41 protein-coding genes are annotated in these 57,671 nt (G+C 51.2%); 18 read left to right on the plus strand and 23 right to left on the minus strand.

Annotated elements, in window-relative coordinates; genetic code table 11:
* Positions 1–237 precede the first annotated feature (237 nt).
* Positions 238–2,151, minus strand: coding sequence for a PAS domain-containing sensor histidine kinase (locus tag AC2215_RS25255; protein ID WP_486812788.1), 1,914 nt, complete (start codon positions 2,149–2,151; stop codon positions 238–240).
* A gap of 19 nt (positions 2,152–2,170) precedes the next feature.
* Between AC2215_RS25255 and AC2215_RS25260 the strand changes: the two genes are divergently transcribed.
* On the plus strand, positions 2,171–2,353 hold the full coding sequence (locus AC2215_RS25260) for a hypothetical protein (RefSeq protein ID WP_486812789.1): 183 nt from the start codon (positions 2,171–2,173) through the stop codon (positions 2,351–2,353).
* A 182-nt stretch (positions 2,354–2,535) separates the two neighbouring features.
* Here the strand turns inward: AC2215_RS25260 and groL are convergent, their stop codons facing one another.
* The 4 genes from groL to AC2215_RS25280 all read right to left on the minus strand — a co-directional run bounded on the left by groL (position 2,536) and on the right by AC2215_RS25280 (position 10,581).
* Complete coding sequence (gene groL, locus AC2215_RS25265; RefSeq protein ID WP_486812790.1) at positions 2,536–4,236, minus strand: chaperonin GroEL; 1,701 nt, start codon at positions 4,234–4,236, stop codon at positions 2,536–2,538.
* A 215-nt stretch (positions 4,237–4,451) separates the two neighbouring features.
* Complete coding sequence (locus tag AC2215_RS25270; protein WP_486812791.1) at positions 4,452–7,571, minus strand: MFS transporter; 3,120 nt, start codon at positions 7,569–7,571, stop codon at positions 4,452–4,454.
* Between the two features lie 695 nt (positions 7,572–8,266).
* A complete protein-coding gene (locus tag AC2215_RS25275) occupies positions 8,267–8,914 on the minus strand; it encodes a GUN4 domain-containing protein (RefSeq protein ID WP_486812792.1) in 648 nt (215 codons plus the stop codon).
* 518 nt (positions 8,915–9,432) lie between these two features.
* On the minus strand, positions 9,433–10,581 hold the full coding sequence (locus AC2215_RS25280; RefSeq protein WP_486812793.1) for a citrate synthase: 1,149 nt from the start codon (positions 10,579–10,581) through the stop codon (positions 9,433–9,435).
* Positions 10,582–10,823: 242 nt separating this feature from the next.
* On the opposite strand from AC2215_RS25280, the gene AC2215_RS25285 reads away from it, so the two are divergent.
* Positions 10,824–10,964 (plus strand): hypothetical protein, encoded by a 141-nt coding sequence (locus tag AC2215_RS25285; RefSeq protein WP_486812794.1) that lies wholly within the window; start codon positions 10,824–10,826, stop codon positions 10,962–10,964.
* Positions 10,965–11,029: 65 nt separating this feature from the next.
* Complete coding sequence (locus AC2215_RS25290; protein WP_486812795.1) at positions 11,030–11,728, plus strand: calcium-binding protein; 699 nt, start codon at positions 11,030–11,032, stop codon at positions 11,726–11,728.
* Here the strand turns inward: AC2215_RS25290 and tmk are convergent.
* Complete coding sequence (tmk, locus tag AC2215_RS25295) at positions 11,715–12,413, minus strand: dTMP kinase (protein WP_486812796.1); 699 nt, start codon at positions 12,411–12,413, stop codon at positions 11,715–11,717. The genes AC2215_RS25290 and tmk overlap by 14 nt on opposite strands.
* Before the next feature lie 111 nt (positions 12,414–12,524).
* On the opposite strand from tmk, the gene AC2215_RS25300 reads away from it, so the two are divergent.
* The 5 genes from AC2215_RS25300 (at position 12,525) to AC2215_RS25320 (ending at position 16,517) form a co-directional block, all read left to right on the plus strand.
* On the plus strand, positions 12,525–13,079 hold the full coding sequence (locus tag AC2215_RS25300) for an Npun_F5560 family protein (protein ID WP_486812797.1): 555 nt from the start codon (positions 12,525–12,527) through the stop codon (positions 13,077–13,079).
* Positions 13,080–13,657: 578 nt separating this feature from the next.
* Entirely contained in the window at positions 13,658–14,551 is an 894-nt protein-coding gene (locus AC2215_RS25305) for a transglutaminase family protein (protein ID WP_486812798.1), read from the plus strand.
* 115 nt (positions 14,552–14,666) lie between these two features.
* Entirely contained in the window at positions 14,667–15,248 is a 582-nt protein-coding gene (locus AC2215_RS25310) for a PAP/fibrillin family protein (RefSeq protein ID WP_486812799.1), read from the plus strand.
* A 97-nt stretch (positions 15,249–15,345) separates the two neighbouring features.
* Complete coding sequence (locus tag AC2215_RS25315) at positions 15,346–15,810, plus strand: SMI1/KNR4 family protein (protein ID WP_486812800.1); 465 nt, start codon at positions 15,346–15,348, stop codon at positions 15,808–15,810.
* A gap of 176 nt (positions 15,811–15,986) precedes the next feature.
* Positions 15,987–16,517, plus strand: coding sequence for a gluconokinase (locus AC2215_RS25320; protein ID WP_486812801.1), 531 nt, complete (start codon positions 15,987–15,989; stop codon positions 16,515–16,517).
* A gap of 254 nt (positions 16,518–16,771) precedes the next feature.
* Here the strand turns inward: AC2215_RS25320 and AC2215_RS25325 are convergent, their stop codons facing one another.
* A complete protein-coding gene (locus tag AC2215_RS25325; protein ID WP_486812802.1) occupies positions 16,772–19,009 on the minus strand; it encodes a caspase family protein in 2,238 nt (745 codons plus the stop codon).
* 251 nt (positions 19,010–19,260) lie between these two features.
* Positions 19,261–20,445 carry a VWA domain-containing protein gene (locus AC2215_RS25330; protein WP_486812803.1) on the minus strand — a complete coding sequence of 395 codons (1,185 nt, stop codon included), beginning with the start codon at positions 20,443–20,445 and terminating at the stop codon, positions 19,261–19,263.
* Between the two features lie 368 nt (positions 20,446–20,813).
* Between AC2215_RS25330 and AC2215_RS25335 the strand changes: the two genes are divergently transcribed.
* Positions 20,814–24,299 (plus strand): response regulator, encoded by a 3,486-nt coding sequence (locus AC2215_RS25335; protein WP_486812804.1) that lies wholly within the window; start codon positions 20,814–20,816, stop codon positions 24,297–24,299.
* Positions 24,300–24,695: 396 nt separating this feature from the next.
* On the opposite strand, the gene AC2215_RS25340 is transcribed toward AC2215_RS25335, so the two are convergent.
* From AC2215_RS25340 to AC2215_RS25360, 5 genes are all read right to left on the minus strand, one after another.
* Positions 24,696–24,959 (minus strand): hypothetical protein, encoded by a 264-nt coding sequence (locus AC2215_RS25340; RefSeq protein ID WP_486812805.1) that lies wholly within the window; start codon positions 24,957–24,959, stop codon positions 24,696–24,698.
* Between the two features lie 148 nt (positions 24,960–25,107).
* The gene (locus tag AC2215_RS25345) at positions 25,108–25,254 is read right to left on the minus strand and encodes a hypothetical protein (protein WP_486812806.1); all 147 of its coding nucleotides are present in this window, start codon (positions 25,252–25,254) and stop codon (positions 25,108–25,110) included.
* A gap of 198 nt (positions 25,255–25,452) precedes the next feature.
* A complete protein-coding gene (locus AC2215_RS25350; RefSeq protein ID WP_486812807.1) occupies positions 25,453–27,240 on the minus strand; it encodes a ribonuclease J in 1,788 nt (595 codons plus the stop codon).
* Positions 27,241–27,413: 173 nt separating this feature from the next.
* The gene (gene dapA, locus AC2215_RS25355) at positions 27,414–28,298 is read right to left on the minus strand and encodes a 4-hydroxy-tetrahydrodipicolinate synthase (RefSeq protein WP_486812808.1); all 885 of its coding nucleotides are present in this window, start codon (positions 28,296–28,298) and stop codon (positions 27,414–27,416) included.
* 56 nt (positions 28,299–28,354) lie between these two features.
* Positions 28,355–29,398 (minus strand): aspartate-semialdehyde dehydrogenase, encoded by a 1,044-nt coding sequence (locus AC2215_RS25360; protein WP_486812809.1) that lies wholly within the window; start codon positions 29,396–29,398, stop codon positions 28,355–28,357.
* Positions 29,399–29,977: 579 nt separating this feature from the next.
* On the opposite strand from AC2215_RS25360, the gene tig reads away from it, so the two are divergent.
* The 3 genes from tig to clpX all read left to right on the plus strand — a co-directional run bounded on the left by tig (position 29,978) and on the right by clpX (position 33,924).
* Positions 29,978–31,390 carry a trigger factor gene (gene tig, locus AC2215_RS25365; protein ID WP_486812810.1) on the plus strand — a complete coding sequence of 471 codons (1,413 nt, stop codon included), beginning with the start codon at positions 29,978–29,980 and terminating at the stop codon, positions 31,388–31,390.
* 235 nt (positions 31,391–31,625) lie between these two features.
* Positions 31,626–32,279, plus strand: coding sequence for an ATP-dependent Clp protease proteolytic subunit (locus AC2215_RS25370; RefSeq protein WP_486812834.1), 654 nt, complete (start codon positions 31,626–31,628; stop codon positions 32,277–32,279).
* A 301-nt stretch (positions 32,280–32,580) separates the two neighbouring features.
* Positions 32,581–33,924, plus strand: a complete 1,344-nt coding sequence (gene clpX, locus AC2215_RS25375; RefSeq protein ID WP_486812811.1) for an ATP-dependent protease ATP-binding subunit ClpX — start codon at positions 32,581–32,583, stop codon at positions 33,922–33,924.
* Between the two features lie 201 nt (positions 33,925–34,125).
* Here clpX and AC2215_RS25380 read toward each other — a convergent pair whose 3' ends face one another.
* Positions 34,126–35,850 carry a SpoIID/LytB domain-containing protein gene (locus AC2215_RS25380; RefSeq protein ID WP_486812812.1) on the minus strand — a complete coding sequence of 575 codons (1,725 nt, stop codon included), beginning with the start codon at positions 35,848–35,850 and terminating at the stop codon, positions 34,126–34,128.
* A 210-nt stretch (positions 35,851–36,060) separates the two neighbouring features.
* Between AC2215_RS25380 and AC2215_RS25385 the strand changes: the two genes are divergently transcribed.
* The 4 genes from AC2215_RS25385 to AC2215_RS25400 all read left to right on the plus strand — a co-directional run bounded on the left by AC2215_RS25385 (position 36,061) and on the right by AC2215_RS25400 (position 39,330).
* Positions 36,061–36,321, plus strand: a complete 261-nt coding sequence (locus AC2215_RS25385) for a ParB N-terminal domain-containing protein (RefSeq protein ID WP_486812813.1) — start codon at positions 36,061–36,063, stop codon at positions 36,319–36,321.
* A gap of 201 nt (positions 36,322–36,522) precedes the next feature.
* Positions 36,523–36,993 carry a Dps family protein gene (locus AC2215_RS25390; RefSeq protein WP_486812814.1) on the plus strand — a complete coding sequence of 157 codons (471 nt, stop codon included), beginning with the start codon at positions 36,523–36,525 and terminating at the stop codon, positions 36,991–36,993.
* A 124-nt stretch (positions 36,994–37,117) separates the two neighbouring features.
* On the plus strand, positions 37,118–37,765 hold the full coding sequence (locus tag AC2215_RS25395) for a helix-turn-helix domain-containing protein (RefSeq protein ID WP_486812815.1): 648 nt from the start codon (positions 37,118–37,120) through the stop codon (positions 37,763–37,765).
* A gap of 812 nt (positions 37,766–38,577) precedes the next feature.
* A complete protein-coding gene (locus AC2215_RS25400) occupies positions 38,578–39,330 on the plus strand; it encodes a winged helix-turn-helix domain-containing protein (RefSeq protein ID WP_486812835.1) in 753 nt (250 codons plus the stop codon).
* 201 nt (positions 39,331–39,531) lie between these two features.
* Here the strand turns inward: AC2215_RS25400 and AC2215_RS25405 are convergent, their stop codons facing one another.
* From AC2215_RS25405 to AC2215_RS25445, 9 genes are all read right to left on the minus strand, one after another.
* Positions 39,532–40,185, minus strand: a complete 654-nt coding sequence (locus AC2215_RS25405; RefSeq protein ID WP_486812816.1) for a hypothetical protein — start codon at positions 40,183–40,185, stop codon at positions 39,532–39,534.
* Between the two features lie 13 nt (positions 40,186–40,198).
* Complete coding sequence (locus tag AC2215_RS25410; RefSeq protein ID WP_486812817.1) at positions 40,199–41,215, minus strand: response regulator; 1,017 nt, start codon at positions 41,213–41,215, stop codon at positions 40,199–40,201.
* 392 nt (positions 41,216–41,607) lie between these two features.
* Positions 41,608–42,195: a hypothetical protein gene (locus AC2215_RS25415; RefSeq protein WP_486812818.1), complete on the minus strand. Its 588-nt coding sequence runs from the start codon at positions 42,193–42,195 to the stop codon at positions 41,608–41,610.
* Between the two features lie 476 nt (positions 42,196–42,671).
* Entirely contained in the window at positions 42,672–45,923 is a 3,252-nt protein-coding gene (locus AC2215_RS25420) for a hybrid sensor histidine kinase/response regulator (RefSeq protein ID WP_486812819.1), read from the minus strand.
* 11 nt (positions 45,924–45,934) lie between these two features.
* Positions 45,935–48,937 carry a methyl-accepting chemotaxis protein gene (locus AC2215_RS25425; RefSeq protein WP_486812820.1) on the minus strand — a complete coding sequence of 1,001 codons (3,003 nt, stop codon included), beginning with the start codon at positions 48,935–48,937 and terminating at the stop codon, positions 45,935–45,937.
* Between the two features lie 48 nt (positions 48,938–48,985).
* Positions 48,986–51,859, minus strand: a complete 2,874-nt coding sequence (locus AC2215_RS25430) for a methyl-accepting chemotaxis protein (RefSeq protein WP_486812821.1) — start codon at positions 51,857–51,859, stop codon at positions 48,986–48,988.
* A 58-nt stretch (positions 51,860–51,917) separates the two neighbouring features.
* The gene (locus AC2215_RS25435; RefSeq protein ID WP_486812822.1) at positions 51,918–52,421 is read right to left on the minus strand and encodes a chemotaxis protein CheW; all 504 of its coding nucleotides are present in this window, start codon (positions 52,419–52,421) and stop codon (positions 51,918–51,920) included.
* A gap of 4 nt (positions 52,422–52,425) precedes the next feature.
* Complete coding sequence (locus tag AC2215_RS25440) at positions 52,426–52,788, minus strand: response regulator (protein WP_486812823.1); 363 nt, start codon at positions 52,786–52,788, stop codon at positions 52,426–52,428.
* 90 nt (positions 52,789–52,878) lie between these two features.
* Positions 52,879–53,976, minus strand: a complete 1,098-nt coding sequence (locus AC2215_RS25445) for a response regulator (RefSeq protein WP_486812824.1) — start codon at positions 53,974–53,976, stop codon at positions 52,879–52,881.
* A gap of 1,221 nt (positions 53,977–55,197) precedes the next feature.
* Between AC2215_RS25445 and AC2215_RS25450 the strand changes: the two genes are divergently transcribed.
* Positions 55,198–56,334, plus strand: coding sequence for a sensor histidine kinase (locus tag AC2215_RS25450; RefSeq protein WP_486812825.1), 1,137 nt, complete (start codon positions 55,198–55,200; stop codon positions 56,332–56,334).
* Positions 56,335–56,622: 288 nt separating this feature from the next.
* On the plus strand, positions 56,623–57,291 hold the full coding sequence (gene phoU, locus AC2215_RS25455; protein ID WP_486812826.1) for a phosphate signaling complex protein PhoU: 669 nt from the start codon (positions 56,623–56,625) through the stop codon (positions 57,289–57,291).
* Positions 57,292–57,671 lie beyond the last annotated feature (380 nt).

Below are 57,671 nucleotides of genomic sequence, written 5' to 3' on the forward strand. Positions count from 1 at the left end.
CGCTAACATATCATCTTATTGTTTTTTTGTCAATTTCTCGCAGCTGCTACTTCACCAACCATCTTCAATAATATTCGATCGAAATCGCTTCAAGCCTTCTCAAATTTCCCACGATTCCCAACATCCACGAGAGTTAGCATTTGGAGCTGTGACTTAAGCAAAACTGAGGTGAATCGGGAAGTTTTCCTCAAATGTGAAAACGAACTTGACGGTAACCCTCTGAGTGCCGAGCGACCTTCAAAAACTCCATTCCGTTTCGTCAAGAGATTCGTTCCCTTGAAGGGCTTCTTCCCGTTCGAGGGTCGGTTGTATGTCAAGATTCTCCGACAGGTCGCTCCACTGAGGCAGTTCTATATTCAGACTTTCCGGTGTGGGTAGCGCCCAAGGATCGATCTCGGTCTCGGATTCCGATTCTAGGGCGATGAGACCATCTTCTTCAACCATTGACCCATCGGAGGCGGGCAAATCGCCATTGAGGTCGAGCTTCTCGTTGAGGGTCTCATCGGCTGCCATTCCCGCCGGTAAATCGACAATAAAAGTGGAGCCAACTTTCTCCTTACTTTCGACGGTAATGTCGCCTCCCATCATCTGACAAAAGCGACGACTGATCGCCAATCCCAACCCCGTCCCTCCATACTGACGAGTGGTAGACCCATCAGCCTGGGTAAACGGCTCGAAAATTTGCTCGATTTGCTCTGGACTCATCCCAATGCCCGTATCGCTAACCCGAATGCAAATCCACGAATAGGCATCGGAGTTGGAGCCGGCATCGGGATTGGCATCACCGCCGAGGTCGCCAAAGGGAGAGGTTTGACGGTTCACCGTCAGGGAAATCATCCCTTGATGGGTAAATTTTGCCGCATTACTGAGTAAATTTAACAGCACCTGGCGAACTTTTGTCGGGTCGGCGCAAATCGTGCCCAGATTCAAACTACAGGTTACTTCTAGCGTATTTGTATTCTTCTCTACCAGCGGCGCGACGGTAGATTCAACTTCATAGATGAGTTTGGACAGCTCGAAGGGTTCGGGCGACAGTTCCATCCGACCGGCTTCGATTTTAGAGAAATCGAGGATATCGCTGATAATCGACAGCAGGTGGCGACCCGCCGTGGTAATGCTGCGCAAATCGGAAATGAGATCTTCATCCTCAAGCCCCAAATCTTCCACTTCTTCTTGCAAGATTTCGCTATAGCCGATGATGGCGTTGAGGGGGGTGCGCAGTTCGTGACTCATGTTGGCCAAAAAAGAACTTTTAGCCTGGTTGGCCGCCTCTGCAGCAAGAGTGGCTTGATAGAGTTCGGCCTCGGCGCGTTTGCGTTCGGTAATATCGCGGGCAAAGGTACAGGTATATTCGCGATCGTTGTATTGCAGAGAGTTGATCGTCAACTCCACGGGAAAGATTTTGTTGTCTTTGGTGCAATGTCTAGAGTCGAGGGTAAAGGAGCCAAATTCTTTCACCTGATCCCAATAATCGGGCCAAACTTCTGGGGGAAAATCAGGATTGATATCGTGTACCGTCATCGAGAGCAATTCATCCCGTTTGTAGCCCAAAGACAAGCATGCCGCATCGTTGACGTAAAACAGCTGTCCGTCTTGGGTAATCCAAAAAACCGCATCTCCAGCTTTGTTAATGGAGATTTGGCTCATGGGTAGAGTTTCGTCGATGCGCGCCCGCTCTTCTTTGGCGCGATGCAACTCTTGGCGGATTTCTTTTAACCGTTGTTGCTTGAGCTTTAGGAACTGTTTGAGCTTTGAATTCGTCTGCTGGAGGTAGCCGATCGCCTGTTTGGTTTTGGTAATATTTTCTAGGGTGAGAATCAAACCGCCAATGTCACCGGTTGACGTATACCAGGGACGAATTTCCCACTTGGCGATCGAAATCGTACCGTCCGCTCGAAGTCGATTTTTCTCTTGCCACCGTCCTTTATCCCCGGCTAAACAGCGTTGGTGAATTCGCTTCCAAGCCGTTTGCCGATTCGGGTAAACTTCGTAGTGAGAGCGACCGATGGGATCGAGATCGCCCAATCCCAAATCGATCGACCACTGCCGAGTGACGCATAAGTACCGCATTTGGCGATCGACCACAGCCATGGCTGTGGGTGCGTTCTCCAACAACAAGCCGAACAACTCTGGATTGTTTGGGACGTACATGGGCTATTTAAAGTGACGGGTGACTGGGGTACCGGGGTCGGGCATCCGTCAGAAATCGATCGCCGTTCGTACCCAAGCCAAGGTCGGCGCGATCGCGAGCGTTTATTTCCATTGGTTAACCCTCCCCATGACCATACTCGATCGACCCTTACATCCCTCACTCGCTCGCACGAGTCGTGGAGATTTGCGCGGGTTACATTAGAGATTTTTACCCGATCGAGTCCGAAAACCCAATTGATTCTTACTCAAAGGTCGATCGAGTCAAGGAACCCCTTACAAGCAATCATAGCTTTTCGGGGTAAGGAGAACTCCTTACCCCGATTGTAAAATCCGAGAAAACAGACGGACTGGGAAATTTAGACGGGCTGTCGCAGATGGGGCGATTTACATCATGCCGCCCATGCCCATGCCGCCCATGCCCATGCCACCCATGCCCATGCCGCCCATGCCGCCCATGCCGCCCATGCCGCCCATGCCGTCCATGTCGGGGGCTGCAGCTTTCGGCTCGGGTTTCTCAACGACTAAGGCTTCGGTTGTCAAGACCATTCCAGCGATCGAACCCGCATTTTGCAGGGCAGAACGTACCACTTTAGCCGGGTCGATAATTCCAGAGGCGATCGTATCTTCGAGTTCGCCGGTGACGGCATTGTAGCCCACGTTGAAGTCAGCTTCGCGCACCTTCTCGACGATCACCGCACCTTCGTATCCGGCGTTATCCACCATTTGATACAGCGGGGCTTCGAGAGCCTTGGCAACGATATTGGCACCGAGTTGTTCTTCGTCGCTCAAATTGGCTTTAAATTCTTCCACTTTTGCCGCCAGGTGAATCAGCGTCGTTCCCCCACCGGGGACGATCCCTTCTTCAACGGCTGCTTTGGTGGCGTTGAGCGCATCTTCGATCCGCAATTTCCGATCTTTGAGTTCGGTTTCGGTGGCCGCGCCCACTTTGATGACGGCAACGCCACCAGCGAGTTTGGCAATTCGTTCTTGCAGCTTTTCTTTGTCGTAGTCCGAATCTGTGGCTGCGAGTTCCCGGCGCAGTTGCTCGATGCGCTGGGTGACTTCCGACTTGAGGCGATCGTCCGCAGCCGCCAAAATGGTGGTGTTATCCTTGGTCAGGCTGACTTTTTCAGCTGTTCCGAGCATCTCGAGGGAAATCGTATCCAAGCTTAAGCCGATTTCTTCAGAAACCATCTGCCCGCCGGTGAGGATGGCGATATCTTGGAGCATGGCTTTGCGGCGTTCTCCAAAACCGGGGGCTTTAATGGCGGCAACGTTTAAAACCCCTCGGGCTTTGTTCACCACTAAGGTTGCCAGGGCTTCTCCTTCGATATCTTCGGCGATAATCAGCAGGGGCTTGCCTTCTTGAGCGACTTTTTCGAGGACGGGAACTAAATCCTGGATCGCACCGATTTTCTTGTCGGTAATTAAGATGCGAGCGTTCTCAAATTCAGCCACCATCCGTTCGGAGTCGGTGACGAAGTAGGGGGAGAGATAGCCGCGATCGATTTGCATCCCTTCCACCACATCGAGTTCGGTGGTGAGGAACTTGGATTCTTCAACGGTAATCACCCCGTCCTTGGTGACTTTTGCCATGGCTTCGGCAATGGTTTTGCCGATTTCTTCATCGTTTCCGGCGGAGACGGTGGCCACTTGCGCGATCGCATCGCCAACCACCGGTTGCGTCACGGCGGCGATTTCATCCACTAACTTGGCGATGGTTTTATCGATACCGCGCTTTACGGCGACCGGATTTGCCCCAGCGGCAACGTTTTTGAGACCTTCGCGAATCATCGCCTGGGCGAGGACGGTGGCGGTGGTGGTGCCGTCGCCAGCGACTTCTTTGGTCTGAGAGGCAACTTCTTTGAGGAGTTGAGCGCCTGTATTTTCGAGGGGATCTTCTAGCTCGATTTCTTTCGCGATCGTGATACCATCGTTGACGATGTCCGGCGCGCCGAATTTCTTCTCAAGTACGACATTACGCCCCTTCGGACCGAGGGTAATCCGCACCGCATTGGCTAGAGCATTCACGCCTTCCTCTAGCGATCGCCTTGAATCTTCTTTGAATGAAACCAGTTTTGCCATTACTCGATTGTTTAGCTCTCCAATAGATGAATTTAGCACTCTAATGACTGGAGTGCTAATTCGTGGAAACCGTACCGGAAAGGGAGAAGGGTGTGGGGTCTGGGGTGTGGGGTGTGGGGGGAGAGTGAATGGACAATTGACAATTAAAAATGGGTCAGTTGCAACGCTCTTCCCCATTTTTTATTTTGAATCCTCTTCCCCACACCTCATCTCCACTACTGGCTTTCCACTTGACCGAAACACGACAAAAGTTTGGGATAGAGGTCGATGAGAATGTAGAAACTATCCCGAGAGAGGGTTAGCAAGCTACAGTAGGAATCGGCTTCGATGGTGGTCTGATAGGGAACCTCGTCGAATAAACCCGAATCCCCGAAAGAATCGCCGCGTTCCAAGCGCCCCATTTTTGTTTTGCTCTTGCCAGTATCTTGGCTTTTACGAACGGTGCCTCGATAGACGACGTATAAAGTATTGCCGATTTCTCCTTCCTGACAGATCGTCTCATCGGTGGCAAAGGTTTCGAGCTTAAAGGCTCGGGCGATGGGCAACAATTCATCTAAGGAAAGGTTGCCAAATACGGGGGTGGTTTTCAGGAATAGAACCCGACCGATGGATAAGGCATCGAGATCGAATCCCGTATGGGAGGCGGCTAAGGCTTGTTCGGTAACCTGCCGGACTAAATCGTCGGTTTCATCTCGAGCGTGCTGTTCGAGAGTGCGCCATCGACCTCGGGTTGCCAAAACGATAACCGCCCCCAATCGAATCCATCGATCGCTCGCACTGAAGACTTCGTTGAGGAGTCGAGCGCGAATGTCTTTGGTGGGGCTGCGATCGCTTTCGGGTAATTCCAACAGGGGCAAAATAGGAATGACAAAGCGTCGGTGCTTTACCGATGCTAAAGCTTCGATGGCGTTTGCTCGTCGGCGAGCGTCGGTGGCATCGAGCATTTGGCGCACGCGATCGAGGGTGGTTTTGTGCCCCAAGCGAGATAAAACGTAGAGAACCTGATGAATCAACCGCTTGCTGTAATCTTGGAGGGCGATTTCCAGAGGCCACCAATCGGCGTTGTAATGGGGTATCTGCTGCCGCCAGCGGACGATACTCGCCACTTCCTCGTAATCGGGTTTGAGGTGGTTGAAGAGCATTTTTTCGGCCCGGCGAGTGCGCACTTTGGCAATGGCAGCGATCGCCGCTTCGACGATTTCCGGACGCCGGGAGTTGAGATAGGCTTCGAGTAGGGATAGACTGGATTCTCCATAGTTGGCGATCGCCAATGCCGATTGCAAGCGCACGGAAAAGTCTAAATCTTCTAATCCCCGACTCACCAGTACCGGCAAAAAGCTGGGGCTTTGAATTGCTCCTAACAGATCGATCGCCGCCACCCGCACCGAGGGATCGGGGCGATCGAGTTCGGCAACCGCAAGCTCCCCCAGGGCTTCGTTGCCCTTGGGTTCGAGGGCCGTTAAACCGTTCAAGGCTTCTTTGGTGGCATCGGCCGTGGCGTAGGTGAGAATGTGGTGCAGTCTGGGAATCAACTTCTTATTGCCCGTACTGCTAATGCCGCGAATGAGGGTACGTTGGGTTTCTTCATCGAGATCCGATTGCCAAAGTCGATGGCAAGCCGCTTTCAAGAGGGGATCGGTACTTTTAGCATTTTCGGCAGCCACGCACGCAAGGGCGAATAGTTCTTCGCTGCGGGCATTGACGAGGGGGCGCAGTTCTTCATCGCCGATGGGTTTGCGGCCCGCTAGGAGGGAGGCGAGGGCAATTGTCTGAAGCACTTCGCGCTTGGATTTGAGCCGATCGCGCAAATAATCGCAAATGCCGACATCTTTAACGGAACTCAGCAGCTCGATCGCCGCCATACGCAGTTTCGCATCGTCTTCAAAGGGTATACTTTCAATTTCGGCGATAAATCGGCTCGGTCGCTCGATGCGTCGGGTCAATTGCAATCCCAGGAGGAGATCGGAGCGATTTTCACTTTTGAGCAACTGACAAATTTGGGGGACGTAACTGTCAGGCAGCCGATCTAACCCCTCACTCACATCGTTGAGCCGTACGGAACCCGCTCGGAGCATCGCCAGCAGCGACTTGAGGTAACTTTGACCGAGCCAGTGACGGATCGGCCAGAATAAAGCCGCTAACATCGTCCCGAGTAAAATCGTTTGGGAGTGACCGAGGAAGGATTCGCAAGCCCATAACAAAGCCCCCGCTAAAGCCAACCCCAGGGAATAAAATAAACCATCGACCAAAGAGCGAACTCGTCCGACAAAATTGGCTGGAATGGCATTAAAATTTAGAGTGTAAATTGGTTGATTAATCGCAGTTTCCCAGGCAGCATTGTTAAAGTTTAAGCCGATGGCAACGGGAAGATTACCACTCAAACACAAGGACAAGAAACCTACGAAAGTTGTGATGGGATAAATAGGATTCATGCCGACCACGCCGAAACGCTTTAGACCGGGACGGGTGACAAAATAAAGAAGTAATAATTGCAAGATGTCACTCACCGCACGAAATAACCCGAGAAACCGAGTTAATTCCCGTTCCGTCGTAAAAGTATTGGCGTAAATTCTAAAATACTCAAATTCCGCTAAGCTATAAAGAATTACCCACAAAATAATACTGGCAATTAAGAAGTCAATGATGGGGTATCGTTTTCGTAGTAGCGGTAAAACTTTTAGGTTATCGACTAAAGCCGTGCTAGATTGTGCGCGGATGCGAGCGTCATCGAGAGGATCTTCTGTCTGCTCTAGATACAGTAACTGAGCGATAACCAGACCGTACATCAAGGGTAACAGAAGTAGCATATCCTCCGTTGAAAAGCGAGTGGTGAGGATGATAGTTAATCCTCCCCCTAGCAATCCCCCCACCCCCTGCGCCATTGTCAAGTAAGATACGTAATGGTTGTACTCTCGGGAAGTAAAATAGTCGGAAATTAAGCTCGGCAAGAGAATATCGAGATGTAACCGCCATTGAAAGTAAAATCCAATGTAAATGGCATAGTAGACTAACCAGGATGGAGATTCGAGAGCGTATCTAAAGATGGCAACCAGTAAAATGCCGCCCAAGACTAAATAAGTAAACGTACGGGCATGAGTGTAGCGATCGGCAATTTGGGAAAACCCAGTATACAGTGGAACCGAAACTAAGCCAATGGCAATATAAGATAGAGGCAGTCCCTCAGCACCAGCATGATAAATAAATAGAGAACTTGCGAGGGTGTAGGAAAAGACATTCAGGGCCATAATTGAAATAGATAACCCCAGAAAATGCGCTGCTCGATCGAACCTACCGCCGATCGCCCTCACAAATTTCTTTACTGATTGATTCTGCATTCTGAATTAAGAAAAGCTTGATAACGTTTTCGGTTAACCTCAAATTAAAAAAGTCGACGAGGGAGCCATTGAAAAGATGAACGATCGCCATCCCAATTGTGTTTGTGTTCGGGAAATCGAACCAAAAGGAAAAGGAGTCTTAGCGGCGATCTATTTTACTCAAGGAGAAACCGTATTAATCTGTCGAAAAGTACGAGTCTTACCCCAGAAAACGCCTCACTCCATTTAGAGGGATGTCGATCTCTACGTTTGCATCGATGAGCCTGCGGTTTGAACGAACCATTGCTGTCAGCCCAATACTGGTCTTTGCAACAACCAGTGAGGGGGGGGTATGACTTGGTCGCCTTCGTTGACATTGCAGCAGAAGATCGAATGACCTTTGACGACGAAACAACTGAAACAGAATTTTTAGCTTGATTTCAAGCGATCTGTGACGTTCGTGAGTGTCGGAAACCGTGATGTGGTTTTTCAATCTCCCGGTAGAAGTACGCAAGAGCTACACAGAGTTTATTGGCGACGATTTAAAACCCAAGTTTCAAGACTAGACTCCTACTTCTTAACCCGCTCCTTACTCATACGCAGACTCTCAGAGACGATCCGGATACTTCACCGGTCTCCTTTCTCCCTCGGGTCGCTGCTGTGTGTTTCCGAAACCGCATCAATTCGTTGCCAAGAAGCGGTGTCCGCCGCTCGAATTACAGATCGGTTCTCGATAAAAAGACCTCAAAGCACATCCCCAACCCCAAAAAACCAAAAGAAACCAGTTGAGATTGCCACATGGCACAAGGTCGCTGACCCTTTGGACCATCTACAGTATCGACTGAGTCGTCCATCTTCAACCACTTTCCCCCATTCACCCAACCCACGCGAATACCGAGTTGAGAAAATTCAGTTTCAACTTCTTGGTAAATCTGTTTTTGAATGCTGAAGCCAAAGTGTCCGTCACTCAGATCGAGCCACAGCCGATCGATCGCCTGCAAATCGCTGCTGGGAAACTGCTCGAAGTCCTCAAGCTCGAAATAACCGCGCTTGCGAGCACCGACAATTTGCAACATCAGTCGCCATGTTTCTCGATCGGCAGCGTCATACTTCTTTTGTTCGAGAAAATGCCGCAGCTTTGCATACTTATCGACTTCTTCAACCAAGGTTTTAGGAGCATCGACCCGAGAAACGGCGGTCAAAGCTGGAGTCGTTGCGAGGATGTCAGACTTTTTTGGCGGCGAAGGGAAATAAGAATCTGCAAGATTCAAAGCCGATCGCCGCTGTCGCTTCCACGCCATCCAGCCGAATCGGACAATTGCTCCGATCGCTGCGACGATTATCCCTAAGCCTATCCATTCCATTGTGCGCTCCAGGCTTTAAACCCAAGATAATATTGAAGCTTGACGAGGTAGATACACATATTGGCTGGCGATCTTTCGGTGAGTTCGACGGACTATCGTCTGTGCTTGCCTTCAAATCGCTCGAAATCTCGATTCGAGAGTGGTTAGTTACCAGACTAGAGGGTATCGTATCGTTTGAGAATCCGTGTTTTTCTGGAATTCACATATTCTAATGGATGAATTCCCCGTGCGAGATCGTACTTAAGCCACACTCGCGACGAAAACCCTGTTGTTCGATTAATTTACATCAATATGATGCGAATTCTGTATTGCCAGAGTACTCCAGGCTCTAGATCTCATCATCCACAACGCCATCGAGCACGATCGAGAGCGCATTTCCCGTGGATGCTTGCCATTCCTGTAGAAACTACGCAAGTCGATGACCAGATCCGAGCAGTATGAAATGGAAAATGTAGAATTCGGGAAGGGAGATGGGTTTGAAGTCGGGGTATGGCGGATGCCGTTGACCCCGAATCGGGTTACACCAAACCAGTTCGTTCCTTCGGAGGAATGTAAGAGCGATCGTGAGTTCCGACGTAGAGTTGCGTCGGACGGAAAATTCGGTTCTCTCCCAATTGTTCTTTCCAATGCGCTAACCAACCGGCAACGCGAGCAATGGCAAAAATCGGCGTGAACAAATCCGTTGGAATTCCGAGTTTTCGATAGACTAAACCCGAGTAAAAATCGACATTCGGGTAGATGCCTTTTTGGCCGAGTCTTTCTTCAACGACTCGTTCCAATTCGATGGCAATATCGTAATAAACATCGCCACCGAACTTCTCAAATAGTTGCTCCGCTAAGTTTTGCAAAATCGTCGCCCTCGGATCTTTCACCTTATATACCCGATGACCGAATCCCATAATTTTGGATTTGGTTTCGAGTTTCTTCTCTAAGTAAGGGACGACGTTTTCCACCGAACCAATTTCTTCAAGCATGGTCAGAACCTCCTCGTTCGCTCCCCCGTGTAAGGGGCCTCCCAGGGTTCCCACCGCTGAAGCGATCACCGCATAGGGGTCTGTCAGAGTCGAAGCCGTCACCATCGCCGAAAACGTCGAAGCATTCATCGAATGCTCTGCATGAAGCATCAAACAGACATCAAAAACGCGAGCGGCTAACTCATCCGGTTCGCGCTCGGTCAACATATATAAGAAGTTGGCTGCGTAGTCGAGATCGTCGCACGGCTGTACCGGATCGTGTCCTTTGCGAATGAGCTGAAATGCCGCCACCATGGTCGGAATTTTCGCCAGCAGGCGAATGGCTGCATTGCGAATGTAGATGGGATCGTCCAAGGCTCGACGGGAGTAGAACAAGCCCAAAGCCGCCGCAGAGGCTTGCAGGGCATCCATGGGATGACCGCTCTCGGGAAAGCACTTCATCATGTCCCGAATCCGATACTTAATTCGTCGATGGTAGCGGATATCGTGTTGAAAGGACTTTAACTCTTCTTTTGTGGGCAGTTTCCCCCAAATGAGCAGGTAAGCGGTTTCTAAAAACGTGCTCTGAGCAGCGAGTTCTTCGATCCGAATCCCGCGATACTCTAGGAGTCCCTCGCGACCGTCAATGTAGCTAATACTGGACTTGGCAGCAGGAACCCCTTCAAGACCGGGTCTGTAGGTATCGACAGACATGATTCTCCCGTATATGTGAACTGGTGACAGGCGATCGGACGCAACTTGTAAAGTGCAATCGAGGACGAAGGGCGCTTAGAGCCGTTGCGAGTGCGAGTGGAAACTGGGAGGGAACGGATATTTACCTTCGAGTAGAAATCGGGACCGAACTCCCAAGCTTCGGGGACCCTCGATCGAGCGTGATCGATGAAGTTAACTTACCAGAAACTCGGCCGCTCTGCGTTTTGTGCCGAGATCTTCTGATGCAAATTCTACATGAAAGGGCGATCGATTGGCTTGAGAGTTCGAGATTGGGAATGGTGAATATGTTGCGGGGTGTGGGGTTGACCCTTTCGATCTGCGGTGCGATCGGAAAAATTTTGCCCATTTCCGAAAAAAAGTGACGCGGAAGCAGAAACCTATATAGAACCACATTCTTGCAAGACATTCAGTACAGGAGCAAAAGATCGTGTTACAAATTGGAAATAATGGGGCCAATCTTTTAACAGGTGGTGCTGGAGACGATACTTTACGGGGTTTACCAGGAGATGACACTTTACGAGGTCGACAAGGAAACGATCGATTGTTTGGTGGATTTGGTGACGATTTAATTCGCGCCGGAGGGGGAGACGACGTTGTTGTTGCCGGACCAGGTAACGATACCGTGTATGGCGGTCGCGGTCGCGATTCGATTCTAGGTCGAGAGGGAGACGATCGACTATATGGCGGTGCCGATAACGACTTATTACGGGCCGGTGAAGGTGATGACTCTCTCTTCGGCGGACGCGGCGACGATCGCTTGCTTGGTGATTCGGGAGATGATGTTCTTCGGGGTGGTTTAGGAAATGACTCGCTAACGGGTGGAGCCGGGGAAGATACTTTAACCGGTGGGGCTGGAGCCGATGAATTTATCTTTAACTCTCCCTCGGAAGGGGTCGATACCATTCTCGATTTCGATTTCATCGAAGGCGATAAAGTGATTATCGATGCCTCGGAGTTCGGCGACGCGCAAATCTCTCAATTCTTCGCTGAGTACAACCCGGCTGCGGGCACGGCAACCCTCTTGTTCGATCCCGACGGTAGCGATTCATTTGTTGAGGTAGCCGAGTTCCGCAATCTCCCCGACCCCATTTACTTCATTCCCTCTTTGGATATTACGTTGGTGTAACCCTCCCCCAGGGAAAATCCGGCATGTTCTGCTGGAGAATTGTCTGAATTTGCCCCTGAACCTCATCTGCTGAACCCGTTGCATCCAGGCGAATGACGCGCTCGGGTTCGGCCTTTGCCGCATCGGCGTAACCTTGTCTGACCCGTTGGTGAAAGGCGAGGTTTTCTCGTTCCATGCGATCGAGTTTGCCACGCACTCGGGCGCGGCGAAGTCCTTCGATCGGATCGAGATCGAACCAGAGGGTCAGATCGCTCTTTCGACCCCCCGTGGCAATTTCGTTGAGTTGTTCGATGAGGTTGAGATCCAAACCCCGACCGTAACCTTGGTAAGCCACAGTGGATTCGGTATAGCGATCGCACAGAACGATCGCCCCACGAGCTAAATGGGGTTCGATAAACCCACTCACGTGTCCGGCGCGATCGGCCGCGTACAATAATAACTCCGCTCGCTCCGGGATGGTTTCGCCTTCCGGTTGCTCCAACAACAGCTGGCGAATCTGAGTACCCAGTTGCGTACCTCCGGGTTCCCGAGTCACGATGACATCCGGGGAAGTCCCATCCTCGAATGTTAGGTTAAATGTTTGGTTCGAGAGCCATCGATGGGTTCGATCGAGCTGAGTGGTCTTGCCAGCGCCCTCTATCCCTTCAAATACAATCAATCGACCCCTCGAACCTGGGTTTGCCATCTGAACGTTTCCGATCGAATTACAACATTATTTACACCTGCACTCGTACAATTGTGCGTTGCAGATGGTACATTAGCAACAGTTGGAAACTTCCGAGGAGGTCGTATTTCGGTGAACTCAGCAGAATCACTTAGCGCTCAAGAATTGCAAGCCGAAGTATCGCGCTTACAAGAAGAAGTTCAAATGCGTGATCGACTGGTACAGCAGTTATCTCAAGAACTATTCCGCCTCGTGAAAGGGAATGCGAATTTTACGCCCAACCCCGAGGTTTCCGAGCAGCATCACGCCCAAATGCAATTGCTGCGGCAACAGCTTGAAGAGGTAGAGCAGCAAGTGGAGTTCTACCAAGCGCAAATTAGCGAACGGGATTCTCACCTGCTCGAAGAGCGGCAAGCGGTTCGAGAATTAACCGATCGCGCTCGGATGTTAGAACAGGTGGTTCAAGAGCTACCGGAAATCTACCGTCAGAAATTTGCCGAGCGGTTAGCTCCCGTGAAAGAGCGGGTGGAAATGCTGCAAAAAGAAAATCGCAAGCTTCACGCCGAGCTACAAAGTGTCAGCTATCGCTTGGCAATGCGCTCTCGCCGTTCTTCCGGACAGCTAGATTTACCGAGCTTCAAGCCATCGAATGCCAACGCTTCTCTGCCATCTTTTGGTGGAGCGTAGTTCGTTCGTTTTTGTCCGTCGAACTCGCTCGTTCGCGAACGAGCGAGCTTGGGTCCGTGACTCTTTTCATTTTTCTACAGTCGGGTTGTTTAGAGTTTCCAGAAGTCCGATGTTAATGCCAAGTGGTGTCGCTCGTTGCTGGAATTGGGCTAGGTGAGAAGCTCAAAATTCATCGTTATTTTCCTAGAGTCACACGGAGAGTCAAACTGGGTGAAAGGAGGAAAGACTCAAGATTTGTCATGGGGAATGGATAGGACAAGTCATTGGCTTGAGTTTTTTCCCGTGACTTGAGTTAAATTTGCCAACAAAGGCTGCGAGGCAAAATTCAATCAACTTATCGGGGGAGTGACTCGATCGAAACCGGTGAGTGTTCGTAGATGGGTGAAGACGATACTGGGTAACACCCGGTGAGTGTTTGAGGAGTAGGGATGGTACATTGTGAGTAGATTGCCCGCTCGATCGGAAACGTCCGCAAGAGTACTCCGGAATTTCGATCGGTTTTCGGCTTTGTCAAGTCGGTGCAATCTTCAGGGTAGAGCGATATTATCGAAAACTTAGTTTATCTTCGATCGCCGAACGTGTATTACCATATCAGCCACACGACCTCTTTTGCCTACGATCGACCGGTCTTTCTCGCCCCTCATATTTTGCGGTTGCGACCCCGCAGCGATGGGTTGCAGCAATTATGCAATTTTGCCCTCAACATACAACCCTCTCCGGTAGGAATTGCCGATGTTGTGGATTTAGATGGCAATGCCCTCGAGAGAGTGTGGTTTGACTCGGCGACGAAACTCTTAGAAATTACGACAACCGTTCAAATCGAAACTCACCAAATTAACCCATTTCACTCCCAAATCGAACCGTGGGCAAATCGGTTACCCATCGACTATCCCGCTTCTTTACTCACTCAGTTACAACCCTATCTCAAATCCTACACCCCAGTGCCCGATCCTGTAGCGATCGAATTGGCTCAAGATTTAACTCGGAAAGTGGAAGGGAAAACCACGGCTTTTCTGGGCAAATTAAATCAGCACATCTACAAAATTTGTCAAAAAATCGATCGAGACCCCGACACCCCCTGGTTTCCGGGAATTACCTGGAAAGCCAAACGTGGTTCGAGTCGGGATTTAGCGGTCTTGTTTATGGAAGTGTGTCGTTCGATTGGGTTAGCTGCACGATTTGTCAGCGGCTATCGCGAAAGCCCTTCCAACACAAACAACCCTGAGATGGCGGCCTGGACCGAAGTCTACCTTCCCGGTACGGGTTGGCGGGGGTACGATCCCAGTCAGGGGTTGGTGGTAGCGGATAATTACGTGGCCCTAAGTGCCAGTGCTTTCCCAGAGTATACCGTTCCCATTCAGGGGGATTTTGTACCGGCTGAGGTCGCGGTCACCGGGAATCCAAACAGCCAGGTGGAAGTAACCCGTTCAACGAAAATTCATTTGCGAGCAGAACAAGGGGTCTCAGATTGAGAAGTAATCAGTAATCAGTAATCAGTAATCAGTAGTCAGCGATCGGTAATATCATAGCAATTCTCGCATTTTGTAAGGTACACCTAAACTCTATTTCTAATTCCCAGAAAAGGTGATGAAAGAAAAAGCAAAATTATTAGAGGCGATCGCCGGTCAAAATCGAGGTTTGCTTAGTGGAGAAATCGAGCGCACAGCAATTGAAGAAGCGATCGCTGCCTTAGAAGCAGAAAACCCTACCCAGTATCCGACGCAACGAGACGATTTGCTCGACGGCAACTGGCGATTGCTCTATACGACGAGTCAAGATTTGCTCAATTTAGGGCAGTTTCCCCTTTGGACTTTGGGGCAAATTTATCAATGTATTCGCACTCAAACCGGTCGACTTTATAACGTTGCTGAAGTATCGGGTGTTCCTTTTTTAGAAGGTGTTCTCAGCGTCCGGGCGAAAATTTTACCCCTTTCGGAAGAGCGAGTCAGTGTCAAGTTCGATCGACGTATTTTGGCACTCCAACGGGCGATCGATTACCAAAGTCCAGAAGAATTTGCTAGTAAAGTGGAAGCAGAAAATATCGGTCCGGCAATTGATATTCCCGTGAATGATGACCAACTCAACTGGTTGGATACGACCTATCTAGATGAAGATTTACGGATTGGACGGGGGAGTGGAGGGAGTATTTTTGTGTTGACTAAAAATTAAGAGATAAGTCAGTTTTTCTACAAATTAATAGAAGGGCGATCGGTCATATTCTATTGGATTGGGATACTGCTAGTGGTTATTTTTTGATATATTTTTTATGTATCTCGATCGATTCAAAAAAAAGCATCTTCAGCTCGGTCATATATTTCGCAAAAAAGTTAAACCTTGTACGATTGATGAGATTGACTATCTAGAATCTAATATTGGTTTTTCGTTGCCTAAGTCTTATCGCGAGTTTATGCTCTGGGGAGGACATAAAACCGGTGGTTTGATGGACGGTTCTGATTTTTTTTTCGAACATCTATTACCCATACAAGAAACAGCTAGAGAGATATTAAGTGATGATGAATTTGAAAAGCCGCTTCCTCAAAAAGCTTTTATCTTCCTGATGCATCAAGATTATCAGTTTTTATTTTTTGATGCAGGTGAAGGTGAAAATCCGTTTGTTTATTCTTATCGAGAAAATCAAGCGCCGCGTTTTTTTGAAAAGCATTATAGATATACTGATTTCCTTTTAGATATCTTAGAAAAGGAAGCTATTTTTCGCGAATCTTCAATTTAATTTTGTTCTAGATTTAGATAATTTACATAGTGTCTGTATCCCATTATCGTGCTTTTTCCTAGTGTCGTGTTAAAGTTGATAATTTCAAGATATTAAACTTTAGAAATCGCGAAACGCCCGCTGTTTATTTAAACGAGCGAAGCAACACTTTGTTTCTATTCACCATGACTGACAAGATGTCACCAAAAGGGCGCGCACTGCGATCGATGAAAATTGAGATCGTGATGGGTGTTTCGGGGTCAGGAAAATCGACTGTGGGAAAACTCCTGGCTCAACGTTTGGATTGGGAATTTTTCGATGCCGATGATTTTCATCTCCCCGTAAATATCGAAAAAATGAGCCGGGGAATTCCGCTCAACGATCGCGATCGCCAACCTTGGTTGGAACGTTTGCACGGGGCGATCGAAAATTGGCGAACAAACAAGCAATCGGTCGTTTTAGCCTGTTCCGCTCTCAAATCCCGTTACCGTCAAATCCTCGTTGGTAATGATGGCGATTGTATCGAGTGGATCTATCTCAAAGGCACTTTCGAGAGGTTATCCCAACGACTGCGCGATCGCCAACATCATTTTATGACAGAGGCGCTTTTACAGAGCCAATTCGATACTCTAGAAGAACCGGAAAATGCACTCTGGCTCGATATTTCCCACCCCCCAGAAGAACTGGTCGAGCAAATTCTGGACAGTCTGGCGATCGAACTCAATTGATAGCAACTGCGCCTAATGTTAGGACTCGGCCGGATAATTGTGTGACTATAGCAGTTCGTGCTGGTTTATTTAAACTCTTGAAAAAATCGGTTTTTTCCATTCCCCATTCCCCATTCCCCATGACTGAAAATATGTAATGAAAAGGGCGCGAACTGCTATAACCAGTGGTCTTTCCCTCCCTGCCTCCCCTGCCCCCGTTTCCCCCCCTACTCACCTTCACAAGTATCCTAATTACGATAGCGGTTGCGATAATTTCAACCCCGGACGATTTCAAAGGAAACCGATAGAGCCGCCATCCGAGTCATATCGATGCCGCGATCGTCTGCATGAACGGTCACGATCGCCGGTCCGCGAGTCCCACGAGTTTCTCGATCGAAATCAGAAAGTAACGCATCTGCAATCTCCTCAGAAGCCATGGCGGGTCCTCGATGACCTCGACCGACGGTCGCCTGAAGGGTTCCGAGTGCATTACGCAGGGGGGATTTACTCGCCACAATCAGAACTTCCGCAAACCCGGATGTATCGCCAATTTGGAACTCAAATCGATCGAGTTCTAGCTCGGGAATGATGCGGGTTTTACCACTTTGTATCCGAGAAGCCTCTACGGGATCTTGATACTCCGAGGGAAAAATTGCGGTGAGGGAACCATCGGGACTAATTAACAGAACGCAAACGTAGAGATCGCTATTCTCGTTATTTTTAAAGACAAATTCGATCGTGTCTCCCGGTCGGTATTGAGTAATTTCGGGGATTTGGTACGCACCTGCTGCCTCTGGAGAGCGATCGCGCCGACCTCGAGTATTGACAGCTGGGGCTTGAACTTGGCCTCCTTTGAGTTGCATGACCACTTCCACATCCAAACGAGAGGTATTGCTGCTGAGTACCCGTTTGACTAGATAGACCGCGAATAGAGATTGCAACTTGGCTTCGAGCCGCTCTACCGCAGCGGATGCGGATTCGCCGGGAACCCCAAACGAGTCGGGAACCACCGCGTTGAGTGCGGGAGTCAATAAGCCCAAACTACCGACCGGGGGTAAATTCTCTGAAGTCTCTAACTGTTGTCGGTATTCGGAGGTCATCCGAGCGAAGATATAGTGCACCTCCTCCGTTCCTAAAGAAGTCCCTTGAATGCGAGATTGGGCGTTTAAGGCTTGGCGAGCGGTTGAGACCGATTCGGTATCCAAGGAGCGATCGTCGATACCCACCTTCAAATTGAGCTCGGGAAGGCTGCGGATTTCTTCTTGAAAGAACATTCCCGGTTGGATGGAATTGCAGCGGTTACGCTGGATGATGCGACCCCAACCGACTAACCCCTCGCGATTTTCGAGCTGAATCAGCATTCGCGAATCTTCCCCACTCGGGTCTTGTCCGCCACAACGGACGCTCGACAAAACCGTACCCTCTTTAAAGCCTTCCCAACTATATCGATCGACCCCACCGAGCCAAAAATCGACCCGATCGTTCCCCGACACTCGTGTCACCACGGCTTCAGCCGCCGGACGAGGTGCATCGATAAAATAGAGCGGTCGGAAGCGATTCTCGTCGGGGTTGGTTTCTAGCAGGGGGTCTTGATGGGTACCGGACTCTAGGGCCAGGGTGTAGGTACTGCGACGAATGTTTTCTAAGACTCGATAAACTGCATCGGGATTGGTTTGCTGCCAGAGATAGCGGGTCATCAAATAGGTAAACGCTCCCGCGTGGAAGTCATTAAAGGGAACGTCGGCAGCGAGTTGATGGCGTTGTGCCGATGCAATTGCCACGCCTTTGGCAATGTTATTACCGCGAAGGTCTTTTAATTCATCCTCCGAGAGGTCTAGCTTGGACATCCATTTTTCCTGAAAGGCTCGTTCTTCGTCGCTGGGTAAAAATTCTCCGCCACCCGATCGCGATCGCACCGTCATATTTCCCCGCGTCCCCCCCCCAGAATGACAGCTATCGAGAACCACCGTTAAATTTTCGGTATCGACAGCCTTCATCAGTAAAAAGAGAGTTTGCCCCATGATATCGTTGACCGTGCCGCCATCCTCCGATGGAATCGGACTGTCGATGGGAACGAACGTGCCGTTCAGTCTGTCGGGAGCGTCGGGATCGTAGACTTGAGAGCCGTGGCCGGAATAGTGGAAGACCGCGACATCGCCGGGTTTGGCTTGGGCGATTAGATGCTCCTCAAAGGCGGTGAGGATTCGATCGCGGGTGACGTTGGTCGGATTATCTGTGTCGGTGAGTACCAGAATATCCTCTTCTTGAAAGCCAAAGCCGTACTTTAACAGGTTTTTCTGCATCAGTACGTCGGTGTAGCAGCCTCGGAGCGGGTTCCAGCCAACCCCATGGGGATAATCGTTAATTCCTACCAAAAGGGCAAGTTTGCGCGGCGTACTTTGGGCGAGAACTTTGCCGTAGCGATCGCCGTGTCTGGCGATATCGAGTTGGCTCAACCCCAGAGTCGCGAGAGTAGAACCGGCAAATTGAAGAAAGTGGCGGCGTTTCATCATCTTAGACTTTGGTATGGCACCCCGGATTCGGGGTTAGAAATCGTTTTTTTGGGCCTCTAGTATAAGTGGAAAGATTCAAGAGCGATCGCTCCCTTAATCTTCCCCCGAGAATCCTCTATTTATACTTAGCTCTGACCTTAGATTGAATATGCACGATGACGATGGCGATCGTAAAAGATGCGATCGATTCTCATGGCGAAACCATGCACGATCGCCCCCATTCCCTCTTTTGCGATCGAAGTCGAATCCTATCAATCGAGATCGGCGCACCATCGAGCTAAATCTTTCCCCTGAAGAGCCGCCGCCATCAAATCGGGAAATCGATCGGGGGTACATGCAAAAACGGGAATTCCTAAATCGGAGAGTTGCTCCGCGTTGTGGCGATCGAAATCCGGCGCGCCTTCGTCGTTAAGGGCTAGCAGCACGACCAGTTTCACCCCCATTTCTATGAGTTGAACCACTCGCCGTCGCATCGAATCTGGATTGCCCCCCTCGTACAAGTCGCTAATTAAAACCAGAATGGTGTCCTGGGGAGTGCGAATGAGTCCCTGACAATAAGCCAGTGCTCGATCGATATCCGTGCCTCCCCCCAATTGCATCCCAAACAGAACGTCGATGGGATCTTGCAATCGATCGGTGAAATCCACCACCGAAGTATCGAATCCCACCAGGTATGTTTTCAGAGATTCGATCGAAGCCAGTACCGCTGCAAAAATACTGCCATACACCACTGACGTCGCCATCGAGCCACTGAGATCGAGACAAATGACGATTTCGGGCAACGAGGATTGAGAGGGCGCGTAACCAATGCGAGTGGCGGGAATAATGGTGCGATAATCCGGTTGATAGTGTTTGAGATTAGCTCGAATCGTGCGCGGCCAGTCGATTTCCCGATGGCGGGGGTGACGATTGTGGCGCGATCGACTTCGGGCGGTGCGAATGGCTGCCGTGGTGGGGTGGGTTAATTGACGTGCCAAGGCGGCGACGACCTCCCCAACGACCTGACGTGCGGTATCCTTAGTGGTATGGGGCATCATTTGATTCGCGCGCAGCAAATCGGCAATCCAACGAACATCTGGCTCTACTGCCGACAGCATTTCGGGTTCTAGCAGTAGGTGGTGTAACTCCAATCGATCGATTGCGTCTTGCTGGAGGATGCGGGCAATGGAAGTGGGAAAATAGGTGCGTATGTCCCCTAACCAACGGGCGATGTTGGGAATGGAATTGGCCAGGTTTCCGTCACGTTGTTCCCCATACAGTGCGTTCATCGCTCGAGCGAGGATTCGATCGGTATCGTCTAGCTCAACATTCGCTTCTCGATCTCCCTCCTCATCGACATCGAAACCCTGCCGATCTCGATCGATTTCATCGGTTTCACTGTCGCCTAAAATTAACCGCCAGCGTTGTTGGTGCTTGAGATCGTCGTTGGGAGTCATTCGCCTTCGGGTTTGGTTCGATCCTTTATGTTATCTTGCAGGTAGGTTGCACGGCATTGGATAAAAAGCGAAAAAGCGTTTGGGATATCAGATGGGGGAGCGTGCCCTGTTTATTGGAGTTTCGCCAAGGTTATTCTTTCTTCTCGGCGATCGGGTCGTCTGTCTGGGCGCAACGAATTAGAGTTTGCTTTTAAGTCACTTCTAAAAAACCATCGATCGCGCGGAACTCAATTAGACATCTAGAGGAAAAATGCTCGGGGTTAAGGGAAAAGGGAATAGAAATCGATCGGATTTCTCATTTCTACCAGATGTCTATTGACTGAAGACAACTCGAAATTTCATGCATTTTCAGGTTGAGGGGCAACCTCATGACATTACGCACAAAAATACTGTTGATGGTGGGAGTCATTTCGATCGCCCTTAACGCACTACTGTGGGCAACCTCATCGATTCTCTGGATCCCCAGTACCGATCGATTTGACGGACGCGCGCTCTTGTATTCGGATTTATCTCCACTGGCGATCGGTTTTGCGTTCGTGGGGATCGTTGTGTGGCTAACCGATCGATGGCTGGCGCGACTTACCGAGGACAAACCCCTCAAAGCTTTGGCAAATGGGGTGACACCTGAAGTCGTCAAAACTGACATTGAAGACGAGCCTGAGGTCGCGGACAACGAACTGTCGAATTTGCGCCAAACGGTTCGCCTCCTCCAAGCGACCCTCAATCGCCGAGAGCGGGAGTGGCAGGAACTGGAGGCTCGCTATCAACTCATGGCTGAGAACTCGACGGATTTAATCGCCCGAGCCACCCTCGATGGGGTTCTCTTATACGTTTCTCCGGCTTGCGAAGCCCTGCTCGGATACACCAGCGAAGAACTCGTGGGTAAAAATATCTACGAGCTGTTTCATCCCCAAGACTTCAATACCCTCAAACCGAAGCGCGCGAGCTACATCCAACCCTCATCAACCCTGACGGTGAGCTATCGCATTCGCAATAAATCGGGAGTGTACGTTTGGTTTGAAACCACCAGCCATGCCATCCGCGATCCCAAAACCGATCGGGCGATCGAAGTGGTATCGGTGTCGCGAGATATCACCGAGCGCAAACTTGCCGAAAAAGACTTGCGCCAAAGTGAAGCCTCTATTCGCTCGATGTATAAGGTCACCTCATCGCGCCAGCTCAATTTTGAAGAGCGCCTGCAAGGATTACTGGCCTTGGGACGGCTGCGGTTCGGACTTGAAATTGGTATTCTCTCTCGGATCGAGGGCAATCGCTTTGAGGCGATCGAAGTTCAATCCCCCAGTAATGGAATTGCTCGAGGGGATGTCTTGGAGTTGGAGAAAACCTACTGCTACCGCACCATCGAAGCCAAAGAACCCCTTTACTTTGAGTTTCTCCTCGTCTGCGGTTGTGCCGAACCGCCTCAGTACGGTCCGTTCAAAATCCAAGCTTATATCGGAACCCCCGTGATTGTCGGCGGTCACGTCTATGGAACCCTTAGTTTTTCGAGTACCCGTGCCCTGAGCGAACCCTTTAAAGCCGTCGATCGAGAAATTTTAAAGTTGATGGCTCAGTGGATCGGGGGGGAAATCGAGCGCCAACAAGCGGCTCGGGCTGTGGCACAAGCTCGGGATGAAGCGATCGCCGCCACACAGGCCAAAAGTGACTTCCTGGCGAATATGAGCCACGAAATCCGTACGCCGATGAATGCCGTCATCGGGATGACGGGATTGCTCCTCGATACCTCCCTCACCCACGAGCAACAGGATTTCGTCCAAACGATTCGTAATAGCGGCGAGGCGCTGCTGACGATTATTAATGACATCCTCGACTTCTCTAAAATTGAGTCGGGGAAACTCGAACTCGAAAACCAGCCTTTCGATTTGGTGGGTTGCGTGGAAGAATCCCTGGATTTACTCGCCTCTAAAGCGACGGAAAAAGGGGTGGAGTTAGGGTATTTACTCGAGGCGGATACTCCCCCGGCGATTCGAGGCGATATTACCCGCTTGCGACAAATTCTCGTCAACTTGGTCGCTAATGCGGTGAAGTTTACTGAGGCTGGGGAAGTAGTGGTTTCTGTGAAATCGCATCCGTATCTGGTGGCGAACCCGGAACTGAATTCTGAAACCTTGGAGCTTGATGGGGCGATCGCATCGCAAACCGAATCCTGGTACGAGCTGCAATTTGCCGTGCGCGATACCGGCATTGGCATTCAACCCGATCGCATGGATCGCTTGTTTCGCTCCTTCAGTCAAGTGGACTCTTCCACGACTCGTCAGTACGGGGGAACGGGTTTGGGATTGGCCATTAGCAAGCGATTGTCGGAAATGATGGGGGGGCAAATGTGGGTTGAAAGCGGCGGGTCCGTTGCTGGGAATCCACCGGACTGGTTCGAGATTCCGGCAGTCGAGGGGAATGGCGCGCAGGCAAACGGGCAGGTGACCCCTCGCTCTGGCTCGACGTTCTACTTTACCGCGGTGGTGCAGCAGGCTCCGGAACTGCCCCAAAGCAAACCCCACGATCGCGCGGAGTTACAAAACAAACGGCTGTTGGTGGTGGACGATAACCCCACCAATCGCAAAATCTTGACCCTCCAGACTCAGACCTGGGGCATGCTGACGGTCGCCGTGGCATCGGGTCCAGAGGCTTTAGAACGACTCGAGAGTGGAGAGCGCTTTGACTTGGCAATTCTCGATATGCAAATGCCAAATATGGATGGTTTGACTCTGGCAACTAAGATTCGCCAGCACCCTGGGGGAGAAAGCCTTCCATTGGTGATGTTAACCTCTTTGGGTACGTCCCTGAGCGAACTCAAACGCGGAGAAGTCGAATTTGCCGCTTTTGCCAACAAGCCGATCAAACAGTCCCAAATCTACAATATTTTGGTGGGAGTGTGCAGCGGTCAACCCATTTCCGTCAAACAGATTAGCAAGTCTGCATCGAAACTCGATCCTCATCTGGCCCGCCGACTGCCCTTACGAATTTTGCTGGCGGAAGATAATGTGGTCAATCAAAAAGTGGCGACTCAAACCCTTGCTAGGATGGGCTATCGCGTCGATGTGGTGGGTAATGGTGTGGAAGTTCTCGATGCCCTCCAACGACTGCCCTACGATGTGGTGTTGCTCGACGTGCAGATGCCGGTGATGGACGGTTTGGAGGCGGCGCGCCAGATTTGTGCCCTGTGGTCTCGAGAGGGTCGCCCTCGCCTGATTGCCCTGACGGCAAATGCCATGGCCGGAGACCGGGAAGTTTGTCTGAAAGCGGGCATGGACGACTATATTAGTAAGCCCATTCGCGTGGAAGAGTTGGTTAAAGCGCTCATTCGATGCCGTCCGGTGGACGAGTGGGGCAATCTGGAAGGAGCGATGGAGGCGTTCTACCGAGAACCGCCACCGGCACCCCGAACTGACTGGCAGAGCAAGGGAGAAACTTTAAGTGCCAAAACCTTGCATGATTTACAGGAGATTGACGCCCTTGAGGAGTTAATCGATCTGTATTTGATGGAATCGCCGAAATTACTCGATCGCATTGGCACGGCTCTGGATAATGGGGATGCAGTCGATCTCAAGGATGCCGCTCACTCTCTCAAATCTACCAGTGCGGCGATCGGTGCGTTTCCATTATCGAAGTTAAGCGCCCAGCTCGAACAGTTGGGGAAAATGGAGCTAGGGACGGCGATCGAAGGAGGGGAGGGTGCGAGCCCGATCGAACCTTCGGAGTTGTTGGGGAAAATCGATCGTTTTGTCGATGCAACCGTGGTTATTGCTCACGTGGAAGCAGAATATCAGAAGGTGGTACGGGCGCTGAAACAGAAAAAGCAGGAACTCGAAGATGAAGCCTCGCCGTTATGTTAACGTCAGTTCGGGATGAGCTAAAATCCTCATGCTTTCGTTGCCCGAAAAGCTTGTTCTCTCGTGGCATGACCCTGAACGGCGATCTGAAGCCCAACTCATGTGATATTAGATCGAGTTCGGATAATTCGTAACAATTAAGCGCAATTGCTGAATCGTTTCTCGAATTCTCCCGGTCGGCGTTCCCTTGCGTCTTATACCAATTCTATGTGAAGCTGCCTCAAAAAAATGCGCTCAAAAGCTTACTGAGCAAGAATAAATTTAGCGCAGCTTCATGGAGAAACGGTATGACGCTTAACAGGGTCCGACTGCTCCCTACACCTCCGAAGCCCCCGATGCTCCCAATGCTCGCTTGAGCCGGAACGATCAGTATTTCACCGAACAGGATCTGAGATTCGGTTACGCACTTGCTCCATCTAAAACACTCTGCAAGCGAGTGCGAAATTCTCCTTTCGGATGACCGCCTTTGACTTCCCCTAAAATCTGAAAATCCCCCTCGGGAGACTCACAAATTAGATACGTCGGCCATCCCATACCTTCTTTATTGGGATATTGAGCCAAGAGAATTTTGCGGTACTTACGGTAGGTTTCGGTGTCTTGTAATTTGACATCCACGAAATCTAGGTTTAACTCTCGCGTCACTTTTTCATCGAAAAAGGACATTTTGTGGCAGATTCCACAATCTTCGGAAGAAAATTTAATGACAGCGCGGCTCATATCAGATTGTTCTCCAGTTCTAAATATTTAACAGTATTTATTGCTGTGAGTCTGAGTTGAAAATCTCAGATATTCGGACAGCGGATCTAAATGTTTAGGCAATATCGAGTTCGGATGATTCGTTCTCTTTGAGAGCCATTTCACCGATCGGGTCTCGAATTCTCTCCCGGTCGGCGTTCCCTTGCGTAGGCGCGCCGACGCGGGGTCCGACCGCTTTCCGCACCCCCGATGCTCGCCTCACGGTGAATTATATAGCGCAACGCGCGCCGTATATCTATGAGACGCGGGCTTTTTCTATTCCCCGCTCGCGATCCCCACAAGAGTTCGAGAACATTCATATCGATCGCATTGGGTGTCACTCTTGAACCCCACTCGATTCGACAGGAATATAGGAGGTGAAGCCCGAACTCAATCCCTCGCGCCTCACCTCCGGAAGAGATTAGGATGCGACCCTCGCCGTCGAACGCCGCCGACGACGACCGGTGACTGGGGCTTGGGGTTCTTGTTCAGGGGCGGGAGACTGTTCTTTGGGAGTTTGCAGAAGGCACACGAGCATGGGATTGCTTTGCAGTTCCCGTCGCAGAGTGCGCTGAATCTGTCGCTCTAACTGGGTTTTGACTCCCACCCAATCGACTTCGATCCCGTCTTTGCCTGTAGAAACAAATTCTTTCCACCGGGAGCTTAACACCTTGTCGATGTCTTCGATAATTTTGTTTTTCAACCGAGCGGGTTCCATGGTGGCGACGACCCCTCGGATGTGAACCTCGGGATGGGAGGTGAGCTTGCCCTCCCAATCGATTGCCGTGGCGACGGTTACGACCCCATCTTCTGCGAGTTGCTGGCGTTCTTTCAAAACTCGATCGCGAACCATGCCCGTGCGGGAGGAATCCACTAATTCCAAACCGGAGGCCACGCGATCGGCAATCCGGATGCTATCTTGGGTGAGTTCGACCACATCTCCGTTATCGACCACCACCATATTACTGGCAGGAATCCCCATACTCTGGGCGGTTTTGCAGTGCTGCACCAACATCCGATGCTCTCCATGAACGGGCATGAAGAACTTGGGTCGGGTCAGGGCAAGCATCAACTTGTGGTCTTCTTGGCACCCGTGACCGGAAACGTGCAATCCCTGACGGCGGCCGTAGACGACATTGGCCCCGAGTTTCATCAGTTCGTCGATGACATTCACGACGGCGATGGTATTGCCGGGGATGGGGTTGGCGGAGAAGACGATGGTATCTCCGGGTTTGATTTTAATTTGTCGGTGATCGCCTCGGGAGATTCGGCTCATCGCAGCCAAGGATTCCCCTTGAGAACCGGTACACAGAATGAGTACCTTTTCGTCGGGAAGCTTGGAGGCTTCGTGAATGGGTTTGAATAAATCGTCGCGACACTTGATATAGCCGAGGTTGCGGGCGTGGGCGATGACGTTGAGCATCGAGCGACCGACCACACAGACGTTGCGATCGTGTTTGGCGGCGAGTTCTAAAATCATGTTCACCCGATGGACGGAGGAGGCAAACGTCGTCACCATCAGGCGGCCGGGGGTTTGTCCGATGACGCGATCGAGATTGGGATAGACCGATCGTTCGGAGGGGGTAAATCCGGGAACTTCGGCGTTGGTGGAGTCGCTCAGCAGGCACAGAACTCCTTTTTCGCCGTATTCGGCCAATTTGTAGAGATCGAACTTCTCCCCATCCACGGGAGTATGATCGACTTTGAAATCTCCGGTGAAAATTACCGTGCCGATGGGGGTGGTCACCGCTAAGGTAAAGCTATCGGCGATCGAATGGGTGTTGCGAATAAATTCGATCGAGAAGGATTTTCCGATGCGAACCACTTCTCGGGGCATCACTGTTTTCAGTTTGGTTCTATCGGCCACTCCGGCTTCTTCGAGTTTGCCTGCCAGCAGGGCCAAGGCCAAGCGGGGGCCGTAAATCACGGGAATATCGAATTGTTTGAGGTGATAGGCAATGCCGCCAATGTGGTCTTCGTGACCGTGAGTGGCGATCGCGCCTTTGATTTTATGGCGATTTTCTCGCAAATAGGTCATATCGGGTAAAACGATATTCACCCCGTGCATCGCTTCCGTGGGAAAGGCAATTCCGGCATCCAACAGCAGAATTTCATCGCCGAATTCAAAAATACAGGTATTTTTGCCAATTTCGTGCAATCCCCCCAAGGGAATAATTTTCAGCGTGGGTTGGGTTTTGCTTTTACTCATGTTTATCCTGTTGTTGGAGCTAGTGTGAACGAAGGAAAAAATCTTAAGACCCTCCAATTGAGGAATTTGGAGGTGAAAATGACGGCGGAGTTTTTCTCACCTTCGGGATCTCAGAAGACGAGAAAACGCCGCATCGATTCAACAATTGAAAAAATTGACAAGAGAAGCGCGATTTAAGGTAAAAGTTCTAACTGATTCAAAACATCTTTGAGAGTTTGGCGCACGTCATCAGTGGCTTCGCTCAAGGGAGGACGACAGCTACCCACATCCCAGCCTAAATATTGGAGGGCACACTTGAGGGGAATGGGATTGGTGGTCGCAAAGAGGGCTTTAAATAAAGGAAACAAACGCAAGTGAATCTCGGTCGCCCGTTGCGTTTGACCCGAGACAAAGGCGCGTACCATCTCCTGTAACGGTTGACCCACCAAATGACTGGCAACGCTGACCACCCCATGACATCCCACGGACAGCAGGGGAAGGGTTAGGGAGTCTTCCCCGGAATACAAGGTAAAGTCGGGGGGAACCAGACGGCGAATTAGTGCCGCCTGCTCTAAATCGCCACTGGCTTCTTTGATGGCAACGATATTGGGCACCTGCGCCAACTCGGCAACGGTCGTCGGGGCGAGGTTAATGCCCGTGCGACCGGGAATGTTATACAACATCAAAGGCAGATCCCGACAAGCCGTGGCGATCGCTTTGAAATGGTTGTAGAGACCCTGCTGGGGCGGTTTGTTGTAGTACGGGACCACCTGTAACGATCCATCTATACCCAGCTTAGCCGCTGCTCGGGTGTCTTCAATGGCACGATCGGTGGCATTAGAACCCGTCCCCACCATCACTTTGGCTTTGCCGGCGACTGCCGCGCGCACCACGCGAATTAACTCCAACTTTTCAGTTGGACTTAGAGTGGGAGATTCGCCAGTGGTTCCGCAAACCACGAGGGTATCCGTACCGTTGTCTGCTAAATGGGCGGCTAACTTTTCGGCAACCGCACAATCTAAATTCCCCTCTACATCGAACGGCGAGACCATTGCCGTCAGAACTCGTCCGAAATCCACTACATCTGCACTCCGTCAATCTTTTCCATGGCTCAATTCGCCCTCGGGGACGCTCGCTAAACTTCGAGGGCTGTCGGTTTTACTAAGTTGCGACTTACTAACAGTTCGGCAATTTGGACGGCGTTGAGGGCCGCCCCTTTACGAATTTGATCGCCGCACAGCCATAAATCCAACGCCAGAGGATTGGATAAATCCTGACGGATGCGACCGACGAGTACTTCATCTCGTCCCGTGGCATCCATCGGCATCGGGAAATAGTTAGTTTGCCAATTTTCCACGAATTTCACCCCGGGTGCCGAGGCGAGAATCTCCCGTGCTTTCTTAAGCGCAAAGGGGCTGTCGAACTCTAAATTAATCGCCTCGGAATGGGCGCGCAACACCGGAACTCGCACGCAAGTTGCCGTCACTTTGAGATCGTCAACCCCAAAAATTTTCCGGGTTTCGTTGACCATTTTCATCTCTTCCTCGCAGTAGCCGCGTTCGTCGAGGGGAGAGTTATGGGGAAACAAGTTGAAGGCAATGGGGTAAGGGAGAATCTCAGCGACGGGTTCTTCTCCATCTAAAATCGCCCGGGCTTGATTTTTGAGTTCTTCCATCGCCCGCGCGCCGGCCCCGCTGGCCGATTGATAGGTACTTGCCACGATTCGCCGCACCGGCTGGACTTGATGCAGGGGCCACACGGCCAGTGTCATCAGAATTGTGGTGCAATTGGGATTGGCGATAATACCGCGATGAGCGCCCGCCACTTCTGGATTGACTTCCGGAACGACGAGGGGAACCTCGGGGTCCATGCGGAAGGCGCTGGAGTTATCGATGATGACCGCACCCGCTTCGATAATGGATTTGACCCAAGTTTTGGAAATGCTGCCTCCCGCAGAGGCTAGGACGATATCCACATCTTTAAACGCTTCGGCACTGACCGCTTCTACGGTCAGCTCTTCCCCAGCAAAAGACAGATTTTGACCGGCAGAGCGCTCCGATGCAAGCAGCTTGAGACTGGCAATGGGAAAGTTGCGGTTTTCGAGAATTTTGAGAATCTCTGTCCCTACGGCACCCGTGGCACCGAGGATCGCAATTCGATAGGTTTGAGGCAAATTCATTCCCTCCACATAGCAGATTTTCTAGTTTATGGATACAAGCTTGTTGTAATGATTTTTGGGACTGGCTTGAGATAAATTCGACTTAATGGAACTCGCCAATGCCGAGCTTAAATCTTTTTTTAGAGAATTTTATATATTTTTAAAATAGACGATCTAATTCTATATAACTAGGTTTTTTTGACTCAGAATTTAGATCGATACTTTAGTGATTTAGATTTTATTTTATAGTCTATCTCGAATCTTAGTCTGAGGTGTCGTTACGCTTCTTCGATCTGTATTTTAAGAGCAATGTTTCTGGATTTTATCGATCTTCATCTTTCTCAAGATATCACAGGTGGGTCGATTTCGGGTACTCGGTCAACCCTAAGAGCCGAAATTGAAAAAATTTCGATCGATGGACTTGAGCTGTGAAGTCTTGCGGTTTAAGGAGAGCATCCCGAGGGGCAATCGGCACCAGAAAAACCGACGATCGTGGGGTGAAAATTTTCCGCTATTATAGGTAGGCTAGCCCTTTAGTTGACCGAATCGATACCCGCTATCGCCATTAGGTCAGCTTCTATCGGACACCAACCTCAACCCATGAAAGTCACCCAGGAAAAACTTCCCGCTAGCCAGATCGGCTTAGAAATTGAAATCCCTTCAGATTTATCTGCGAAAACCTACGAGCGCACCATACAAAATTTTAAGCGCTCGGTGAATATCCCTGGGTTTCGCAAGGGGAAAGTGACCTCGAAGGTTCTCATTCAACGCTTGGGCAGCCAACGCATCAAAGCTGCAGCCCTCGAAGAACTGATTCAAGAAGCTCTCAAAAAGGCAATCGATGGTGAGAAGATCGAAGCCCTGGGAAACTACGAACTCGATAGCGATTTCGAGGTCCTGGTGGGTCAGTACACCCCAGGAGAACCCCTGACATTTTCGGCAAAAGTAGACGTTCCCCCGGAAGTCACCCTCGAAGAAGGGCAGTATCAGGGGTTGGAAGTGCGCGTTGAAGAAATTCAATACGATCCCGAAAAAGTCGATAAATATATCGAGGAACGTCGCGCCGAACAGGCGACCTTAATTCCCATTGAAGATCGCCCCGCACAGAAAGGGGATGTGGCGATCGTCGATTTTGAAGGTCGTCTGGCGCCAGAAACGGAAGGCGAAGAAACCGAACCCTTTGACGGGGGAACGGCCGAGGATTTTGAAGTGGAACTCGTCGAAGGGAAGTTAATTCCGGGGTTTGTCGAGCAAATCGAGGGGATGGCTCTCGAAGAAACCAAGGACATTCAAGTGACGTTCCCCGAAGAGTACGGCAATGAAGAACTCGCCGGGAAAGATGCCATTTTTAAGGTAACCCTCAAAGAGCTCAAGGAAAAAGAACTGCCCGAACTCGACGACGATTTTGCCAAAGAAGCAAGCGACTTTGAAACCCTCGCCGAATTTCGCGAATCCCTCGAAACTCGCTTCAAAACCGAGGCAGAAGATCGAACCGCGCAAAACACCAAAAATGCGATCGTCACAGCACTCATCGAGAATATCAGCATTGACTTGCCGAAAACGATGATCGACAAAGAGGTCGATACGATTCTCACCCAGCAAGCCATGCAGCTCGAACAGTACGGAATCGACGTTCGGCAAATGTACAACCAAGATACGCTGCCCCAACTGCGATCGAAATCTCGCCCGGAAGCCACCAATCGCCTCTCCCAAACCTTGGTTCTCAAGGAAATTGCCCGCGCCAACAACCTCGAACCCGATGATGAAGCCATTCAAAAACGGAATGGGGAACTGCTCGAACAACTCGGGCAAGATGTGGATATGGAGCGGCTCACAGGATTTGTGACGGAAGAGTTAAGCAAGGACAACGCCATTGAGTGGCTCAAAGAACGGGCGAAGATCGAATACGTTCCCGAAGGTACACTCTCCTCTGAATCTGCAGATGAGGAAGCGTCTGAATCCGAGGCCGATGATGCGGAACCGACAGCATCTGCAGCTACGGAAGAGGAATAAACTAACGATGGAGGGTAACCGCCCTTCCCGCGATCGATCCCCTGCGGCATAATGAATAAGTAACGTTCCTTTGCAATTATTTGGAAAATGTTAAGGAACGAGTGCGCTTCGTGAGAAAATTTTCCAATTTACCCACGAATGAAATGATTCTGCCGGTGTTTTCCATCCGATCTTCTAAAATCCCGATATCGAGTCTATGCTAAGCTCCCAATCCCCAAACTACGACCTCACCAGTATGGCTCCCTTTGGGAGCGATCGCAGCCCCAGCGGTTTGATTCCCATGGTGGTAGAACAATCCGGCATGGGAGAGCGGGCTTTCGATTTGTACTCGCGCTTGCTGCGCGAACAAATTATCTTCCTGGGAACGCCCATTGACGATGATGTGGCAAACTCCATCTCCGCTCAGATGCTCATTCTCGAAGCGGAAAACCCCGAAAAGGATATTCAACTCTATATCAACTCTCCCGGTATGGGTCGGGCGTTCGAGACGGCCGGAATGGCGATTTACGATACCATCCAACAAATTCGCCCGGATGTGGTGACCATCTGTTATGGTGCGGCCTACGGTATTAGTGCGTTGTTGCTCGCTGCTGGGACTCCAGGGAAGCGGCTGGCTTTGCCGAACTCGCGCATCATCCTCCAGCAACCTCTCGGCGGTGCTCAAGGACAAGCCGTGGATATCGAGATTCGCGCTAAGGAAATCCTCCATCACAAGGAAACCATCAATCAATTGCTCGCCCAGCATACCGGTCAACCGATCGATCGCGTTGCCGAAGATACGGAACGGGATTTTTATCTCGATGCCGAGGAAGCTCGAGAATACGGAATCGTCGATCGCGTGATTTCCCATCCCGATGCCCTTCGTGAGGAAGCAGCGGCGACGGCCTAAATCGATCTCGTCCTCGATGGAGTTTCCCAACGGATGGGGATAAAAATGCTAGAATGATATGCATCGATCGCGGATATTTCGCTCTAAGGGAGACCTAGACTCAAAAATCGATCGAACTTTTAAGGCAAGATAAAGTTCGATCGAAGTTCAGTTTAGAATATTAAGTCTTCTTCCCCTGGGTCCCAAGTATCCCAACGATGTCCGAGCAAAACAACGATCGCTCCGTCCTAACTATCCTCGCATTGTATGTTGTGCCGGTTCGAGTTTTAAGGTTGCTCAGCGTAAATCTATCAGACAGCTTATGTCTAATAAATACGACTCCCATCTCAAGTGTTCTTTTTGTGGAAAATCTCAAGAACAGGTTCGTAAGTTGATTGCCGGTCCGGGAGTCTACATCTGCGACGAATGTGTCGATTTGTGTAACGAAATATTAGATGAAGAGCTGTTCGACACGAGTCCTTCTCCTCCTCAATCGGCCCCTCATGCGGAACCTCCAGAAAAGCGACGCTCGAGATCGGCGAATCTTTCTTTAAATCAAATCCCCAAACCCAAAGATATTAAGAAGTACCTCGACGAACACGTCATCGGTCAACAAGACGCTAAAAAAGTGCTCTCCGTTGCCGTATACAATCACTACAAGCGCTTGAGTTTTGCCCAGTCCAAGATGCGGGGCAAAGTCAGTGCGGATGACGCCGTCGAACTCCAAAAGTCCAATATTCTCCTCATCGGACCGACGGGTTGCGGCAAAACTTTGCTCGCCCAAACCCTAGCCAGCTTCCTCGACGTTCCCTTTGCCGTTGCCGATGCAACCACGCTCACCGAAGCGGGATATGTAGGGGAAGATGTAGAAAATATTCTCCTGCGATTGCTTCAGGTCGCCGATTTAGATGTGGAAGAGGCCCAACGAGGCATCATTTATATCGACGAACTCGATAAAGTCGCCCGCAAGAGCGAAAATCCCTCCATTACTCGCGATGTTTCCGGAGAAGGGGTACAGCAAGCTCTGCTGAAGATGCTCGAAGGGACGGTGGCGAACGTTCCTCCCCAAGGCGGACGCAAGCACCCTTACCAAGACTGCATCCAAATCGATACCCGCAATATTTTATTCATCTGCGGGGGAGCGTTTGTGGGGCTCGAAAAAATTGTCGAACAGCGCATCGGTAAGAAATCCATGGGCTTCATCAAACCCGGAGAAGCTCAGCCGAAGGAAAAGCGGACCTCAGACGTTCTCAAACACCTCGAACCGGACGATTTGGTCAAATTTGGCATGATTCCCGAATTCATCGGACGCTTGCCCATCGAAGCGGTGCTTAACCCCCTCGATGAAGATGCCCTGATGGCGATTTTGACCCAACCGCGCAACGCTCTGGTCAAGCAGTATCAGAAGCTGCTGAACATGGATAACGTGCAGTTGGAATTCAAGCCGGAAGCCCTGCGAGCGATCGCCCAGGAAGCCTACCGCCGTAAAACTGGGGCCCGGGCACTGCGCAGTATTGTTGAAGAGTTGATGCTCGAAGTGATGTACGAGTTGCCTTCTCGCAAAGACGTTACCCGCTGTGCGATTACGCAGGAGATGGTCGAGAAGCGATCGACTGCCGAGATTTTACTCCATCCCTCTTCCTTACCGAAGCCCGAATCGGCATAGAGGTTTTCAGTCTCAAGGGTTAACATTGAGTAACCGAGTCATTTACCGATCGATAGTTGGTCTGCTGAGTTTAGTCTCGCTATCGCGTGGTCAGGGTCAACGGTGATTGACCCTTACGGTCAGCGATCGTACCAACTACAGCTTGACTGGGGCGATCTCGTTCGAGCGGTTTCCGAACCCGAAACACTTTTAAACGAATTATCAATTGTCAATTGTCAATTGTCCTGAAGGTGGTTCTTGCCAAAAGACGATCGAATCGTTAATCGGTTCGAGCAGGGTACCGGGATAGTAAAATTCCAGGATCCGATCGCTCGACCATCCCGATGCAGCCAGTTCCGACGCACCGGACTGACTCATACCTACCCCATGTCCGAAGCCACCGCCGACAAAGTTGTATCCCCAAAGGGTTTTTGGTTTTTCCGATTGTTGCGCCTCGTTTTCCTCTGTTTCGAGTTCGGCCTCGTCTTCTTCGGGATCCTCCTCGTAGATCGGTTCTAAATAGAAGAAGGTGCTAATGGGTGGATAGAAGGCATTGCGGATTTCGTCATTGGGAACTTCCACCGGTCCGGTATCGGTTTGGACGACCATCTTCAAGACTCGTCCGGCATGGGAACGGTCGACGACTTTCACCTCACTGACAGTATTGAAGTTCGCCGGTTTGTTGTTTTTCTGGAGGTAATACTTCAAAAATCCAGCGATATCCTTCAGGCTTTCCCCTTCCTGCCAGCGAAACGTATCGACCTCTTCTTCGTTAAACCCTTCTTTCAAACTCATAAATTGTCGAAAATTTGCCTCGTCGGCAAGGGTATTATTCGCCAAGTCCCAAACGCCACTGACGGAATCCACGACAGCGGTAAGATAGGGACGCGACGGACCGTTCCATACGTCATCGAAGGGAGCCGTTACACCACCAGTAGATGCGGAATATAGGGTATCGGCCAGTTCGTTATTGTAGGTGAGGACGAGACCGGCGGTCGCGGCGATCGCTCGATCGACGATCGCGTCGGTTCCTTCTAACCCCTTGTACACCTGACAATCGACGGTGGCACAGAGCTGATAGTTATCGGCGGCAAAACGGCGCAGGTTTCGCAATGCGTAGGTGCGGGCGACGATAGCTTGGGCTTGCAGGGCAGCGTCTGGGGCATAGGCGCCAATTTCATAGGGGACGACACCGCGCAGATAGGTTTCTAAGGCCACTCGATTGACCAGGGTATAGTCGCCGTGGGCGTTGGGCTGGACGTAGAAGCTGCCGGCGAAGGTATGAAAGGGTTCATCTTCCTCTTTGCCTTCTTTAACTCGAACAACCCCAGTCCCGGAGGAAATTTCAAAGCGATCGCGATTGTATCGATAGCCATCGAGCACCCAATAGGCTTGGGGTTTTTTCCGGGGGAGGCTGCTGTCGAAGTGAATGGTATCGTATCCCTGGTTTTTCAGGCTTTGCATCAGCCATCGCCGTAGAAAGGGAGTACTGTATACGTCACGCTTCGCCCACACTTGCCAGCGAAAGGGTTGGGCGATTTCGACTTCGATTCCTCGGGCTTTCCAAACTGCAGCGGTTTCTTCGGCACTCTCGAAGCTGCGATGGTTACTGAGGACGATGCGTTCTTCGAGGGTGGGTTCGGTTTTGGGGAGTGAGGCGATTTGGATTTTAAGTTTATCGGTTTGCAGGGTTTGAGGTGTACCGTCTCCCCCTAAAAACGTCAGCGTGAGGCGATCGCCCTCCGGTGCTTCCAGGGTGAGTTCGTCTGTCGGTTCGTCTCCAAATCGCTGGACGATTCCAACTTGCAATTCGAGAGCTTGGGGGGGTTGGTTTTGCGCCCAATTGACCGAGGCACTCGTCCCAGTCCACAAGCCAGCACCCAGAAGAACCATTAACCCGAGACTCCAGCGTTGCTGCTTTACCTGACGTTTCTTACACCTTGCCATATTTGTGTTGTTTTGATGTTGCCCGACGGCATCGAAAAAAATACCTGAAGTAGATTGTAACGATTTTGCGGTCGGGGATGTTCTGAGAGCATACTTGAATACTTGCAAAACGAAGTCAATATGGTTACGATTAAAGATAAGAAGCCGTAAAAATTCGATCGTCGTCCCACGAACCAGCACCTTGTTTTAACTCCCAACCCGACAAATCTCATGCAAATCAAAGATATTCCCATCCATAAAATTCGCCGTCCCCTACCCCGGCGCAACGACCCGCAGAAGGTAGCAGCTTTGATGGAATCCATCCGCAAAATCGGACTGCAAGAACCCATCGACGTGTTGGAAGTCGAGGGAGAATATTACGGTTTTTCCGGCTGCCATCGTTACGAAGCCTCAGTACGCCTCGGACACGCAACCATTCGCTGTAACGTACGACGCGCCCCCCGTTCGGTATTGCAAATGCACTTGGCCTAGTGCCGCTACGGGTCATAAACAAGGCAAAATGCTTAGTAAACATAGCTTTCACTCGTTGAGGGCAGGTCAGTTATTTTGGCTACGTCGCACTAGAGATTTTGCGATCGCGCGTTGGAAGAAACCAGTCGAATTCTATAGTGAGAAAGGATGACGATCGCAAACACTCAAATACACTAAATACAACTTACCTCCATTAAACCCATGCAAGTTGACATCGGTATTGAAAACAAAGCCCGCGAAGAAATCGCCCAAGGATTGTCTCGGTTACTCGCAGATACCTATACCCTGTATCTCAAAACCCATAACTTTCACTGGAACGTCACCGGACCGATGTTCCAAACCCTACATTTGATGTTCGAGCAGCAATATACCGAACTCTCAACGGCGGTTGACGAGATCGCCGAACGGATTCGGGCATTGGGATTCCCAGCACCCGGTAGCTACAGCGAATACGGCAAACTCACCTCCATCGAGGAAGCCAGCGGTGTTCCTGCAGCCAAAGACATGATTCGCCAACTCGTGGCCGGTCAAGAAGCGGTGGTGCGCACGGCCCGATCGATTTTCTCCGTTGCCGATGAGGCGAACGACGAACCCACGGCGGATTTGTTAACTCAGCGGATGCAAATTCACGAGAAGACTGCCTGGATGTTGAGAAGTTTGCTTGAAGAGTAGAACGACACGCAGCTCGTTCCTGAGAGAAAATACGGGACTTATCTTTTTCCAAAACCCTCAAAAGTTAAGGGATGATGGAGGAGAACGGTAAAAAACCTTTCCTGCGTCTTTCTTTCCAAGGAATATGAGTGCTTCTAAGAATCGAGATTACACCCCCGAATTGCGTCAGTTGATGGAGCCGTCGGGGGTTTCTAGCTTTTTGGCTCTCTCGCGTAAGGCGGGGGTGTCCGAACACCAAGTGCGATCGCTCAGGCGAGGGCAAGTGTCCCAAATGCGATTGGACAATTTACTCAAACTCGCTCGCAGTTTAGAGATCTCTTTAGAAGCGTTACTCGCAACATTCTCAGAAAGTGCCCTTCAGAGCCAGCGAAATCCAGAAACCGCAAGCCTAGAACATCTGCAAGCAGAATACGATCGCCTGCGAACTCAACTAGACGAACAACGGACGGCGGCAGTTGAAGAATTCAAGCAAACGAGTCTGGATACCCTCGAGTCTTGGATGTTTTATTGGCCGTCTGCAGCCTATGCCGCCCGTCAAAATCCACAGTTTCCCGCGACGCGATTATTGCCCCTGGTTAAGCCCGTGGAACAGTTACTGCAGCAGTGGGGAGTTGAAACGATTGGTGCAGTGGGGATGGAAGTCCCTTACGATCCCCAGGAGCACCAACTCATCCAAGGTACTGCCGAACTCGGTCAAATGGTAACGGTACGGAATGTCGGTTATCGCCTGAAAACGGGGCTTCTCCACCGCGTCAAAGTTGCGTCGATATAGTACGCACTCAGCGATCGGTATTCAGCCTATGGCACAACCCCTCTGCTGTGCTCCCCCTGCGCTGTGGCCCGCAGTTGATTTGCACGATCGAAGAAACAGGTCTTGTCCATTCCCCCCAAACCCATTCCCCGTTCCTGACGAATGTGTAACGAAAACTGCGCAGTGCGCGCCCTTTTCGGTCTCATTGCGGCGATTGGGTCCATTGAGGTAGCTGTCTCGATTCAAATGAATGGGACTTGAAAGATTGGGAGATGCGTGAGAATTTTTTTCATGTAAATAAAGGCAAGTTTAACATTAGTTTAAGTTTACGTAAATTAAACGTTATCAAAAATAAAAATTGGCGATCGAAACTCATACTTATGCGATCGCATCTCAGATCGTTGAAGGCTATCTGGGTGGAAAAATCGTGAGTATTTCCATTGAATTGAACCGTTGTCCACCCAAAAAAAGTAACTGAGATCGCCAAGACCGATCGCACTCAGATTCAGGACCGCCAAACACTCTAAGCATTTTCACTGAGTCAAAATCATACCAATCGTTCTCGATCTTTGTAAGTAATACGTAGTCAGACGGAATGATTGACGAGTTTTCAACTCATCCAAGGGTAAAATGTACGCTCGAAACCCCATAATTGTCAGAAATACGTAGAAATAATTCGGTCGCAGGACCCGAGACCATCGATCCAACAATACAGTCAAAACCAGACCCAATCGAAAACTTAAAATTTTACAAGATCGTTTTTAAGTTTTTCGATCGTAAAGAAAATTTTTGTTGTATTAATAGAGTGGTGCTAAAAAATGACCACTTTTTTTATGCTGGGTATCGAGTCCAACCACAAGACCTCCACACCAAAAATGAACTCAACTCAACGAATCCTCGTTGTAGAAGATGAGGACCTAATTCGAGATATGGTTGTTTTGGGCTTAAAAGATGAAGGCTATCAAGTGACGGCTGCATCGGACGGAAGTGTGGCAATGACCTTGATTCACGATCCGGGAGTCGAACGGGAAAAATTTCCCTTCGATCTGATTATTTTAGATATTATGCTGCCCCAGGTTAACGGTTTAGACCTGTGTCGACTGCTTCGGCATCAAGGCAACCCGGTGCCGATTTTAATTCTGAGCGCGAAAAGTACAGAAACCGATCGGGTTTTGGGCTTAGAAATTGGAGCGGACGACTATCTGACAAAACCCTTTGGAATGCGCGAACTCGTCGCCCGCTGTCGGGCCCTGCTGCGCCGCAACCGCACTCGACAACCCGATCGACCCGAAGCTCTTCAGTTCGGAGAACTCACCTTATACCCCCAAGAGTGCCGCGTACTCGTGAGCGGCACTGAAGTGAACCTCGCCCCCAAAGAGTTTCGTTTGTTGGAGCTATTCATGGGTTCTCCGCGACGAGTTTGGTCGAGAGAACAGCTTCTCGATCGCATTTGGGGTATCGATTTTGTGGGAGATAGCAAAACCGTAGACGTACATATTCGCTGGCTGCGGGAAAAACTCGAACGCGACCCCAGCCATCCGGAATATATTATTACCGTACGAGGATTTGGCTATCGCTTGGGGTAAATTCCGAGGCAATCGAGGGTGGAAGGGGAAAAGAAGATGCTGGGGTAGAGTAAGATTGTTCAGCTGTGCCAACTCTCAGGAATATTCCTCACACCCCACACCCCATCACTCATTAGACATCCGGTGGAAATCAAAAATTCAGACAAGATCTATGCTGAAGTCCTGAAGTTCTTCTAGCTTTCTCCCTTTTCCACCCGATGTCTATTCAGTTTGAGTTTGAGCGGGCTTACTCTCCCCAGAACTGCCCTGGGAAGTGGCAAACCAAAATAATCCCGCGATCGCCAACACCGTAAAAATAGCGAGTCCGATCGTCGCCCAACGTAAGGTTCGCACTTGCTGTTCCATATTGCGCAGTGCCAATCGGGCAATGTGGGTGCGATTTTCCAGCTGATCGACAACGACTTCAAATTCTTTCATCGGAGCTTGTATGGCTTCTCCTTGAATGCTCGATTCTTGGAGAATGGATGCCATTTTTGCGTCTAACTCCTGCTTCTTTGCATCGAGTTCTCGTTTGAGATCGCCGATGTTTTGACCGACCCGTGCCTCTAAATCTTGGCGAATATCGGTGGGAATATCCGATAACTGGGCGTGGGTTTGTTCCCAGCGATCGTTTAAAGACGCTTCGAGTTCTTTAAAGCGTTGCTCGAAACGCTCTTCAACCCCTGTCGCATTCTCTAGAATGCCCTGTGCTCGATCGATATATTCTTTGAGTTCCCCATAGGTTTGTGCCAACCCCTCGAACTGCTCCTGAATCCGAGCGAGTCCATCAACGGTCTCGAAAGACTTTTCCATTTGGCTGCGGAGTTCCGCTAGCTCTTGCTCGACATGACCTAACTCGTTCATATTTTTAACCATCTTGTTCTCAATCTCACAGCTTCAGCATCTGACCCAAGCGTTCGCAACCTTGCCCGAGAGATGCGAGGTTTTCTACTAGAACCGCATATCGATCGCTCAACGTTCGCATCTGTTTCAGCTTTGAAAGTGCGAGGAGCGTTTGATAAGAAACAGACTCGCGTCCAAAGAGACGATCGGCTTCTTGTAAAAGAAAAGGGAAACCTTCGGGACAATTCCACGGACTATCAACTTGACTGAGCCAGTTAAAGGCTTCGTCGGGTTTGAGGGTCACGCCCTCCCGATAGAATAGTAGCAATTCTTCGCGGGACAATCCTCGCTTTACCCCTTCTTTAAAACCAAATTTTAGATATTGAAAAGCCGAGAGGGTTCGACCTTTCATGCGTCGGGAGACAGCACCGGCTAGGTACAGCGCTGCGATATTATTGGGATTTCCTCGAAGATATCGGCTTAACCGGGCTAAGAGTTCGTCGAGGGCATCGAGTTCGACAGCTCGCTCGATCGCGCTCGATAGCGCTGAAACGTCGAAATCCTCAACTAAAATCTGGAACTCGGCTTCGGTGAGAGACAGTTTGGCTAAATCTGGCAGGGGCGATGTATCGACCGCATCGTCTTCGGACCCCACGCGGGCGATGATTTTATCAAATAGCCCCGGTCCCACTTGAGAGTACCCCTTGTAAACGGAGCGAATCGTGTTCGCGAGATCTTCGGCGGCAGTATTTTTCAGGAGATAGCCTTTGGCCCCCGCCCGCAAAGCATCGCCGAGGTAGGCATCGTTGTCGTAGCCGCTGAGGACAATGACTTTTGTCTGGCCAAAGCGCTGGCTCAGAATTTGAGTGACCGTGATGCCGTCCATTCCCGGCATTTGAATATCCAGGAGGACGACATCGGGTTTGAGCGCTTCGACCTGTTCGATAGCCGTTTCGCCATCGTGCGCGCTTCCAACAACTTCAAGGTCGGATTCCCGTTCCAGCCAAGTCTGTAAGGCTTGACAAAGAATCGCTTGGTCGTCGACGAGTAAAATTCGGATCATGAATCGTAAGCCCGAGTCTGGTGCGATTTTGAATTGTAGATGCGCGAGTTCCCTTTGAATCTCACTGTTCGGGTTTTATGGCAAAAACCCGAGAGAGATGTTTGAGCTCGGATCCGGTTGAATGACCATAATCTCAAACAATTCACGGATCGCGTTCTTGCCAATGGTCGGCGTTCCCTTGCTAGGTCGGCATTCCCTTGCGTCTTGCGCCGACGCGGGGTCCGAACTCTTTGGCTTAATCAGGGATCCAACCGCTGCCTCTTCATGCTCAATCATGGTGATTTAAGCGGATTTCATATGACAGGTGGATGTGAAAATTGTATTCTGATTTTTTTGATTTGCGCTACGATCTCGATCGCCGCTCGATGCATCCATTTCGATCGATTCTCAACCTAAGAATCGCGCTCGATCGCCTCCGATGCCGGTAGACTCCACTGGGGTCGAACCAGCCGATCGAGATCGAGTAGAAAAATGGGCGGAGCGTCCGGACCTGAAACCACGAGGGCGCTCGCGCACCCAAGATGACCCTGAGCTAAATAGGTGGGGGGAATCGGTTTGAAAGCGCTCTGGGGAAATCGACGTAAAGCGGGTTGAGACGGCAAGGGCAAACCGATGAGTTCTCCCTGGGAGCTTTGAACGATGAGTAGATAGCGTTCGGGCAGTTCCTCTGGATCGGAAGCGGATGCAGGGGTCTTGTTTTCCCTAGGGACTTCTGGAGCGGGCAATTCGGCGGCGGCGGGGCTGCCAAACAAGCGTCGTTCGAGATCGAGAACGGGCACTTCCAAATCCCCATCGAGGGTTAAACCCGCGCCGGTCTCCAGGGTATTGCCGTACACTTTGCCCAAGGGAATCACTTTTCGAGCCACCCAAATGGGCAGGGCAAACCATTCGAGTTGGATTGAGAAGGTTACCAGTTGTTGGGTCGTTTGAGTGGCGCGGTTTTTGGTCCTTCGGGACTGGAGAGAGGAAGACGAAAACATAGTGGGAATCCTGAGGGTACTCGAAGATATTGGAGATTAAACCATTTTGCCGCATCGATCGCCGAATCATTGTAAACGAGGAGCGAGAAAGCCGTTGGCTCGAAAAAAGGGTCCGGGCAATCTCGAGCCGCTCGAATCTAAAGTGGTTCGAGCTCGGGTTGGGGTCTGGCGTGGGGACAATATCCCCACCGGTTTGACTTTCGAGCCAGTGACCCGACTCAAATCGGTGACGAAATCGGCGTCAAGGGCGATCGCCCGGGACTTGGGGCTTGACAAATTCATGCTTTTGCAGTTTACGAATGGGAAAACGAGGGTGAAACTCCTGTTGGGGTGCGATCTCAAGTTCGGATCGTTCGCGACAATTAAGCGCGACCCGATCGATCTCTTCTCTAATTCTCTTCAGATGCTCCCTACGCTCCCTCCGCTCCCCGATGCTCACCTCGATCGAAATTAGACGTCTTGAACCGAACTCGATGTTAAAGTGCCAGAACCAATTCCAGAGAGGTTTCGAGGGCTTGGAGTAAAGCACGCTCGTTATACGGTTTCGAAAAATAGGCAGTTGCACCCAAGCTCGTCGCCAGGCGGCGATGTTTTTCGCTCGTCCGGGAGGTCAGCATCATCACCGGTAAATCTTTGAACTGGGCATTTGATTTGACCTGAGCTAAAAAGCCGTACCCATCGAGGCGCGGCATTTCAATATCGCAGATGGCTGCTTGGACCTGGACTCCGGACAAGAGTTTTTCCACCGCATCGCGGCCATCTTTAGCCTGTTCCACCCGATATCCGGCTTTTTCGAGGGTTAAGGCGAGGAAACGACGCACGTTAATCGAGTCATCAACGATTAAAATCGTATTTTGGGTTGGCGGTAGGATGGGAGGCTCGATTTCTGGGGTGGGTTCGATCGGTTTTGGCTCGGGGGTGCTCGTTTGCGACGAGCGATCGCAACTGGTAATCCAGTGCAGCAGCTCGGACACGTTCACCAAGGGCACGACGCGACCATCTCCCAAAATGGCACAGTTGGTAAACCCCGAAGGCAGCGGAATCGTGCCTTCCACCGGACGGATGGCCACTTCTCGTTCCCCCCAGCATCGATCGATGGCAAGCCCCACCAATTGGTTGTCCCGCTCGGAAATCAGGACGCTGGGGGTGTTAATGGTGGGGGGGGCTTCGAGTTCGACGAACTGGTGGGGGCAGCGAAACTCGAACCAACGCTCCGGACGGACGAGCTGAACCATCGTGCCTTCGAGGTTGAGGACTTCCGATCCAGCACTCGCGAGGGTTTGTCCCGATCGCAGGGGTAGAATTTCTTGGATGGTATCGCTGGGGAAGGCCAGCAGCATGCCGCCACTTTCAACCACCAGCACCCGCGTCACCGAGAGGGTAAACGGAACCATCAGAGAAAATGTGGTGCCCACCCCCGGTTGGGTATCCACCTGAATGTCCCCTTGCACTTTTTTGAGGTTATTGCGCACGACATCCATGCCCACACCCCGACCGGAAAGGTCGGTGACTTGGTCTTTAGTGCTGAATCCCGGCTCGAAAATCAACGAGAGCAGTTCCCGATCGGTTGCCGCATCGAGAAGTTCCGCATCCAGACCCATTTGCGTGGCTCGATCTCGCAGGCGATCGAGGGGAATGCCCGCCCCATCGTCCCGAAGGGAAATTAACGTTCGGTTGCTGCGATGGGTGGCGCGAATTTCGATCGTGCCCGTTTCCGGTTTGCCGTTGGTTCTGCGGGTTTCGGGGTCTTCGATGCCGTGGTCGAAGGCATTGCGCAACAAATGCAGCAGGGGATCTTTGAGCACTTCCAAGATATTGCGATCGACGAGGGTATTCCCCCCAGTCACTCTCAACTCCACGGATTTACCGTGTTGCAGGCTCAGTTCCCGCAACGCCCGAGGAAAGCGATCGAGAACATCCGAGAGGGGGCGCATTCGCACTTGATTGAGGCGGGTTTGCAACTGTTTGACGCTTTTGTTGAGGTTGCGGGCGATTTGCTCGGTATCCTCTAAGCCCAATTTGATATCGTCGGTCACCTCTTGAATCTGAACGACGGTTTCGGTCACTTCTAAAGAGGGCTGGTGCAACTCGTTGTAGCGATCGAGTTCGAGAACGTCAAATTCTCCCGTGTCCGGCCGAGTCCCATCGCGGCTCGATTCCCATCGCCAGGAGAGAGCGTTGTCTCCCGTCTGGCGATTGCTGTTGTTTGAGTTGTTTTTCCCCAAGAGACTCGAGAAGGCCGCAGCCCGGTTCTGAGAGCGACTGGCAATGCGATCGTAAGCGGTACGCAGGCGCTCGTTGGTTTGTTCGAGAGCCATGGTGCGGCGACTCAGGAGGGTCACCAAATTTCGCAAGCGCGCCAGTTGCAAGTCCAGACCGTTTCGATCGATAATCAGTTCCCCAAATAAATCGTTGAGCTGTTCGAGGCGTTTGACGGGAATGCGGACGGTTACTTCCGGTTCGTCCGATGCCACTTCCACCGGTTCGCTTTCCAGGGGGAACAGAGGTAAATCGACGAGTTGGGGTTGTTCTTCGGCGGCTTCGGGGGTTGTCTGGGAGGTGGCCGGTTCGGAAATTTGCGGTGTCCCTGGGTCTGCTGGCTGGGGAGGTTCGAGGGAAACGAGATCTTCTGGAATTTCCTCGGGAACAGACGTGGGAATGTCGATGGCATCCTCGAAAGCGGCCACCTCTTCTTCTCGGGAGACTTGGGGAATGTCGATGGCATCCTCGAAAGCGGCCACCTCTTCTTCTCGAGAGACTTGGGGAATGTCGATGGCATCCTCAAAAGCGGCCACTTCTTCTTCTCGGGAGACTTGGGGAATGTCGATGGCATCCTCGAAAGCGGCTACCTCTTCCTCTCGGGAGACTTGGGGAATGTCGATGGCATCCTCAAAAGCGGCCATCTCTTCTTCTCGGGAGACTTGGGGAGAGGGCGCGGGGAGTTCGATGCGATCGGGCAGCAAATCTAGTTGTCCGATGGCGATCAAAGCTTGGGAACGCCGCCATCCCCCCAGGGCCGCGCGGGCAATTTCTTGAACTCGATGGGGTTCCCCGGCTAACGCTTGGAGGGTGGATGCCGACAGTTGCGTAAATGCCCCCAGTTGCAGCATTTCCCCCAAGCCGCCCAGTTCCTGGGCCAAAATTTCTAATTCTTCCGTCAGACAGGGTAAATTCGGGTCGGCGAGCACCGATTCCAACCGTTGCAGGCAGCCCTCCACCTCCGTTTCAAACAGCAGAGCCATCACATCTTGGCCCTCTTCCGGGGAGAGCATGGATGCGGCATCGTCCGCTTGGGGGTCTCCCAAACGTTCGTAAAGGCGATCGAAAACGGGATTGGCTTCCCGATCGAGCCACATCGGATCGAGGGCGGTTTCCGGGTCTCTACCCTGCAATAGGGCGTGGCGATCGCTGTCAATAACCCGGCGCAAGCAGTCCACTCCAGCGAGCAGCCACCCTTCGAGTTCCGCTTCGATTTCGAGGGTTTGGTGCTGGGTTTTGAGCACTTTAAACGAATCTTCCAGGCGATGGGCCAGTTGGCTCAAGATCCCAAATCCCATCATGCCCGCTCCTCCCTTAATGGAGTGAGCGGCTCTGAGGGCATCGTCGATTTGTTCGCGATCGATTCGGCGGCTCGAGATGCCGATGAGGGCAGATTCGAGGGTGCTCAAATAATCCTGCGCTTCATCGAGAAACTGGAGTTTGATTGCAAATTCCTTGTCTTGTGACACGATCGTTCCCTTTACGAATCCACTTTGAATGTACCAACGGAGGTTTGCAGTTCCTGGGAGATTTCCACGGTTTCCCGCAGAGAATCTGACACCTGGCGCGAGGAATCCGAGGTGCGCTCGGACACTCGGGCGATTTCTTGCATCAAGCTCGATACCGCCATCGAGGTTTGGACCTGAGAAACGGTGGCGTCGGAAATCGAGGCCACCAGTCCGTCGATTTTCTGCGACACTTCCACAATTTCCCCCAGACTTTGTTTGGTGTTTTCCACCAGGTGCGCTCCCTCAGTCACCTGAGCGGAACTTTCTTCCATCGCTTTCACCACCTGGGTGGTTTCGAGCTGGATGTTTTTCACCAGTTGCTCGATTTCTTGGGTGGCGGCGGCGGAGCGTTCGGCCAGTTCCCCCACTTCTTCGGCCACCACGGCAAATCCTTGGGCTTCTTCCCCGGCGCGAGCGGCTTCCAAACCGGCGTTAATCGCCAAGACGTTGGTTTGCAGGGCGATTTCGTTAATCAGAGACACCGCTTTAGAAATCTGCCGGGAGGAGTCTCCCAACTGCGAGACTTTTTGGGCGGTTTCGGTAATGGTTTCTCTCAAGCTGGAGATATTTTCCACCGTGCGATCCATGGCTTCTCCCCCGGATCGAGCCGTGGTGGAGGCCGTGCGGGCGACGTCCGCGGCTTGACGGGCGCTGTGGGCCACCGATTGAATCGAGGCAGTCATTTCCTCCACGGAATCGAGGGTGCGGGTGGTTTCTCGGGCTTGTTTGAGGGCTTCTTCGTTCAGGAGGCGGATGGCACTTTCGTTTTGACTCAAGGAGGCATTCACCTGGGTCGCCGATTGTTTCACCTGCCGGACGATTTGGCGCAAACTCTCAACGATCGAGTTGAAGAAGTCGGCGACAATCCCGATTTCATCGGCCGTCACGTCGGCGCGCACGGTGAGGTCGCCCCCCGATGCCCCTTCCACTTCAATCAAGAGGGTGGTGAGTTGCTGCTGGATCGCTTCCTTTTGTCGCCGCTGTTCGTCGGAAAGGGCTTCTGCGGTTTGGCGGGCTTGTTCCCGCTGATCGAGCAGGTTGGCTTGTTCGAGGGCGAATCCGAGCTGGATGCCCACTTGGCGCATGAGGTCGATTTCCGTATCTTGCCACGCCCGGGTTCCAGAACATTGGTGGGCGATGAGCAAGCCGGTGAGTTTACCCCCCACTAAAATGGGGGCGACTAAATTGGCTTTCACCCCCAGACCTTCGAGTTGTCCGATGTGGCAGGGGGTCAAGTTGGCATTGTAGATATCTGCGGTGGGCTGAATGCGACCTTTCTGATATTGTTCCACAAACCCTTTGGAAAAGCAGGGGTCTTCGATTTCCATCCCCAAAGCCCGCGGCCAACCCCGAACCACCGATTCGGCGATCACGTTTCCCACCCACCGCTCGTCAAATTCGTAAACGAGGGTGCGATCGGTTCGCAGGGCTTGTCGGGTGGCATTGACGGCGGCTTCGAGAATCCGATCGCGATCGAGAGATTCCCGCATCAGGGTAGTGATTTGACCGATCTGCTGGGCGCTTTCGGTTTCGGCCACTTGCTGGAATAGCAGATCGCGAACTCGTACCACCAGGGCGTTGAAACTGCTGGCGAGCTGTTGGGTTTCGGCGGCCCCTTCCACTTCGGCATACACTTCCAAGTTCCCGCGACCTACTTCTTCGGTCGCCCCTACCAACCGCGCCAGGGGCTTGGCTACTTGCCGCGATGCTTGGGCGATGGCAGCTGTGGAGATACCGGCAACCGCCAGCAACACCCCGGCGAACAACAGGGCTGAATTGCGTCCGGCGGCTTGAATTTCGCTTTTGTCCACGGAAATCAAGATCGTCCAGTGAGTTTTGGGAATGGTGGATAGATAAAACAGGCGATTTCCCAGTTCCAATTCCGTTTCGAGCACCACCTCCGAGACATCGTCTTTTTCCGTTTCGAGTTGGAGTTTGACAATGGGAAAATCCGCTTCCTGGATGGCCGCATCGAGGTCGTCCTGGCGGTTGAGGTAAATATCCGAGAGGGTGGCGGCCCGTTCGGAAACGATCTCCCCGCCGAGAACTTCTACGGTTTCGCCCGTTTCTTCTTCGGTCTCTTCGATTGTGGAAGTTAGGGATGTGGGGTTATTGTTTTCGTCAAACGCCACAATCTGAGCCTCTTCCGAATCGAACACCTCTAACTCCAACAGGAAGCTGGTGACGCGCTCGAAAGTTTGGGCGGGAACCACCGCTTTGAGAACGCCGAGAAATTCCCCGGTTTGGGGATCGACAATCCGCTCGACGATGTCGATCCCGCGAACGTTAGCCGATTCGTCGAAGGTGGGAATCAGGAGTTGTCCTGGGGTGTTTTTGCCCCGCTCCCACCAAGATTCATCTCGCTGGACGAAGTCGGAGGTGCGTTGGCTGTAGGCAACGTTAAAGCCATTTTTTTCCGTGAAAAAGAGTTCGGCGATCTCCTCAATCCGGGTAATACGCTTGAGATAATCGTTCATCGGCTGGCTGGGATTCAGCAGCAGGGTATTGGCAAACTGCCGTTCCGCTTCCTCGATGGAGAGGTTGACGATCTCTTCTTCTTCGGCCCGTTTGGCGTTCTCCCGCGCCGCTTCGAAAATCAAGGGATTAGAAGCCACCGAGTCCGTGACGATTTCCGCTTCCACGATAATGCGTTCGGCCACCTTCGCCGCTGCGAGCAGTTCCCCGCGCAAGCGTTTCTGGGCATCCAGGGCAGCTTCCCGCGTCGTCAGGGCGTAACTGAGCCAGGTGGCAAACCCCAGAGGAAGAAGTACCCCCGGCAAAATCCGAATTAAGAGCTGGCGGTAGAGGGGTGTGCCCGCCACAGTTGGCTGGGTCTGCGGGGTCGCGGGTTTGGCGGACGGGGCAAGCCCGGGGATCTCAGATGTTGGCGGGGGCAACGATCGATCGACTGTTGCGGTGGGGGAAGTGCCGGATGGGGACGGGTTGAGACCGTTACGACCGTTGTTGGAGTCCATAGGATTCTCGGGCATTCGGGTAAGGGGAATTGAAGTTCGAACCTAGCTCTAGGAATCCACTTTAAAGGTTCCCACAGAGGTTTCCAGTTGCCGGGCGATTTTCACCGTTTCTCGCAGGGAGTCGGTCACCTGGCTCGAAGAACGGGAGGTGCGTTCGGACACTTGGGCAATTTGTTGCATGAGTTGAGAAACAGCTTGGGAGGTTTGGGCTTGGGAGACGGTGGCGCTGGAAATCGATTGCACCAGTTCGTCGATTTGTCGGGAAACTTCGACAATTTCCCCCAAACTGTATTTGGTGTCTTCCACCAGGTGAGTTCCTTCCACCACCTGGGCGGTACTTTGTTCCATCGCTTCCACCACCTGGGCGGTTTCGAGCTGGATGTTTTCCACGATGCGCTCGATTTCTTTGGTGGCCCCAGCGGAGCGTTCGGCGAGTTCTCCCACTTCTTCGGCCACCACGGCGAAGCCCTGACCTTCTTCCCCAGCGCGGGCGGCCTCGATGCCGGCGTTAATGGCGAGTAAGTTGGTTTGCAGGGCAATTTGGTTGATCAAAGACACCACTCTCGAAATTTGCTGGGAAGATTCCCCGAGGCGCTTCACTTTTTTGGCGGTTTCGGCGACGGTTTCGCGCAGGTTCAAAATGTTGTCCACGGTGCGATCCATGGCATCGGTGCTGGTTTGGGCGGTGGTGGAGGCACTGCGAGCCACTTCCGCCGCCTGACGGGCGCTGCTGGCTACCGATTGAATCGAGGCGGTCATTTCTTCGACGGAATCGAGGGTCCGGGTGGTGTCTTGGGCTTGTTTGAGGGCTTCCAAGCTCAGTTGGCGGATGGCGCCTTCGTTTTCTCCCAGGGAGGCGTTCACTTGGGTGGCCGATTGTTTCACCTGGGTAACGATTTGCCGCAAGCTTTCCACGATCGAGTTGAAGAAGTCGGCGACGGTGCCCAAATCCCCGGCTGTCACGTCGGCGCGCACGGTGAGGTCGCCGCTGGCGGCCCCTTCAATATCTCCGAGCAGGTTAATCAGTTGCAGTTGCAGGGCTTCTTGTTGCTGGCGGCGCTCTTCGGATGAAGCTTCGGCGGCTTGGCGAGCTTGTTCCCGTTGGCGGAGGAGTTCGGCTTGTTCGAGGGCGTAACCGAGTTGGATGGCGATCGCCCGAGCAATTTCGATTTCGTTGGGCTGCCAGTCCCGGGGACCGGAACATTGATGGGAGACGAGCAAGCCGAGCAGTTGTTCGTCGACGACGATGGGGGCAACCAGGTTGGCGCGCACGGAGAAGGGTTTGAGCTGGTTCAGGTGGCAGTCGGTGAGATCGGCGTTGAGGATGTCGTTGGTGGCTTGGACTCGTCCGAGCTTGTATTTCTCGGCGTAGTTTTGGGCGAAACAGGGATCGGCGATCCGCGCTCCCAAGGCTTCGGGCCAGGCTTCGAGAACGGATTCGGCGACGATGGTTCCCTGCCAGTTCTCGTCGAATAAATAGATGAGGGTGCGATCGGCCCTGAGGGCTTCGCGGGTGCGGTTGACGGTAATCTCGAAGATCCGATCGCGATCGAGGGATTCCCGGATGCGGGTGGTGATTTGGGCGATGGTCCGCTCTCGCTCCGTTTCCTTTTTCTGGCGCTGGGCTTGAGCGTTGAGGTTATCGGCCAGGGCGTTGAAGGTTCTCGCCAGTTGCCCGATTTCGTCATTGGCCCAAACTTCCGCTCGCGTTTGGCGATTCCCCCGCGCGAACTCATCGGTGGTTTTTTGGAGGGCGACGACGGGTTTGGAGATGGTTCCCCCCAGCAGCTTCGACAGGATGAAGTTGAGGACGATCGCTACGGTGGCCACGAGCAGTTGCAGTTGCAAGCTGTTACCCAGGAGTTGGTTGAGGGCCGTTTCCGGGGTTCCCCGCACCAGAACCCCCACGGGTTTATCGTTGATATCCGTCAAGGCCATGGCGGCGGTGGTATAGGTTCGGTAACCTTGCCGGACGCGCTGGGTGATGACTTCTTCGGGATTGGCAATGGCGGCTTCGAGCAGGGAGAGATCGTTAATTTCGGCGTTGGCTCGATCTTCTTGTTGTCTCGCGTCTCGCTCGAGACTGGTTGCTAAGAGGAATTCCTCGTCCGAGTACTGGTACACGCCGCTGTATCCAGCGTTAAACTCGTTGAGGGTTTTTTCGGCAATGGGGAGTTTGCCGTTGACGATGTCCCCAGACACGAGCACCCCCAGCACCGTTTGGCTGCCCAAAGGCGTTACCGGGGTCGCGGTGTAGCGAATCAGGGCATCGCTATCGGCAAAGCCTTCGGGGAGGGGGGACGATTCTTTTTTCAGGTCTTCCCAGGGGACGATCGCCGTGGCTTTGAGTTGCTCGGGATCGGCGAGGACTTTACTCACCAAGTCGTTGGGATTGAAGGTTTGCCCGACTCGGTTGGCGTTGGCGCTGGCAATAATTTTTAAATCTTTACCCACCAGGGTGGCGTACTCGATGTTCCGGGCTTGAATTTCGTTTTTGAGAATATTTCGAACCCGATCGCCCACTTCTGGGTCGATCTCTTCCCCTTGGGTGGCGCTGCGGGCAGCTTCGATGATGGCGGCGTTATCGGACTGTCCCCGAAAGCCGAACCCCATCTGATTGATTTTGATGTTGTAGTTGGCCTGGCTCGCCGCGAGTTCCGATTTGGCTTGTTCTCGCAGCTGCGCCCGTCCCCCAGAGACGATCAGCCAGCTGCCCACCCCAATGATTCCCAGAACGGCGAGAAATTCGGAAACGAAGGAACCGAGGAACTGTTTGCGCTCGACGGGGAGGTCGTAAAACCATTTCAGGGAGGAGTTTCGGCTTTTGGCAGGGTAGGCGGGGTTGCCGGACGCGCTTGAGGCGAGTGCGTCTTCGGATTGAGGCCGCTCTTTATTTAGGGAGCGATCGAATTGAACGGTCATCGAGCAAAAATCTCCAACGGCAAATCAACGAAACGATAGAAATTCTGGACTTCGCACCTCAATAATGTTGGAGGGTGGGCGATCGGACGATCGCGGCCACATCCAACACTAGCGAAATTTCGCTAGGAAATAAAACGCACCCGCGCAGGTAGGGAACCAATCCCGCACTGACGGAACCGTGGGGAGATTGGAGGCTATCTCGGCTCGCGCGCACGATGCCTTCGACCCCGCAAACAGCCATCGCCAGGGGGTTTGACCCCACCCGGGCGATGACGAGATCGTACTGGACGAGATTGGCACCGAGGGATTCGAGTTGCAACAGGTGCGCTAAATCGATCGCCCAAAAGACTCGACTGCGCCGATTGAGCAATCCCAACACGCAAGGCGGCATCCCCGGCATGGGAGCCAGTCGCGCCACCGGCAGGACTAAAACTTCCTGAAGGTAAGTCATCGGCAGCAAGGCCGTGGTTCGATCGGTCAGCCGAATTTTTAAGTAGGGATCTCCGGTAGTGGGTTGTGACTGTTCTCGAAGGGAGGTAATGGCAGCAGCGGAAGAATTCATCGGTTTAAGGGGCAACGGATTGGACGGCCCGAATCAGTTGCTCTTGGGTAAAGGGCTTGGTTAGGTAAACATCAGCACCCTGCTTCATTCCCCACAAGCGATCGATTTCTTGATTTTTTGAGGAACAAATAACGATCGGAATTTGTTTGGTTTCCGGATTTTGCTTGAGGCTTCGACATAATTCAAAACCACTCATGCCCGGCATCACGACATCGGTGACGATCGCATCGGGTTTCTTGTCAACGGCAATCGATAGAGCTTCTTTGGCTCCCATCGTACTAATGACGGTATAACCGCTTCTCTTGAGATAGTTGGTGATTAATTCGAGTTCGGAAGGAGTATCTTCTACGATGAGGATTGTAGCCATTCGCGTTTCACTCACGTCGGACATTTTTCATCGCTTCAGACTTATATTGTAAAGACAACTTTTCATCTGAAGATGGGTACAAATATAGCATTAGGGTAAGTGCTTGCGCACCATCTCTATTAACTCGGATTTGGTAAAGGGTTTGGTCATATAATCGGAGGCGCGAACGAGTTTTGCTTTGGCTCGATCGAGAAATCCCGTATTGGCAGTCACCATGACGATCGGAGTTTGTTTGAAACTCGGATGCCGCCGCAGTAAAGAACACAGTTCGTAACCATCTAGTTTTGGCATTTCTACATCTAATAAAATTAAATGCGGTTTGCTGCGCACGATTTGCATCAAGGCTTTGACGGGATCGTGAATGCTCAGAACCGAAAATTCTTTCTCGTCGAGAAACGAACTAATCGCCCGAATGATACTGGGATTGTCGTCAATACAGGCAATTTTGTAGATGTTTGGGGTCGTTTCCCCTTCGGTTGTTTTGGGCGTAGGGGTGGGGGTTGCCGGTTTGACAGGACTGGGCGCGGGGACCTTTGTGGGATTGGCGATCTCGTGCGTCGATGGCGGCGAAGAAATTCCCGTCGAAGGCGATAACCGATGGGGTTCGAGGAACAGTTGGGGAGATGCAAGAGAGGGTCCCGGTGCATCGGTTAAGCCCAATTTGGGCGGCGAGATCGGAGTGTCCGAAGGGGTGTCGGGGCTTTTTTTGACTAAATCGTGGAGGTTGAACCGGCAAAATTTCGGCAGCTTGGCAATCTCCGGGAGTTCGATAAATTGGTAGGTCCCTTCGCGCACCGCCAGTAGGGTGTCGATGGCTTCCTTGGAAATTGCTTCGACGAGTTGGGCGGCTTGTTCGGTGTTGAGGTAGTGATTTTGCACCAACCAGCAAATGGCCTGATAATCTGAAAGGCAATCGCTCGGTGCGTTTTGAGGCGCTCCGAACAGCCACCGAATTTGCCCGCGCATGACGCTGGTGGGAACCTGGGGGGTAAGGTTGCACAAATGGCGATCGAGACGCTCGAACGGCTCGATGGAATTCGTGGCATAGAGGGGACCCCCCACTTCTAAATAGACCAACCAAGTCACCGAGCCGTCGTAAACCTGCAAGCCCCCACGATACTGACGCTCGACAGACTTTGACAACAAACTTAGCGGGTAAAGTTTTTGAAAGGGTTGGTAGCAAGTCATATTTTGCATCCTGGCCGACTGCTTTATTTTTGGTGATAGAGATCGTGCGATCGCTCATCTGGCAATCGCGCCCCATATCGTAGCTAGAGATCGCAAGCCACGTACTTCCCTTTAAGCTGGCGATGCTCCTTCAAATACCTAAACGAGCTTCTTGGTCGATCGCTCGAATTCAAAACAACCTATTGATGACTTTAATACCATTTCAAAAGGTTGGCGATCTGGATGCTCAGCCCGATGGCCGATCGCATCAGTAGCAATTTATCACTATTTTTGGGGTCTCACGACGATGCAGTTGCTAATTCCGTAATATCACTGAATACTCTTTTAAATTTGTATTTTACAATACGTATTATTACGTAGTATTGGTGAGATTACAAAATTAGAACTTTGCTAGAAATTTAGCAGATTTTTAGCGATTGGGTATTTTTTTTATAAAATCTTTAAAAAATATTTAGATGGTTTATCAAACCTTGACAAACCGAGGGAGGAAAAGATTAAAGAGCGTCACCTTAGAAATTAGAAGCGGATCGGATTTGAGACGATCGAGACCAATTTTTTCGATCGAAATTAGCGAAGTATGCCCATTTTTTATCGGAAATCGGGTCAGCTTTTGTAGAAAATTTTTGCCGATCGAAATTTATTGCTTGATCCCGAGCGACTCAATCAAAAATTGCTAATTTTTAAATCTTAGGTTCTGTTTTTTAAAACTATTAAAAAATAATAATTTTTACGATTGAAGAAGGCTATTTTAATCAGTTCAGGTGGGGGTTGACCTCAATATTAAATGGAGAGAAAAAGTTTCTATTTTTAGCAATCAAAAAAAATACCTAAAGAAAAAATTAAAAACAGAGTGAAGCTCAAGATAACAAAAAAATGTTTTTCCCGCTGTTCGGTAGATTACCAAACTTTAATGAATTTGGAACAAATGTGAGTTAGAGAACCCATATCTTCACCGTCACCGAAGAGGTCGCTATCTGGCTCGAGTGGATTTCTCGAATCCTCGATCGGGGATTGCAATCGGTTCGATCGGTTTACTTCATATTCCGATACAGTAAGGAGTACCCACCTTCAATTGCCTCTTTTTTATTCAGCATGTCCTTCGTGGCGTTTCTCTTCGGACTAGCTATCGGAATCAGCTTTTTCCTGTGGCACCAATTTGCAATCGATCGACAACTTCGACAGTTGCTCGCTGATTTATATCGCACTCTCCCAGACGATTCGATGTCTCTTTGGTCGCAATTACGCCGGGGAATTGCTTTAGAGCGTTACGAACGAGAAGAATTGGAAAATTCGCTCGAATATTGGCAGCAAATTCTGCGAGATGCACCGTTTGGCTATCTGCAAGTCGATGAAGACAATCAACTGTGCTGGTGTAACGATAAAGCTCGATCGCTCTTGAAAATCGATCGCTGGCAATCGGGAGACTCGTGCCTGTTACTCAAACTCGTCCGTTCCTACGAACTCGATCGCCTCATCGAACTCACTCGCGATCGCCAGCAACCCAAACAGCGAGATTGGATCTTTCATCCCGTTAGTGCCGATGTCGAGGAGCCTCAAGTGCAAAATTCCTTGGCTCTGCGCAGCCATACCTTTCCCCTGAGCGATGGATATGTCGGCGTATTTTTAGAAAATCGCCAACCCATCGCCGATCTCGCGAGATCGCGAGATCGGTGGCTTTCTGACCTCACCCACGAACTACGTACGCCTCTGACATCGATTCACCTCGTGGTCGAAGCCTTGCAAAGTCGCGTCGATCCTTCGGTTCAAAGTTGGGTCGATCGCCTCCTACAAGAAAACGAGCGTCTCATCAAACTTGTGGGAGACTGGCTCGAACTGAGCCATCTCGAATCGAATCCGAGCGATCGCCTCCACTGCAAGTGTTTGGAACTCCGAGCTCTGGTGCAATCGGTCTGGCAAACCCTCGAACCGATTGCCCAACCCCAACAGATCCACCTCATTTGTTCGATTCCCGACCCTTGCCACATCGAAGCCGATAAATCCAAATTGTATCGGGTCTTTCTCAATCTCCTCGATAACAGTCTTCGCCACACTCCCCCCAAAGGTGCCATTGAAGTTGAAGTTCTTCCTCTGGGAGAAGATCGACTCGAAATTAATATTATCGATGCCGGAACGGGATTTGCTCCGGCCGATCTTCCCCATCTTTTCGAGCGATTTTACCGAGGAGACGCTTCCCGTACCCGAGAATCTAATTTAACCGCCAACGGCAGCGGATTAGGTTTGGCGATCGTCCAACAGATCGTCACCGCTCATGGCGGTTCGGTGCAGGCAAAAAATCACCCAGAAACCGGTGGGGCCTGGATAAAAATCGACTTACCCATCGAATGTATTAATTCTTAAAATTGCCATCAGACGATCGTCCCCAGACTTTCTGCCGATCGACAAAATTGGAACATTAGCTGCATATGCCGAGCCGCTAGGTTCGTCGTTCCCCACGCTTTTTAAAAGCACAACTCCAGGAGCCTCTTCTCCAGTCAACCCAGAACCGATCGTCGAACCCTTCGTTGAAAATATACCTCACGAACGACCTCAATACCGTTCGTGAAAAACGTTAACCTAAAAATAAACGTGCTACGTTAGAACGAAAATAGAAATTTTGTTGTTATATAAAAGGATAATTTATTTGAGGTGACTGTATCTTCTAATACTAAAATTTTGGCGCGCCGACCGTTTCAGCGAGAATTAAATCGGGTGGAACGAGATATTTTGCGAATGGGAGCCTTAGTGGAAACCTCCTGTCGCTTAAGCCATCAAGCATTATGCGAACGAAATTTATCGGCAGCGAAGGCGATTCCACCCCTCGATAAAAAAATCGATCGATTTTACCGTCAAATTGAAGCTGATTGCGTGCTGCTGATGACGCTACAAGCACCTGTGGCTCGCGATAGCCGTCAGTTAGGTGCGTTCATGCAACTTGTGCGCGATCTCGAGCGGATTGGAGATTATGCGAAGGATTTAGCAGAAATTTCCCTCAAGTTATTTCCTTATCCCCCTCACGATTGCATGCCGAGAGTCACGATGATGTCTCAACAGGCCCAAGCCATGCTGGCGATGAGTCTTGAAGCATTGATCGAGCTCGATGCTGAGGTGGGTTTGCAAATGAAAGAGAAAGATACGGCCGTCGATCTCGCCTACGATTCTCTTTATGAAACCCTTGCCTACCAACGGGATTATTCGGGCGTTCTCGAACCCGTTTTGCTGTTGGTCTTAGCGATTCGTCATCTCGAACGAATGGCCGATCACGCAACAAATATCGGTCGTCGGGTTGCCTATATCGTCACCGGTCATCGGCACTAGAAATCCCTGGCGATCCGATCGCTTTGATGCATATTGTTGTCCAATTTGGGTGATGGGTAACATCCTTGAGGGGTTTAACCCTAAATCGAGGTCAATCTCCCTCGATTCATCTCTAAAATAAATTGAAAAACTAAGAATCGTTTCTGTTTTTTTGAGAGATGAGTTTCAATCAGCATAAATCAAAAACTTAAAACTCACCAAATAAAGATGATAACATTCCTAGCTATACATTCATAAAAATTTGGCTTGAAAAACAGAAATTTAGCTAGCATCCCTCAAAAACAAAATGAATTTTGATGCGAACTATAACGATTTTCTCTTGCCAAGCATTCAGTTCTCAGTATGTACCTGAGAGCCTTATGTGGTAGCTGTTTTTTTCA

Source organism: Zarconia sp., assembly GCF_057467645.1.

Bases quoted from the DNA above. Each gene is read 5' to 3' on its own strand.
- tmk (WP_486812796.1), bottom strand. From the start codon at position 12,413: ATGGCAAACCCAGGTTCGAGGGGTCGATTGATTGTATTTGAAGGGATA.
- AC2215_RS25430 (WP_486812821.1), bottom strand. From the start codon at position 51,859: ATGACCGTTCAATTCGATCGCTCCCTAAATAAAGAGCGGCCTCAATCC.
- AC2215_RS25340 (WP_486812805.1), bottom strand. From the start codon at position 24,959: ATGTCCTTTTTCGATGAAAAAGTGACGCGAGAGTTAAACCTAGATTTC.
- AC2215_RS25410 (WP_486812817.1), bottom strand. From the start codon at position 41,215: ATGATCCGAATTTTACTCGTCGACGACCAAGCGATTCTTTGTCAAGCC.
- AC2215_RS25450 (WP_486812825.1), top strand. From the start codon at position 55,198: ATGTCTCTTTGGTCGCAATTACGCCGGGGAATTGCTTTAGAGCGTTAC.
- AC2215_RS25285 (WP_486812794.1), top strand. From the start codon at position 10,824: ATGCAAATTCTACATGAAAGGGCGATCGATTGGCTTGAGAGTTCGAGA.
- AC2215_RS25380 (WP_486812812.1), bottom strand. From the start codon at position 35,850: ATGGCAAGGTGTAAGAAACGTCAGGTAAAGCAGCAACGCTGGAGTCTC.
- AC2215_RS25415 (WP_486812818.1), bottom strand. From the start codon at position 42,195: ATGTTTTCGTCTTCCTCTCTCCAGTCCCGAAGGACCAAAAACCGCGCC.
- AC2215_RS25440 (WP_486812823.1), bottom strand. From the start codon at position 52,788: ATGGCTACAATCCTCATCGTAGAAGATACTCCTTCCGAACTCGAATTA.
- AC2215_RS25280 (WP_486812793.1), bottom strand. From the start codon at position 10,581: ATGTCTGTCGATACCTACAGACCCGGTCTTGAAGGGGTTCCTGCTGCC.
- AC2215_RS25395 (WP_486812815.1), top strand. From the start codon at position 37,118: ATGAGTGCTTCTAAGAATCGAGATTACACCCCCGAATTGCGTCAGTTG.
- AC2215_RS25390 (WP_486812814.1), top strand. From the start codon at position 36,523: ATGCAAGTTGACATCGGTATTGAAAACAAAGCCCGCGAAGAAATCGCC.
- AC2215_RS25315 (WP_486812800.1), top strand. From the start codon at position 15,346: ATGTATCTCGATCGATTCAAAAAAAAGCATCTTCAGCTCGGTCATATA.
- AC2215_RS25255 (WP_486812788.1), bottom strand. From the start codon at position 2,151: ATGTACGTCCCAAACAATCCAGAGTTGTTCGGCTTGTTGTTGGAGAAC.
- AC2215_RS25310 (WP_486812799.1), top strand. From the start codon at position 14,667: ATGAAAGAAAAAGCAAAATTATTAGAGGCGATCGCCGGTCAAAATCGA.
- groL (WP_486812790.1), bottom strand. From the start codon at position 4,236: ATGGCAAAACTGGTTTCATTCAAAGAAGATTCAAGGCGATCGCTAGAG.
- AC2215_RS25325 (WP_486812802.1), bottom strand. From the start codon at position 19,009: ATGATGAAACGCCGCCACTTTCTTCAATTTGCCGGTTCTACTCTCGCG.
- tig (WP_486812810.1), top strand. From the start codon at position 29,978: ATGAAAGTCACCCAGGAAAAACTTCCCGCTAGCCAGATCGGCTTAGAA.
- AC2215_RS25370 (WP_486812834.1), top strand. From the start codon at position 31,626: ATGGCTCCCTTTGGGAGCGATCGCAGCCCCAGCGGTTTGATTCCCATG.
- AC2215_RS25445 (WP_486812824.1), bottom strand. From the start codon at position 53,976: ATGACTTGCTACCAACCCTTTCAAAAACTTTACCCGCTAAGTTTGTTG.
- AC2215_RS25435 (WP_486812822.1), bottom strand. From the start codon at position 52,421: ATGAATTCTTCCGCTGCTGCCATTACCTCCCTTCGAGAACAGTCACAA.
- AC2215_RS25360 (WP_486812809.1), bottom strand. From the start codon at position 29,398: ATGAATTTGCCTCAAACCTATCGAATTGCGATCCTCGGTGCCACGGGT.
- AC2215_RS25275 (WP_486812792.1), bottom strand. From the start codon at position 8,914: ATGGAATGGATAGGCTTAGGGATAATCGTCGCAGCGATCGGAGCAATT.
- AC2215_RS25405 (WP_486812816.1), bottom strand. From the start codon at position 40,185: ATGGTTAAAAATATGAACGAGTTAGGTCATGTCGAGCAAGAGCTAGCG.
- AC2215_RS25320 (WP_486812801.1), top strand. From the start codon at position 15,987: ATGTCACCAAAAGGGCGCGCACTGCGATCGATGAAAATTGAGATCGTG.
- AC2215_RS25335 (WP_486812804.1), top strand. From the start codon at position 20,814: ATGACATTACGCACAAAAATACTGTTGATGGTGGGAGTCATTTCGATC.
- AC2215_RS25400 (WP_486812835.1), top strand. From the start codon at position 38,578: ATGCTGGGTATCGAGTCCAACCACAAGACCTCCACACCAAAAATGAAC.
- AC2215_RS25270 (WP_486812791.1), bottom strand. From the start codon at position 7,571: ATGCAGAATCAATCAGTAAAGAAATTTGTGAGGGCGATCGGCGGTAGG.
- AC2215_RS25425 (WP_486812820.1), bottom strand. From the start codon at position 48,937: ATGGACTCCAACAACGGTCGTAACGGTCTCAACCCGTCCCCATCCGGC.
- AC2215_RS25350 (WP_486812807.1), bottom strand. From the start codon at position 27,240: ATGAGTAAAAGCAAAACCCAACCCACGCTGAAAATTATTCCCTTGGGG.
- clpX (WP_486812811.1), top strand. From the start codon at position 32,581: ATGTCTAATAAATACGACTCCCATCTCAAGTGTTCTTTTTGTGGAAAA.
- AC2215_RS25330 (WP_486812803.1), bottom strand. From the start codon at position 20,445: ATGACTCCCAACGACGATCTCAAGCACCAACAACGCTGGCGGTTAATT.
- AC2215_RS25385 (WP_486812813.1), top strand. From the start codon at position 36,061: ATGCAAATCAAAGATATTCCCATCCATAAAATTCGCCGTCCCCTACCC.